The sequence below is a fragment of the Micromonospora antibiotica genome (assembly GCF_017599305.1).
GTDB classification, from domain to species: Bacteria; Actinomycetota; Actinomycetes; order Mycobacteriales; family Micromonosporaceae; genus Micromonospora; species Micromonospora antibiotica.
The window spans coordinates 115,344-173,014 of sequence record NZ_JAGFWR010000004.1 but is presented as its reverse complement, the minus strand read 5'-3'; the positions used below and the strand labels follow the sequence as shown (position 1 = coordinate 173,014).

Sequence of the window (57,671 nt, the reverse complement as noted above, 5' to 3'; positions counted from 1 at the left end):
CACCACCTCGACCGGGTGATGTCGCCATCTGCGCGGACGGTCTTCCTCGACCAGTGCGGCCTGCACGACACCGGTGGCCTCCTGGTGCGACCGGACGGCCACATCGCCTGGCGCACCCCCAACACGCCACCCGACGGGCTCCCCGCCATGATGAACATCGTGCGATAGCCGCCGCTGAAGGCCAGCGAAGGCACGCGCCCAGCAGGAGGAGATGAACGATGCGACGGCATGTACCGGGCCGGATCGCCCTGGCGTTGCTCGCGGGAGCGGCGATCGCGATCGCGCCGGTCGGCCCGGCGCAGGCGCACGTCTCGGTAAGCCCCGCCCAGGCCCCGCCGGGTGGGTTCACCACCCTGACGTTCCGGGTGCCCAACGAGCGCGCCGAGGCGGCGACGACAAGCGTACGCATCGTGATGCCCGAGACCACGCCTATCACCTCGGCGGCGGTCCACAAGCTTGCCGGGTGGCGGGCGACCGTCGAGGACGGCCCACTCGCCGCGCCGGTCAAGGTCGGCTCGGCAACGGTGACCGAGGCGATCACCTCGGTGACCTGGACGGCGGCAACCGCCGAGGACGCCATCGACGGCAACCAGTTCCAGGAGTTCAGCGTCTCCGTGGGCCCGTTGCCCACCACCGGCGACCGGATCGTGTTCAAGGCCCTCCAGACATACGCCGACGGCGTCATCTCCCGCTGGATCGAGGAACCTCAGGCCGGCGGCCCCGAGCCGGAGAACCCCGCCATCGTCCTACGCCTGACCGAGGCTGCGGCCGGCGGCGTCGACGAACACGGGATGCCGATCACCGCAGCCCCGCCGACGGCCGCCGCCGACCGGCCGGCCGGGGTCGCGCTGGCTGTCGCCGTGGCCGGTGTCGTCCTCGGTGCTGCGGCGCTCCTGTTGGGACTACTCAATCGGACACTCGGCAAGCCACGTCGGTAGCCCGACCACCCACACAATCAGAGGTAGTCGGACAGCACCACCACCGGGTTCCCACCCCGTCAGGAATAGTCGCCCGCTGACAAACACTGAGTGGTCACGGCAGGAACGCATCGACCCGCCCTAGCCTGAACAACGACGTCCGACGAGTGGAGGCTCACATGGCAGCCGACGGCCTGGTACACGTGCTCACCCTGTGCGGCAACTGCAACTGCGGATGCCCGGAGCTGTACATCGACCCCGCGGCACCGGCCGAGCAGCGAGTCGTCATCACCGATGATTTCGGCAACGCGATCCGACTCAGCGGCGGCCAGCTCAGCGACATCGTCGGCCTCGCCCGCTCGGGCGCGCTGGACGACGTGGCCTCCGCCTAGCTTGACGTCCGACATCCCCGGCACCCGGTGCTGGGTGATGAGCCACCGCCCCTCGGACGCCATCGACGACCGGTCGCCAGGTCCCCGCCGGACCGTGCTCGATCCGATCTCCGGCAACCCGTGGCTCACCGGCTGGTGGCCACAGCGGGCGGTGCACCAGATCGACGTTCCGGGCTTCCGGATGGTCCTGCTCGGTCCCTGCCCCCTGTCACCCCGACTCCTCACCGAGCAGGTCAGCCGGGCCGTGCGGCGTCATACGTTCGGCGCGCTGGCCCGACTGCCCGGCAGCTACCTCACCTTCGTCCGCGCGCCGTACGGCACGTACGTCGCCGGCGATGTGGCGGGAGTCTGCCGGCTCTGGCTCGGTGATGGGGTCGCAGGCACCCGTCCCGGGAAAGCTGCCGCGATCCTCCTGCCCGAGGCTACCGGGGCGCTGCTGTACGACGACGGAGCGGTTCGCCACGAGCGGTACTGGACGCCACCCGCCGCCGAGACACCGGCCACCATCACGGGACCGCTCGTCGCGCACCGGCTGAGGATGGCCGTGCGCTGCCGACTCGACCTACTCGGGTCCAGCCAGCAGCACTCGGGCCACATCGCCCGCCGGCTCGCCGACGGAGAATCCGTCAGCCTCGGCAGGTCGATGCTACTCTCTCCCACCGGGCTGGACGAGATCCTCGGCCCCGGCCCGCCGCTGGCCCGTACGGTCGGACGGAACGGCAACGCACATCGCCTCCGGCTCGTCCGCGCTCAGTCGTCTCTCCCATCCAGGCCCGCCGGATCGTGCGTGCACCGCCCCCTTCTCGACGCCCACGTGCTGGAGGCCGCCCTCGCCACCCGAGAACGCGACGTCCGGCGCGGCACGCTGCGCCGCGAGACTCTGCTGGTTCTCGATCAGATGTCGGGCGAATAAGCACGATCCGCTGAACCGCGTCGACACTTCCCGCGTATCATAGTGCGGAGCCGGGACACGCCACCGCAGGACCATCCGCGGTGCGCCACCCAGGGTCGACACCAGGGCAGGGTGCCGTACCCGTTCTCCGCCGCACATCGTGCGGATCCGGCTGACTCGAAAGAGGTCATCGTGCAATCCACGTACCAGGTTCGGGGTATGACCTGCGGGCACTGCGCCCAGTCCGTCACCTCCGAACTCACCGCATTGTCGGGCGTTCAGACCGTCGAGGTCGATGTCGAGGCGGGCCGTGTCACCATCCGCAGCGCCGAGGCACTGCCGCTGGGCGAGGTGCAGCGGGCGGTGGACGAGGCCGGCTTCGAACTGGCCGGCAGCCCGGCGTGACCACCACCGTCGACCAACTGCTCACGTCGCTGACGATCGGGGGCATGACCTGCGCGGCCTGCGCCAGCCGCATCGAACGCAAACTCAACCGGATCGACGGCGTACGGGCCACGGTCAACTTCGCCACCGCCACCGCCACGGTGGAGCACACCCCGGCTGTTGCGGTGCCGGACCTGGTCGCGACCGTGACCGCGATGGGCTACACCGCCCGGCCGCCCGAGCCGACGACCATTGCTGAGGACGGCGACCACGTCACGAGCGACATGGGGCGACGGCTACTCGTCGCGGCGGCGTTCGCCGCCCCGGTAGTGGTGGTCTCGATGACACCAGCAGCCCAGTTCCCGTACTGGCAGTGGGTGGCCGCAGCGCTGACCGCGCCGGTCGTGGCCTGGGCGGGTTGGCCGTTCCATCGGGCGGCACTGATCAATGTCCGCCACGGCGCCGCCACGATGGACACGCTGGTCTCTCTCGGCGCGCTGGTCTCGTTCTCGTGGAGCCTGTGGGCATTGCTGGCCACACCTGCCGGTCGGCCAGGGCTGCGGATGAGCCTGTCCTGGTTCTCCGGGCACGACCACCCGTTGTATTTCGAGGTCGGCGCGGCTCTGGTGACGTTTCTCCTGGCCGGGCGCTGGCTGGAGGCGCGGGCCCGGTACCGGGCCGGTTCGGCCGTGCGTTCCCTCGCCCAGTTGGGCGCGAAGGACGTCGCCGTCCTCGACGCGAACGGCACCGAACGGCGAACCCCGATCACCGACCTGCGGGTCGGTGATCTGTTCGTGGTCCGCCCGGGCGAGAAGATCGCCACCGACGGGGTGGTCGAGGCTGGTGTGAGCGCGGTCGACGTCGCCCTGCTGACCGGGGAGAGCGTCCCCGTCGAGGTGGGTCCCGGTTCGGCGGTGACCGGCGCCACGGTGAACACCGGCGGTCGGCTCGTCGTGCGGGCGAGCCGGGTCGGCGCCGACACGCGGCTCGCGCAGATCACCCGGCTGGTTGCCGAGGCACAGGCGGGCAAGGCCCGGATTCAGCGCCTCGCTGACGAGGTCGCGGGCATTTTCGTCCCGTTCGTACTGGTGATCGCCCTGGCCACCTTTGCCGGCTGGCTGGTCCTCGCCCCCACCGCGACGGCGGTCGGGGTTGCCGTGGCGGTGCTGATCGTCGCGTGTCCGTGCGCTCTGGGCCTGGCCACACCCACCGCGCTGCTCGTCGGCACCGGTCGCGGCGCACAACTCGGCGTGTTGATCCGCGGAGTGGCGGCGCTGGAGTCGGCCCGTCGCATCGACACCATCGTGCTCGACAAGACCGGCACCCTGACCGCCGGCCGGATGCGGGTCACCGGCGTGCATCCCCTCCCCGGCGTGGACCGCAGCGACCTGCTGCGCCTGGCGGCTGCGGTCGAGGCGTGCTCCGAGCATCCGGTCGCCCATGCCATCGTGATCGCCGCCGGAGCCGAGCACGGGCGGGACCTGCCGCAGGCCGATGGCTTCCGCGCCGAGCCGGGGCTCGGGGCCCGCGGCACCGTCGACCAGGTCCGGGTGACCATCGGCAACGCCCGGCTCCTGGCCCTGGACGGCATCAGTGTCGACGAGGTGGCGGGCACGGCGGACACGGTGGTCTACGTCGCGTGGGACGGACAGCTTCGTGGTTGGATCACCATCGCCGACACACTGCGGGAGTCCGCAGGGCCGACGGTACGACGGCTACGCGCGCTTGGCCTGCGACCGGTCCTGCTGACCGGTGACAGTCTCGCAGCGGCGGGAAGCCTCGCCGCCCAGGTGGGGTTGACGGAGGTCATTGCCGAGGTCACGCCCGAAGCGAAGGCTGCCACCGTCCGGCGGCTGCGCGACGAGGGCGCGACGGTCGCCATGGTCGGCGACGGAGTCAACGACGCGGCCGCTCTCGCCGAAGCCGACCTCGGCGTGGCGATCGCGACCGGCAGCGACATCGCCATCGAGGCCAGCGACGTCACGATCGTCCGCGCGAATGCCGGCACCGTGGATCTCACCGCCGTGGTCGACGCGCTGACCCTGGCCCGGGCCACCCTGCGAACCATCAAGGTCAACCTGTTCTGGGCGTTCGCCTACAACAGCCTGATGATCCCGCTGGCCGCTGTCGGTCTGGTCACCCCGATGCTCGCCGCCGCCGCGATGGCCTGCTCCAGCCTGCTCGTCGTGCTCAACAGCCTTCGTCTGTTCCGCTGGCGACCGGCGGCCGTGACCGCCGGCGTGGCAGCGAAGCAGCCCGCGACAACGACCGCCGTACGTTGATCCGCTGACGGATCTTGTCCGTACCGGTAGGCGAAGCGGTGCCGTAGGCTCATTCGGCGACCTACCCGAACCCGTCGTCGACGTCGATCGGTTCGTGGTGGTTCAGGACGCCCGGGCGAAACCGGACACGGAGGTACCAGGTGACCGACGACGACGCGGAGATCACCGCCTGGGCTCTCGCAGCCGGCCGGGGCGACCAGGACTCGGCCACCCGGTTCATCCGGGCGACCCAGCAGTACATATGGCGGTTCGTCGCCCACCTGATCAGCCCCTCCGAGGCTGACGACCTGACCCAGGAGACGTATCTGCGAGCGATGCGGTCGTTGCCGTCGTTCGCCGCACGCTCGTCGGCCAAGACCTGGCTGCTCGGAATCGCCCGGAAGGTCGCGGTCGACCACGTACGGGCGTCGACGAGACGCCCGCGTACCACCCGGCTGTCGGATCGCCACGATGTCCCCGACGCTGGGGGCAGCACCTTCGATGGTGCGGTCGTGCTCAACGATCTCCTGTTCTCGTTGGCGCCGGACCGACGCGAAGCGTTCGTGGCGACCCAGATCCTCGGCCTGTCCTACGCCGAGACCGCCGAGGTGTGCGGGTGCCCCGTCGGCACCATCCGCTCCCGCGTGGCACGGGCTCGGGAAGACCTGGTTGCCGCAGTCAACGCATGCCCTCAGCCGGTGCGGCGACAACGCGATACAGCCGCAAGCTGAATGGCAACCGGCACGAGGACGCGACATCGCCGATTGTCCCGGGAACCAGGACGCGCCATCACCCGACTACCGATACATGGGTTGTGAGCAATGGCGGGAGATCCTGTCGGCGCAGCTGGACGGCGAGGAGACCCCCGCCGAGCAAGCCGGGGCCGACGCTCACCTTGACGGTTGCGCGACCTGCCGGCGATGGTACGACCAGGCCGCCGCGGTGACCCGACGCACCCGTCTGACGCTCACCGCGCCCGGCCCCGATCCCATCAACGTCATCCTTGCCGCACCCCCGGCGCCTCGACGCCTGCGAGAACGCCTCGTGCTCACTCTGCGCGCAGGGCTCGCCCTCATCGGCGCTCTCCAGCTGATGCTTGGCCTGGCGCAGATCGGCCGTGGCCCGACCGCCCCACACGCACACGACGCCCTCGGCGCCCTCGGCTCCGGGCACCTGTGGCACGAGGCCGCCGCATGGAACATCGCCGTCGGCGCCGGGTTCCTCTTCGTGGCAGCCCGGCGTACGCCTCCCACCGGGCTGTTGCCGACCCTGAGTGCCTTCGTCGGCACGCTCATGCTGCTCTCGGTCAATGACCTGATGACCGGCCGGGTGGAGCCCTCCCGCCTGGTCAGTCACGGCTTCCTGCTCGCCGGGTACCTGATCGTCGTCGCGTTGTCGCAGACCATCCGGCACCGTGACGAGCCTCCGACGCACGGCCAGACCACCCGCCCCGCCTGGCGCTTGGCGGCCGGTGACGAACCACAGGCCACCCGGCCGAGGCTGCGGCTGGCACCGCCCCACCCGGGCACAGCACGGATCAGCGACAGGTCAGCGGCCTGAACGGCGAGAACACCCCACCACTGCGCCAGCCGTTCGCCGCGCCAGCCGTGACCACGTGACGGCCATTACCCGCCAGCCCGGAACTTTCGCGCTACGGCGACCGACCAACGAAGCAGCAAGCAACCATCGGAGGCAGAATTCATGCGCACCACCAGCCCTTTCGGATCGCGTCGACGCTCGGCCGTTGTCCTCGCCACCGCAGCTGTGCTCGTCGCAGTCGGTGCCGGCGGGTGCGCCTCGTCCGACTCGTCGTCGACCGCGCAGCCGAGCCCATCCGCGTCGGCAAGTGCCGCTGCTGGTGTGGTCACGATTCGCGACCCGTGGGTGAAGGCGGCTGACAAGGGGATGACCGCGGCCTTCGGGACCCTGGTCAACGACGGCGATACCGATGTCACGCTGACCAGCGCCGCGACCTCGGTATCACCGATGGAACTGCACGAGATGACCATGAAGGACGGCAAGATGGTCATGCAGCAGAAGCAGGGCGGCATCGTGATCAAGGCCAAGAGCACCCACGCTTTGGAGCCCGGCGGTGACCACCTGATGCTGATGGATCTCACCAAGCCCGTCCAGGCCGGGGACGAGTTGACCTTCACGCTCACCTTCGCCGACGGCAAGACCCAGCAGTTCACCGCCGTCGCCAAGCCGTTCACCGGCGCGCAGGAGACCTATGCTCCGGGGCACGGCGAGCCGATGCCCGGCATGAGCGCCACGCCGGGGATGACCATGACCCCGGCATCGTGACGCAGACACCACCTGTCCGCCCGGTGAGCAGGCGTGGCCTGCTCACCGGCGGCGCGCTGGCCGCCGGTGGGGTACTGGCCGGTGGGGCAGCCGTTGTCGCGACCCGCGCAGGGCAGACCAGCCCTCCATCGGTGGACGCCGCCGACACGACGCCGGTGGCGAGTGTCGGCGGCCTGGTCGAGCCCTTCTACGGCGTCCGGCAGGCTGGGATCGCCACCGAACCGCAGGCGCACGGGTCGTTCGTGGCGTTGACGCTGCGGGCCGGCACCGACCGGGCCGCGCTGGGTCGGTGGCTGCGGCTGCTGACCGACGACGCGGCCCGGCTCACCCAGGGCCGGCCCGCTCTGGCTGACACCGAGGCTGAGCTTGGGCTGCTGCCCGCACGGTTGACCGTGACCTTCGGTTTCGGGCCGGGCCTCTACCGGGCGGGCGGCGTCGACGACCGCCGGCCGGCATCGGTCACCGACCTGCCATCTTTCCGCATCGACCGGCTCCAGCCGGCCTGGTCCGGTGGTGATCTGCTGCTGCAGATCTGCGCCGACGACGCGATCACCGTGGCCCACGCCCAACGGGTCCTGATCAAGGACAGCCGGCCGTTCGCGACCGTACGCTGGGTGCAACAGGGCTTCCGGCGTAGCCCCGGCGTCGAGCCGGGCGGTCACACACAGCGCAACCTGTTCGGTCAACTCGACGGCACCGCCAACCCCCAGCCGGGGGCCCCGATGGACTCGGCCGTCTTCGTGGCCGACGGACCGGCGTGGCTGCGCGACAGCACCACCCTGGTGCTGCGACGGATCAGCATGAACCTGGAGACCTGGGATCTGCTCGGCCGCACCGACCGCGAACTCGCCGTGGGCCGACGGCTGGCCACCGGCGCACCGCTGACCGGTACGGCCGAACGTGACGAGCCCGACTTCGCCGCCACCGGCCCGGACGGCCTCACCGTCATCCCCGACTTCTCTCATATGACCCGCGCACACGTCACCGACGACCGGTTGAAAATCCTGCGCCGCCCCTACAACTACGACGGTGCGCCGACGGCGGAGGGTCACGCGGACAGCGGCCTGATCTTCGCGTCCTACCAGGCCGACATCACCGACCAGTTCCTGCCCATCCAGCGCCGGTTGGCCGATCGGGATCTGCTCAACGAGTGGACCACCCCGATCGGGTCCGCCGTCTTTGCCGTCCCTCCCGGTTGTCAACCCGGGGGATGGATCGGCGAGCAGGTGCTCGGATGATCACGTCCACCGGAGTTTCGCCATGACCGTACCGTCTTCCCGGCCCACCGCCGTCCGGCTCGGCGCGGCGGTGCTCGCCGTCGTCGTGGTGCTGCTCGTTCCGGCCGGCCCGGCGTGGGCGCACAACACGCTGCGGTCGGCGGCGCCGGCCCAGGAGTCGACGCTGTCCAGCGCCCCGACCGAGATCGTGCTCGAATTCGTCGAACGGTTGGACCCGACGTTCACCACCATCGTGCTCACCGACGCCGCCAAGCGGAAGGTACCCACAGGCGACCCCGTGGTCGGCGGCGCGAAAGGATCGGTCCAGGTGACCGAGGCACTGCCCAACGGCAGCTACACCGTCGCCTACCGGGTCGTCTCCACCGACGGGCACCCGGTCCAGGGGTCCTACCCGTTCACGGTGGCCGACCCCAACTCCAGCGCCGCGCCGATCGTCGGCCCGACCACCGACGCGCCGTCCGCGGCGGCGTCGGTGCAGGACGACGACGGGCCGGGCGCTGGCGTCCTCGTCGCTGGCGGTGCGACGGCCATCGTCGTCGCGGTGGTTGGTGGGCTGTTCCTCCGGCGGCGAGCGAACCGTCGTTGACCAGAGCTTCCTTCCGCGGTCGAGTCCCATCACCACTGAACAGGTCAAGGTCCACACGTGTCCGACACAGACTCCCCGCAGGTCGCCGCCGACGGCCGTGGTAACGCCCAGACCAGCGTCGTGGCGCCAGCGGGGCCGGCCGCGATGTCCATCGGCCGGCCCCGGTCCACCACATCTCCGGCGTTCGACTGGTTGACTCTTGTCGCCAGCTGCGCCTCGGGGGTCGCTCTGCTGCTGTTCGGCCTGCGGGTAGGAGGTGCCCTCGCCGCCGCGATTCCGGGCCTCCCGGATGCGGGACCGGCCACGACCTGGGCGCTACCGGCGGTCCGGCTCCTCGGGGACAGCCTCGCCACCGTCACCGTCGGCATGCTGGTGACCTCCGCATTCCTGCTGCCCGGCGACGGGCGCACCGTCTCGCCCCACGGCTACCTGCTGCTGCGGCGAGCGAGCCTCACCGCGCTCAGCTGGGCGGTGGCGGCGCTGTCGCTGATGGTGCTGACGGTCTCCGACCTGCTCGGCCAGCCGCTGGAGACACTCAAGCCCGCGACGGTCGTCAGTTTCGCCATCATGATCTCGCAGGGCCAGTCGCTGATGCTGCAGGCTGGGCTGGCCCTGACCGTGGCGCTGCTGGCCCGTGCCGGGGTGTCCCGAGGGCTCGCCGCGACGGTCACGATCCTGGCCCTGATCGCGGTGCTACCTCCGGCTTTCACCGGCCACTCCGCCGGTGCCGGTAACCACCAGATCGCGGTCACCAGCCTGGCCCTGCACGTCCTCGCCGCTGCGGTATGGATCGGTGGGCTCCTCGCCCTGCTGATGGTGCGGCGCAGCCGACTACTGGCCGACGCCGTTGCCCGGTACAGCCGCCTGGCCCTGGGCTGCGTCGTGGCCGTGACGGTGAGCGGGCTGGCCAACGCCGCCGTCCGCCTCGGCACGGTCGACCAGCTCTGGCAGTCCCGCTACGGCTGGCTGGTCCTCGGCAAGCTCGCCGCCCTGCTGATCCTCGGCGCGCTCGGCGCGGCACACCGCTCCCGTACCCTGCCGGCGTTGCGCGCCGGCAGGCGGTGGGCGTTCGGCCGACTGGCCGCCGGTGAACTGATCGTGTTCGCCGCCACCGTGGGTCTTGCCGTGGCACTGTCGCGCAGCCCCACCCCCGTCCCGGTGTCCGGCATCGACGCCGACCCGATCACCGAGTTGCTCGGCTTCCCGATGCCTGCCGCACCCACGGCGGGCAACCTGCTCGGGCAGCCGCTGCCGGACATGTTCTTCCTGACTCTGTGCACTGTCGGCGTCGGTGGGTACCTGGCCGGGGTACGCCGGATGCACGTCGCCGGGCACCGTTGGCCTCTCGCCCGGACGGCAAGCTGGGTGGGCGGGCTGCTGTTGCTCGCCGCGACCACCAACCTTGGTGTCGCCCGCTACGCGTACGTGCTGTTCAGCGCCCACATGGCGCAACACATGGTGCTGTCGATGCTGGTGCCGATCCTGCTGGTGGGCGGCGCACCGGTCACCCTCGCCCTGCGCACCCTGCGCCGACCGGCCGACCCACAGGTACGCGGCGTCCGGGAGTGGCTGCTGATCGCCGTGCACAGTCCGGTCACCAAGCTGCTCACCCACCCGGTCGTCGCGCTCGGCATCTACACCGCCAGCCTGTTCGGCCTGTACTTCAGTGACCTGCTCGGCGTGCTGATGCGTTCCCACCTCGGTCACCTGGCGATGCTCACCCACTTCGTGGTCGCCGGCTATCTGCTGTTCTGGGTGCTCATCGGTGTCGACCCTGGTCGCCGACGGCTCCCCCATCCCCTGCTGGTGATCATCCACCTGGCCTCGATGATGGCGCACGGCTTCTTCGGCCTGGTCCTCATGCAGACCACCACCGTCATCGCCCCCGACTGGTATATCGCCGTCCACCCCGCGTGGGCATCGTCACTGCTGGCTGACCAGAACCTGGGCGCCGGCATCGCCTGGGCGTTCGGAGAGCTACCTGCCGTCGTCGTCATGATCATCCTCGTTCGTCAGTGGATCCGCGCCGACGTGCGCGAGCAGGCCCGCCTCGACCGGGCGGCAGACCGGGCGGAAGCAACCGGCGAGGAGGACGACCTCGCCCGCTACAACGCGTTCCTCGCCGCGTCCGGACAAGCCGACAGTGGCTCGCGGCGCACGACCGGGCCCGACCAGCACTGACAACGCTGCGGCCTGGTGCCGCCCGAGAAGTTCTCGGGAACCTTGAGGGCTCGCGTTCCGACTACCTCACCAAGCCGGAGCAACGCAACGAACCACCGGGCGACCATGCCAGCAGGAGAAGCACCCCCTGGCAGGGGTTCTTCTCGCCAATGCCGATCGGACGAACATGTCTCTCACCGAATTGTCCGGCGCGTCGACGCCGGAACCCGCCACAGCCACCGAAACACCGGCCCGACCGGCCCGACGAACGTCACCGTTCGGTGCGCTGCTGCTGCGGCTTCACTTCTACGCCGGTATCCTCGTCGCCCCGTTCCTGGTGGTCGCCGCACTGACCGGGCTGGCCTACACCACCACACCGCAACTGGACAGAATCCTCTACAGCGATCAACTGACCGTCGCTCAGGTGGGTGACCGTCCGCTGCCGCTGGCCGACCAGGTCGGTGCCGCCCGCAATGCCCACCCGGATGGCAGCATCACCACCGTGCAGCCCGGTGACGGTGACCGCACCACCCGGGTGACGTTCGCCCTGCCAGAGCTCGGCGAGAAGCAGCACACCGTCTACGTCGACCCGTACACCGCGCAGGTGAAGGGCCAGCTGACCACCTGGTTCGGCTCCACCCCGGCCACCACCTGGCTCGACGACCTGCACCGCAACCTGCACCTGGGCGTGGTGGGCCGGCACTACTCCGAGTTGGCCGCGAGCTGGCTGTGGGTCATCGCGCTCGGCGGGGTGATCCTGTGGTGGCGCCGGCGCAGCGCCTCCCGGGCCACCGCCCGGCACCTGCTCGTACCGGACCTGTCCGCCGGCAAGGGCGTCCGCCGCACCCGGGGCTGGCACGCCACCACCGGCATCTGGCTCACTATCGGCCTGCTGTTCCTCTCCGCCACTGGACTCACTTGGTCCCGCTACGCCGGGGCGAACTTCGGCGCCGGCCTCGACGCGCTCAGCGCCCGCGCCCCGGAGATCTCGACCAGCCTCACCACCGTCCCGGACGAGCCGGCCGAAACCGGCGGCGGCCACCACGGGTCCACAGGCGCGGGTGGGGTGGTCGAGTCGGCCGCCTTCGACCGGGTGGCGGCGGCCGCCCGTACGGCCGGCCTCAATGGCCCGGTCGAGATCGCCCCGGCTGCCGAGGCGGGCTCGGCCTGGACTGTCACGCAGGTCGACAACACCTGGCCCGTCGCCAAGGACCGCGTCGCCGTCGACCCGGCCGGCGGTGAGGTCACCGCCCGCAGCGACTTCGCCGACTGGCCGCTGCTGGCGCAACTCAGTGCTCTCGGTATCCAGGCCCACATGGGTCTCCTGTTTGGTTTGGTCAACCAGATCCTGCTCGCCGCGCTGGCGCTCGGGCTGCTGTGCGTCATCGTCTGGGGCTACCGCATGTGGTGGCAGCGCCGACCCACCCGCGCCGACCGCCGTGCCCTCGCCGGCACCCCGCCGGCTCGCGGCGGCGTCCGCGGCATGCCGCTCTGGGTCCTGCTCATCGGCGTGCCGGTGACCGTGGCAATCGGTTGGGCGCTGCCCCTGTTCGGAATCACCCTGCTCGCGTTCCTCGTCATCGACGTCATCGCGGGCGCGGTGTCGCGACGGCGGCGTCCCGCCGTGGTCCCCACCTCCCCCGCGCCAGCCGGCAGCTGACGCACTGACAGGGTTCGGCCGCCCGTCCGCCGAACGGGCGGCCGAACCCCGCGTCTGGTGGGTCAGCAACACGCCCAACCCGATGCCGGCTGGTCACTTCCGTTGCCGTGATCAGTTCGCCGGACGTCGCGGCTGGTCAGGGCGGCGAGACCGGTGGTGCGCGCCGGTTGTCGGGAACCAGCGGGGTCGGCGGTGCGACTACCCCACCAGCGGTCGGCGCATGCCGTACCGGAGCGCGGCGGGGGGTACCGGATGACGGGCGTACACATCCTGGCGGTGGGTCTGGCCGTGACGGTCTGCCTGCTCCTGACGGCCGGGCGACGTGTTCCTGATCTACCCGGGGACACCTCAGTGGAGACCGAGGTGCCATCGTCGCCTGGCCAGTGCGCGGAGCCGGACCCCGCCGCAACCGGCCCCGCCCTCTGCCACCCCGACCCTCGACACCCGACGACTCGTCGCCGGCAGGTGACCGCACCAGCGACCACGGCGACCACAGCGGTACGCGGTCACGGGCGGCGACATGGCCCGGGTCTGCGGCTGAGTCACCGGACGGCCGGCTGCACCACGGGGAAGACTCAGGATCTCGGTCATGTCCTCAGCTGCGCGCCTCGTGCCCGTGAGCGTCACGAGGCGGTCACCGGGCCGCAGCGGCACCAGCGATGGCCAGCCGTGCTCGCGGTGTCCGCCCTCGCACTGACGCTGATCGCTGCGGTGACGGTGCCACCGGTCACCGCGCAGGCAGCCCGCGACCGCGCGTTCTGTCCCAAGCGGCAGTCGGTGGCGATCAGCGGGGAGGGCCACACTCTGCACGTGTGGTTGCAGCGCGACACCGCGTCTCCCCTCCTGCACCTGTGCTGGACCAACGACGGCGGCCCCGCCGACGAGATCCGCGGCTGGGCGGCCACCGCTGTGGACGCCACCGCTCCCGATCTGCGGACCGACGTCGAGGTTCTGGCGCTCACCGCTCAAACCGCGATCGGACACGTGGCACTCACCCCCGGTCACGTCTGGCGGCTGTCCTTCGAGCTGGACACGGACTCGGGCGCCCTCCCGACTCTGTCGACGGCCATCCGGATCTGACCGGTCGTCGCACGAGCCGGAACTCCAGCAGGGTCTCGAACGACCAATAAGTCAGCACCCGCCCGAAGGCGGCAGTGCGACGAAGCCTCGGGTGGAAGGTCCACGGATGTCCAAGAAGCGCAACCGCCCCGCAAGGCCGACCGCCGACGGCGGCAGGACTGGCGGTTCCGGAGCAGAGCGCATCAGGAAGGCGTCTGACAAGGCTGCCAAGGCGATGCGCGCCCGACGGGTGAGCACCAACACCAGGATCACTTTCGGGCTGTTGGCGATCGTGCTCGCCGGACTCGCCGGGCTGTTTGTCTTCGTCCAGAACAGCAGTGACAAAGCTCGGCAGGCAGCTGGCGACCGGGTGGTGAGGGCGGACAGCCACCGGCTCACCGCCGCCGAGGACGGCAAGGTCACCATCGTCGAGTTCCTCGATTTCGAGTGCCCGTCCTGCGGACAGGCGTTCCCTGGCGTGGAGAGGCTCCGCCAGGAGTACGCGGGCAAGATCACCTATGTGGTCCGGAACTTCCCGCTGACCCAGCACGCCAACGCACAGAACGCCGCCCGCGCCGCCGAGGCCGCCGCGCGACAGGACAAGTTCGAGCAGATGTACGTCAAGCTGTTCGAGAACCAGTCCACGTGGGGCGGGCAGCAGCAGGACCAGTCGGCCGTCTTCGAGGGCTACGCCCAGCAGCTCGGCCTCGACCTGGCGAAGTTCCGCGCCGACCGCGACGACCCGGGCACCGCGGCCCGTATCCGTGACGACCAGAGCGACGGGACCGCCGCCGGGGTCCAGAGCACCCCGTCGTTCTTCATCAATGGCCAGCGCTTCGACGGGCAGGCCACGTACGCCGGGCTCAAAGCCGCCGTCGACGCAGCACTCGCCGGATGAGCGGGCAGGTCACGGCCGCTCCCGGCCCGGCGGCCGCTACAGCGGATCCGACGGTGCCGTTCGCGGCGCGCATCATCGGCTGGGTGCTGGCCGTCTGCGGTGCGATCGGTACCGCCGCAGCGCTGACCCTGACCATCGAGAAGATCAACCTTCTGACCGATCCGAGCTATCGGCCCAGTTGCAGCATCAACCCGATCCTGTCCTGTGGCTCGGTGATGACCACGCCGCAGGCGGCCGCGTTCGGTTTCCCCAACCCCTTGATCGGTATCGTCGGGTTCGGTGTGGTGACCACCATCGGTGTCGCGGTCCTGGCCGGCGCCCGACTCCCGCGGTGGTTCTGGCTGGGCCTGCAACTCGGCGCGACGTTCGGTATCGGGTTCGTGCACTGGCTGATCTTCCAGAGCCTCTACCGTATCGGCGCGCTGTGTCCGTACTGCATGGTGGTGTGGGTCGTCACCATCGCGATCTTCTGGTATGTCACCCTGCGCAACGTGCATCACGAGCAGTTGTTCACTTCCCGGGGGGCTGTCCTCCTCCGGTATCACACCGTCGTCCTCACCGTCTGGTACGTCATCATCGTCGTGCTCATCGGCGAGCAGTTCTGGTTCTACTGGCGCACCCTGTTGACCTGAGCGGGTAGGACGCCGGGAATCAACCGGGCGCTGTACCCTCCCAGCCCCCGAGGTTGACGATCAAGGCGGGACGATGGCGCGGTGGCGCTACCGTCGCCGGTGCCCTACCTGGTCCAGACCGTGCCCCGCGCCTGGTATTCAAGAGCCTCTTCGACCTGGACCGCGACGTCCGCGTTGAGTTCGCGCGCGACGAGGTGCAGCGCCAGATCCAAGCCGGACGTGATGCCGGCCGCGGTGACCAGATCGCCGTCGTCAACGACGCGCGCATTCTTGACGACACCGCCGCGCGCGGCCAGTTCCTTCTTGGCGACCGTGTGGGTGGTGCAGGGACGGCCGGTGACCAGACCGGCGGCGGCCAGGATGATCGCGCCGGTGCAGAGCGAGGCGATGGTGAGCCCCGGGCGGCGTGCTGCGGCGAGCGCCTTCGGGAGCGCCCCACTGTTGATCTCCGCCCAGATGCCGGGCTCTCCGGGACGACCGCCACCGGGCACGACGATCAGATCCGCTTCCTCGGGCCGCCAGCTGCGGTCGACCGTCACGCGAGTGCCGAACGCGGCGGTGATGACGCGTGGCCTGCCAAGCACCATGTAGCCGGTGTCGATCTTTCTGCTGCTGTACCAGCCGGCCAGGGAGAACACTTCATATGGTGCGATGAAGTCCTGTTCCTCGACACCGTCGAACATGACGATGCGCACTCGCAGAGAACCCTTGGCACCACGCGGTGTCGCCTCAGCCGTCTGTGCACCGACCAGTGTGCCCACGCCCGCAGCCGCACTACCCGCCAGCACTGCCCGTCGCCTCATGAGGAGCACCTCCCGACACCCATCGATGTACATTCAGTCGCCGGCCGGGAGGAAAATGTTCCTGGCCGTGTGTGAAGGTGCGGTGGGTGACGCCGAACCAGACGGCAGTCTTGGCGGTCCACGCAGCAGAGTGGCATCGGTCAAGGCGACAGCATGCGGCCGGCTCGCTCCACCACCGACGGTGGCGCGGTGTCCACGGCACCTGCCCGGTACGGCGGCTCCGGGGCGTACTCGATGATCAGCTGCACGGTCTGCGCGGCCTCCTCACCCATTATCCGGCCGGCCAGGACCAGCGCCATGTCGATGCCTGCGGACACCCCGGCCGCGGTCGCGTAATGGCCGTCGATCACCACCCGGTCCTTCACGGGCGTCACCCCGAAGCCAGTGAGCACGTCGAGCCCGGCCCAGTGGGTCGTCGCCCGTCGGCCCGTCAGCAGTCCGGCGGCGGCCAGCGCGAACGCGCCGGTGCAGACGGACGTCGTCCACGTGGTGGTCCGGTCGACGGCCCGCAGCCACTCGAGCAGCGGGCCGTCGTCGGCCATCTGGTCCTGCTGGCCCGCTCCCCCACCGACCAGCACGATGTCCGGGTCGGACACGTCGGCGTACATCGCGGCGGCGTCGACCGACAGGCTACCCAGGTCGTTCACGACCAAACCCGGGCGCTCGGCGACGAACACGACCTCGGTGTCCGGCAGACGACCCAGCACCTCGTACGGCCCCAGGACGTCGAGCGCCGTGAAACCGGGATAGACGACGATGGCGACCTGCATGTCACGATCCGTCCGCGATGGCGAAGCGTTGCGGTGCCGCCCGGAACTGCTCCTGGCACCAGTCGCCGCAGAAGTGCCAGGTACGTCCGTCCAGGTCGAGGGTGATCGGGGTGTCGGGGGCCACCGGCATCTGGCAGACCGGACACACCGGCTGTTCCGAGGTGACCGCTGCGGGCTGGGTGAACTCGGCGTTGCTGTCGGGGTGCATCCAGCCTGTGCCCTGGTATTCGAGGTAGGTGGCGGTCCGCTGCGCGACGGCGCGCCCGAAGTAGCGTTCGACGATCCGCAGGGCGAGGTCGGTGCCCGAGGTGAGCCCGCCGGCGGTGGCGAGCCGGCCGTCCTCGACGTAGCGGACCCCGGGGACGACGGTGAGGGCGGGAAACATGGCCTGAAGGGCTTGGTAGGCGCTGTGGTGGGCCGTTGCGGTCCGGCCGTCGAGGAGGCCCGCCTGGCCGAGCACGAACGATCCGTTGCAGACCGACATGGTCACTGCGGTGTCCTGATGGACGCGCCGCAGCCAGTCCAGCACCTCGGGGGCGAGCTTGCCGGTGTCCAGGGCCGGGACGACCACGATGTCCGGCGCAGGCGCTGTGTCGACGTCGTGACCGGGCACGACGACCATGCCTCCGGAGATCGGGACAGGGTCCGTGGTGGCCGCCACCGTGGTCAGCGTGAACGGGGTGCGCCCGTCGTCGAGCCGGGCGTACTCGAACACGCCCCACGGGCCGGCGAAGTCGACCAGTTCCGCGTGGGGCGAGAGGACGACGGCCACGGTGATGGTACCGGTCGCAGGTGGTTCGAGGGGTGCGGTGAGCCTGGCGTCGGGAACCGGTTCGCCGGGCGGGCTCTGCGTGGTCATCTGGAAAGCTCCCGTTCGGAGGGTGGCGCCGCGAACACCAGGTGCGGCCGGCCGGTGAGTGGGTGGGTGGTCGTCGCTCCCCGTACGCCGAAGACGTCGGCCAGGCGTTGCGGGGTGAGCACGGTGACGGGATCGTCGGCCGCGACGACCCGGCCGTGGTGCAGCAGCACGACGGCGTCGCAGTAGGACATCGCGTGGTCGAGGTCGTGCAGCGCGGCGACGGTGGTGAGCCCGAGCTCGCGGATCAATTCGAGCAGTTCCAGTTGCGCGCCGATGTCGAGGTGGTTGGTCGGCTCGTCGAGCAGTAAGACCGGAGCGTTCTGGGCGAGCGCGCGGGCGAGCAGGACCCGCTGGCGTTCGCCGCCGGACAGCGTGACGAAACGCCGGGCCTCGGCCCACTCGATGCGGGCGCGGGCCAACGCCTCGTCGACGATGGCGCGGTCGGCCGTGCTCTCCCGTTCGAGCAGTCGCTGGTGCGGGATCCGCCCCATGGCGACGATGTCGCGGACGGCGTACTCGTTGTCGAGTTCCTGGTCCTGGGCCACCACCGCCCGCAACTGGCCGGCCCGGCGGGCCGGGACCCGCCAGACATCGTGCTCACCGATGTGCACGGTGCCCTGCTGCGGCCGGATGATGCGGTAGAAGCAGCGCAGCAACGTGCTCTTGCCGGATCCGTTCGGCCCGATCAGTCCGGTCACCCGGCCGTCGGCGGCGGTGAACGAGACGTCATCGAGGATGGTCGTGCCGTCGATGGTCACCGAGACCCCGGTCGCCTCGACCCTCATCGCACCGCTCCGGACTGGCTGCGCAGGAGCCACAGGAAGAAGGGCGCGCCGAGCACAGCGGTGAAGATGCCGATCGGCATCTCGTTCGGCCGGTCCAGGGTGCGCGACAACAGGTCGACAAGGATCAGGAAGACCGCCCCCAGCAGCAGCGACACCGGGATCACCCGGCGATGGTCGGGGCCGACCAGGAGCCGGACCGCGTGCGGCACCAGCAGGCCGACGAAGCCGATCCCACCCGCGACGCTGACGATCGTCGCGGTCAGCAGCGACGCCACCGCGAGCAGCCCGAGGCGCAGCCGGTTGACGTCGATCCCCAGCCCGGCGGCCGACGTCTCGCCCATCGTCAGCGCGTTCAACCGGCGGCCGTCAACCAGCAGCCAGAGCAGGCAGACCACCAGGGCGACGGTGGGCGCAGCTAGGTCCGGCCAGGACGCTGCCGCGACCGAGCCGAGCACCCAGAACAGGATGCCGCGCAGTTCGCCCGGGTTGGCCTGCAGTTGGATGTAGCTGGTGACGGCACTGCCCAGATAGGCCACGGCCACTCCGGCCAGGATCAGCCGGCCCGGCGCGACCCGGCCGGCCCGCTGTGCCAGCCCCACGACCAGGGCGACGCTGACCACCGCCCCGAGGAAGGCCGCGCCGGAGACACCCAGTCCGGCGATCGCCGCGGGCACGAAGCTCAGCGCCAGGGCGGCGCCGATGGAGGCGCCTCCCGAGATGCCGAGCAGGTAGGGATCGGCCAGCGGGTTGCGCACCAATGCCTGCAGACAGACTCCGGCGACGCTGAGACCCGCGCCGGCGACCCCCGCCAGCAGCACCCGGGGCGCGCGGAAGTCCCACACGATCTGGTCGTAGAGCAGGCTACGCTCGGTTTCTCCGGGTGTGAGGTGCGCCCAGGTCACCGCGACCACGTCGCCCAGCGGCACCGGTACCGTGCCGACGGCGATCGCGACCGCCGCGGCCAGCACGACCGCGACGGTCAGGAGCACGATCAGCAGCGGGACGGCGCTATCGGGTACGAGGTGGGCGCGGGCGGCTTCCGGGTGGGTACGGTCAGTTCGCCGCGTGGACGGCATCGCTGATCTTCTTCACTGCGACCGCGTTCAGCGGTCCGAGGTAGAAGCTGTCGGAAACCGACGTGTAGGTCTTGGTTTTCGACGCCGGCCACTGCGGATACTGCGCGAACAGCTGCTCCGCGAACTTCTTGGCGTCGTCGTCCGGCTGGTACAGGCCGATCACCAGCACCTCGACGTTCGCTGCGGCGAGGGCCTCGACGTTGAGCGCGGTGAGTTGCTGGTCGGTCAGGCCGCCGAACGCGTTGACACCGCCGGCTCGGGTGATGATGTCGTCGAAGATGCCGCCGCCGAACACGGCAGGAACCTTCAGACCCATCGCCGACCCCATACTGGGATAGGCGGCCAGCACCCGCTTGGGTGCCCCGGTCGGCGACGGGATAGCGGCCAGCGCCGCACGCGAGTCCTGCACGACCTGCGCCGCCTTGCCCTGGACGTCGAAGATGACCCCGAGCTGGTTCAGCAGCTCGTACGACGACTCGACCGACCGCTTCGCATACGTGGCCGTGTCCTGCGGTCGGGGCGAGGTCGCACCGTTGGCGCAGTTCGACGGGGACACGAAACTGTTGATACCGGCCTTACCGAGCTCGTCGCGGGTGATCGAGCCGATCTTGTCGTCGAACCCGCCCGCCCACGTTGAGATCACCAGATCCGGCGACTGGGCGATCACCTGCTCGCGGGGGACCTCGAAGTTCTTGTTCAGCTTCAGCCCGCCGGTCGGGATGGCCTTGATCCGCTCGACCATCGTCGGGTCGTCGGAGACGCCGTAGCTCTGGCTGTTGGCCACGATGGTTCCCTCGACACCGAGCGCGATCATCGACTCGACTTCGGCCACGGACGCGCCGTTGAGCAGCACGACCCGGCGGGGTGCCTGCGAGAACGTGACCTCACGGCCGCAGTTGTCGATCGTCAGCGGATACGTGGTCCGGGGACCAACGGCGACCGACGCGTCGGCCGATGCGACCGGAGCGTCCGGCACCGTCGTCCCCGAGCAGGCGCCGAGCGCGACGACGAGGCCGATGGCCAGCGTGGTACGGACAATCCGATCTGGAACGAGGGTCACGTCGAGCTCACATCTCTGTCATGCAGCGTGTGCGGAAAGATACAAATGACGTGAAAATATTCATTTCGCCATATGTCAGGAAGCTTAGAAGCGACCCGCGCTCACGCCTATGACGTACCGGCCAACAAATCTGCCACCGGCGGAGATCCAACGGGGCTCACCGGCTCCTTCGCCGACGCGCGGCGATACTCGGTCGGCGAAATGTCGAGTTCGCGCAGGAACGCCCGGCGCATCGCCTCCGCCGACCCATAGCCGCAACGGTGAGCGATGCCGAGTACGCCATCCGTGGTGTCGGTCAGCATGCGCTTCGCGGCCTCCAGCCGGATCAGGTCCACATACCGGCCCGGTGGCATCCCGACCTGTTCCCCGAACGCCCGGGCGAACTGCCGTGGAGACAGCCCGGCACGCTCCGCCATCGCCGGAACGGACAGGTCGGCCGCCAGATTCGCGGCGGCCCAGTACTGCACCTCGCGCAGCGGGTCGGTCCGGGCGATCTGGGTCGAGAGCTGGACGCTGAGCTGGGCCTGATTGCCCGGCCGGCGCAGGTAGCACACCAGCAGCCGGGCGATACCCAGAGCAGCCGCACGACCGAAGTCCTCCTCGACCAGCGCCATGGCCAGGTCGACCCCGGCTGTCGCCCCCGCCGACGTGGAGATCGTCCCGTCCCGGACGAAGATGGCGTCCGGGTCGAACGCCACCCGGGGGAACATCTCGGTCAGGTAACCACAGGCCTCCCAGTGGGTGGTGGCCCGGCGACCGTCCAGGAGACCGGCTTTGGCCAGCAGGTAGGCCCCGGTGCACACCGATACCACCCGCGGGATGCCGGGAGCACGCTCGGCGAGCCAGGCGACGAGCCGGTCGTCGACGTCTCCCACGCCCGGCCCGCCCGGCACCACCAGCAGGTCCGGATCCTCGACGCCGCCCAGGTCACCGTCGGGGACGAGGCGCAGACCGCCGGCGGCCCGGACCGTCCCACCAGCGAGAGAGGCGGTGCGGATGACGTACGGCGGGGTGTCCGCGTCACCCACGAAGCGGGCGGCCGACGTGAACACGTCGACCGGACCGGCCACGTCGATCGGCTGCACCCCGTCGAACAGGATGACCAGCACCATCCGGGTGCGCACCCCGGCGATCCCGGCGTCGGAAACGTCAGTCATCACGTCGGGTTGGTCGCGCCGTGGACGGCTTTAGTTCCCTGTTCCGACCCTCCACCAGCAGCGGAGCCGGTTCCTCGCCCACGAACCGCCAGCGTCAGCGGCGTAGCGCCAGCCGAACCCGGCGGCACTGCTCATCATCGGCGACGACCTGGCCCGCCGGGTGACGCTCACCTCCGGCAACGCGGAACGCTCTCCCCGACCCGAATGACGCCCGTCGTGGGCCAGTTCGCTCGGGCCGAGCCGACGGCGGTCGCCTTCGCAGCGAAGATCCGGTTAGTCCGTCCTGCGCAGGGCGATCACATTGTCGGTCACCTCGGCCGTCTGGCCACCCGGGCCGGTGGCCGTCCGATCGCGGGTTTCGCAGCACAGCACATGCCAGGACGTGGAATCGAGGGCCAGACCGGCCAGGGTCTCGTCCGGGGTGGGAATCGTGGCCCCCTGGTTCCAGGACCACGGTGCTACCGAACCGTGGTCGACGATCAGCAGCATGCCACCGGGGTTCACCTGCTCGCCGAGATCACGCAGGATGCGGGCCCTGGGGAAGTCGAAGAGGCTGTGCAGGTAATGAGCGCTCACCAGGTCCCAGGTGCCCCGGGGTAGGGAATCCGCCAGATCATGCTGTTCGGTATGAATCCTGTCGCCCAGTCGCTGCTGGGTGGCGCGTTCGTTCACCCGTTGCAGGGCGGCATCGGCGATGTCGACCGCGGTGACCTGCCAGCCGCGTTGGGCGAGCCACAGGCTGTCGCCGCCCTGGCCGCAGCCCAGGTCGAGAGCGGCACCCGGCGGAAGGTCACCGACCGTTGCGGCAAGGATCGGGTTGACGCGTACCTCCCACTGGGCGGCGGCCACCTGCTGGTGCAGACTCTCCCAGAACTCGGCCGGTGTTGCCGCGTCCGGGCGCTCGATGTGCTTCATAGGGTCACGTCCTCACGATCGATCGGGCTCGACCGGCATGGTGCCCCTTGTTCTGCGGCGCTGGCGAGAAAACTTGCCGGATCGGCAACGACCTTCGGAGGGACAACGAGGGCTCGGGCGCGGGGGTGCCCGCTGAGATTGGGGTACGGCACCGTGACCGACTCGCCTCGCTGACACCCCGTCGCCGGATCGGAGCAGGTACCAGGCACCGGTTTGGACTATGGCGGGGCGGCGTGAGACGGAGCCGACAACGCCACACTCCCGCGCCCGGTCGGCGTACCGCATCACCCGACTGGTCCGCCGATCCGGTCGCCGGCTCACCTCGGGAACTTTCGCTTGTCGTCAGACGACTATGTCTGCGAATCACCCGGCCTCCTTTTCGAGGTAAGGGTGTCCGCCACCCACGGTCAGCGCAGATGCCACTCTGGAAGGGTCATTGATGCGTGTCGCTCGATATTCGGACGAAGGTTCCTCGTTGGTACGGCCCCGCCGGCCAGTCCGGGCGCTGGCCGCACTGGCGGTGCTGACAGTTCTGGTGGCAGGTTGCACGGCCAGCGGATCCGGGGACACCGATCGAACCGCCGCGACCGGCGGCACGCTACGCGTGGCGAACGCGAACGAGTACGGCGACCAGGACCCGCACGACTACAACGGGGACTGGTTCATCGCCCCGATGGTCTTCGAGACGCTGGTGAAGTACGGACAGGGCGGTCGCCTGGAACCGGGCCTGGCCACGTCGTGGCAGGTCGCGGCGGACGGGCTCACGATCGACTTCGAGCTGCGGACCGGTGTGAAGTTCCACGACGACACGCCGTTCGACGCACAGGCGGCGAAGTGGAACCTCGATCGCTGGGTGGGCAAGGAGTCCCACTCCTGGCTGGCCGCCTCGAAGATCATCAAGGCCGTGGAGGTGCCTGGGCCGATGAAGCTGCGGCTACGCCTCGAACGCGCCTACGACCCGCTGCTGCAGGAGCTGACCTTCACCCGGCCCCCCGGCTTCATGAGCCCCAAGGCCGTCGACGCTTCCGGGAAGTTCACCAAGGCCATCGGTACCGGGCCATGGCGGCTGGAACAGATCACGACGACGGCCGCGAGCCTGGTCCGCAACGACGGCTATTGGGGCGCCAAACCGAAGATCGACCGGGTTGAGTTCAGCGTCAGAAAGGACTCGCAGACCCGCGTCTCCGCGCTTCGCGCGGGCGAGGTGGACATGCTCGGCGGCAGTTACCTGGCACCGATCTCGCCTACCGAGGCGGCCACCCTCGGCAAGGACGAACGGGTCACGGTGCTGCACGGTGATCCGGACATCACCGTCATGCTCGGCTTCAACCTCAACGGCGTCGCGGGCGACAAGGCGATCCGCGAGGCGGTGCGGTACGCCCTGGACCGGGAGACCCTGACCAAGGTGCTCTACGCCGGGCAGGCCAAGGCCGCGACCACGCTGTTCGCGCCGGGAATCCCGGACGCGGGGGCGCCGCAGAGCCTGCCCTTCGATCCCGACCAGGCCCGCCGGATTCTCGATGCGGCCGGGTGGCGCCAGGACGGGAAGGGCCGGGTCAAGGATGGAAAGCAGCTGGTCCTGTCGCTGCGGATCCCGTCGACGGCCGCCGTCGGCTGGCAGGACTCGCGGCTCAGCGCTCAGGCCGTCGCCTCGGCGCTGGCCGAGGTCGGGATCACGGTGAACATCGTCGCGGTCGACGAGGCCACGTTCTACGACGACCTGCACGCCGGCAAGTACGACCTCGCCTTCATGGAAACCTACGGCGCCCCTTACGACCCGTCGGGGTTCGTGGTCGGCTTCCTGACCGGCGACCGTAAGGATCCCGGTCTGTGGAAGACCGACGAGGTCGAACGGCTCGTCAACGGCGCGTTGTACGCCCGGGACGCCGCCACCCGCGCCAAGAACTACCAGGAGGCCTGGGCCGTGCTGAACCGGGAGGCCGCCTTCGTGCCGATCGCGTACCGGCCACGGGTGTGGGCCGTCGGCCCGGTGGTCAAGGGCTTCCAGGTGCCGCACACGGAGTATGACTTCGACCTGTCCACGGTGACGCTGCAACGATGAACGGTCTGCTCGTGCGCTGGACCCGGTGGTCGGCCCGGCTGGCCGCCGAGTTGGCGCTGGTTCTCGGAATCACGTCGCTGCTGGCGTTCGGGCTCATCGCGCTGGCTCCCGGTGACGCCGCCACCCGGCTCGCGCAGCAGCGGGCCGGGCACCCCGGCGTCACCGAGGACCAGGTCGCCTCGGCCCGGCGCGAGCTGGGAATGGAGGGCAGCGTCCCCGAACGTTACGTCCGTTGGCTCGGCCACGCCGTGCAGGGTGATCTCGGGAAGTCCGCGCGCACCGGCCGGCCGGTGCTGACCGAGCTGGCGGAACGGGTCCCGGTCACGCTGTCGCTGGCCGGGCTGACGGCGGTTGTGGCGTTGCCGCTGGGCCTTCTGGTCGGTGCTCTGGCTGTCATGCTGCCGTGGCGTCCGGCTCGGCGCGGCCTGCGGCTGACGGGCCTGCTCGCCGTCTCGTTGCCCACCTTCTGGGTCAGCTACCTACTGGTCGTCGTACTCGCCGAGCAACTGGGTCTGCTGCCCACCTCCGCCGACGGCGGTCCCGCCGGATACGTGATGCCGGTGGTCGTCCTCGCCCTACCGGCTGTCGGCCTGCTCAGCCGTGTGGTCGCCGTGTCACTGCGCGAGGCACTCGCCCAACCGTATGTACGCGCCGCGCAGGCGCGCGGCGCGCCCACAGTGTCCATCGTCGTACGCGACGCGCTGCCCAACGTCGCCGGCGCCGTCCTCAACACGATCGGCCTGATCGTCGGCGGCATGCTCACCGGAGCCCTGGTGGTGGAGACCGTCTTCGCCCACAACGGTATCGGTGACTACTTCGTCCAGGCCGTGAACTTCCGCGACCTGATGGCGATCCAGGCGTGCGTGCTGTGCTTCGCGCTGGCCTTCACCGCGACCAACCGGCTGGCCGACCGGCTGCACGGCCGGATCGACCCGCGGGTGAGCGGCGGATGACGGCGTCGGGGGCGGGCCGCCGGCGTCGTACGGTGATCTGCGCACTGCCGTTGCTGGGTTTCGTCATGGCTGGGGCCTTGGCGCCGGTCATCGCTCCGTACGACCCGATCGCCAACGATCTGATGGCCAGCCTGGCGCGGCCGTCGGTGGAGCATCTGCTGGGCACCGACCAACTGGGCCGGGACCAGTTGTCCCGCCTGCTGTACGGTGCGCAGGCCTCGCTGATACTGGCCGCGGCGGTGCTCGCCGTGTCCGTCACTGTCGGGGTGGTGATCGGTGCCGCCGGCGGCTTCCTCGGCGGCTGGCCGGATCGCGTGGCGTTGTGGTTGATGGACGTGACGCTGACGCTGCCCTCGCTGATCGTCGCGCTGGCCATCCTGGGTGTGCGCGGTCACGGCAGCGCCAACCTCGTTCTGGCCCTGTCCCTGACCGGTTGGCCGCCATTCGCACGGTTGGCGCGCGGGCGGTTCGTCAGTCTCCGCCGCAGCGCCTACTTCGATGCGCTGCAGGTACTCGGCGCGTCCCGGTTCCGGATCCTCTTTCAGCACGCGTTGCCCGCCCTGGCAGCACCGGTGCTCGTCTACGCGAGCATCGAGATCGGTTTCATCGTGCTGTCGCTGGCGTTTCTCAGCTTTCTCGGTCTCGGCGTCCCGCCGCCCGAACCGGAGTGGGGGCAGATGCTCATCGACGCCCGCCCGTATCTGGATTCCGCCCTGTGGCTCGCGTTGCCACCCGGCCTGGCCATCGCCGCCGTCGTCCTCGCCAGCAATCTGCTGGCCGAGCAGTTCGCCACCGATGACCTGCCGCTGGTACGGCTCGGGTTGCCGCGGCGGCGCGCCCGGATGGACGGCTCAACCGCCGGCCCGTACCGGGTCGAGGAACTCGCGGTCGCCTTCGCCGGACGGAAGGTGGTGGACGGTATCGGCTACCGCGTGGCCCCTGGCAGGGCGTTGGCGATCGTCGGGGAGAGCGGAAGCGGCAAAACGCTGTCCACCCTCGCCCCGCTCGGGCTGGTCGATGCCACCGCGCGGGTCAGCGGTCGCGCGGTCCTGGGCCAGGTCGACCTGCTCGGCGGCGGACCGGCGATCCGGGAGGCGGTGCGGGGGCGTCGGGTCGGTGTGGTGTTGCAGGACGCGCGGGGTGCGCTCAACCCGGTTCGGACGGTGGGCGCGCTGCTCGACGACGCGGTGCGGCACGCTGGTGGCGTCCCGCGCGGCCTAGAGCGCGCCCGATCGCTTGAGCTGTTGAAGATGGCCGGTCTCCCGGAACCGGAGTCGCAGGTCTACGCGTACCCGCACTCGCTGTCCGGCGGCATGTGCCAGCGGGTGATGATCGCCCTGGCCCTGGCCGGAGAGCCGGAGATCCTGATCGCCGACGAACCGACCTCGGCGTTGGACGTCACCACCCAGGCCCAGATCCATGCTCTGCTGGCGGAACTGCGCGAATCCGCCGGGATGGGGTTGATCCTCATCAGCCACGACATCGCGGCGGCCGCCCGGATCGCCGACGACATCGCGGTCTGCTACGCCGGCCGCATCGTCGAGATCGGGCCGGCAGCCGACGTCGTGAGCCGACCCGACCATCCGTACACGCGCGGTCTGCTCGACGCGGTGCCGTCACCTATGGCGGTGCCCGGAACCCGGTTCCGGACCCTTCCACCCGCGGAGCCGGCCCGGCGCAAGGTGGGTGCCTGCGCGTTCGCACCGCGCTGCGCACGTGCCGCGAAGCGATGTCACGTCGAGGAACCGCCGCTGGAACCGGTGGCGCCAGGGCACTCCTCTGCCTGCTGGGTGCGTCCGACGGTGGCGCGGCCGATCGGGGACGACGGTGCTTGAGCTGGCCGCAGTGCGAGTGGCGTTCCCGATCGCCGGCAGGCTCGTACCGGTGGTCCGGGACGTCGACCTGAGTGTCCGCCCCGGCGAGCTGCTGGCGCTCGTGGGTGAGTCCGGTTGCGGCAAGTCGACAATCGCCCGGACCGTGGTGCGGCTCGAACGCCCTATCGCCGGCACGGTGTCTCTGGACGGCGCGGATGTCCACGCGCTGCGTGGTGACGCCCTGCGGGCGTACCGGCGGGCGGTACAGATGGTCTTTCAAGATCCGTTCCAGTCGCTGAGTCCACGGCAGACGGTCGCCCGTGCGCTCGCCGAACCGCTGCACATACACCGCATCGGCTCTCGGGCGGCACGCCGCCGGCGGGTGGCGGAACTGCTCGACCTGGTCGAGCTCGACCCGGGCCTCGCCGGGCGGCGGCCGCGTGAGCTCAGTGGTGGGCAGCGCCAACGCGTCGCGATCGCGCGCGCTCTCGCGGTGCGGCCCCGGCTGCTGATCTGCGACGAACCGGTCACGGCCCTCGACGCGCCCGTGCAGGCCACCGTCCTCAACCTGATCCGGGACCTGGTGGACAGGCTCGGGCTCGGCTGCCTGTTCATCGCGCATGATCTCGCCGTGGTGCGCCAACTCGCCGACCGGGTGGCCGTCATGTACCGGGGCCGAATCGTCGAGAGCGCACCCACGCTGCGCCTGATGGATGCCGCCCGGCACCCGTACACGCAGGCGTTGCTTGCGGCCGTCCCACGCCTCGACGCGGACCCTGCGCCGGCCCCTGCGCTGCGTGGAGAGATGCCCGGCCCGCTCGCCAGCATCGACGGGTGCGCCTTCAACCCGCGTTGCCGGCAGGCGTTCGACCGGTGCGAAGCCGAACGCCCACCACTGATCGTCGGGCCCCGTCCCGACGAGTCCGTCGCCTGTCACCGACAGAATCAGGAGCAAGCATGATCGACCAGACGATCGCGCAGGCCTCGTTCGCCGACCTGCTGCGCCGTTGGGATGTCCAGCAGGACATCTACATCGAGCAACGCGAGCGGGTGTTCACCGTGATGTTCGACGTCCTGGAGCAGCTCTGCCCGCGGCCCGGCCTCACGGTGCTCGATCTCGCCTGCGGTCCCGGCGCCATCAGCGAACGCTTTCTCCGCCGCTTTCCCGAGGGCCGCGCGGTGGCGCTCGACACCGATCCGGTGCTGCTCGCCATCGGCGAGGGCGCGCTCGGCGACCAGGGCGGGCGGCTGCGTTGGGTCCGGGCGGACCTCCGTGATCCGTCGTGGTCGGAGCGGCTCGGCCCTGAATCCGGTGAGGGCTCGTTCGATGCTGTCCTGTCCAGCACGGCGCTGCACTGGCTCACGCCGCCCGCGCTGACGGCGGTGTACCGTACCGCGGCCGGGTTGCTCCGCCCGGGTGGCGTCCTGGTCAACGCCGACTACCTACCACTACCCGCGGGCAGCCGCCTCCGGGCCGCCTGCGAGGCCATCGACCGGGGACGCCAGCAGCATGCGATAGACGCCGGCGCCGAGCCGTGGGAGGACTGGTGGGCGGCCGTCGAAGCGCACCCGGCGCTGGCCGACGCCGTCGCCGAGCGGCAGACGCTGTGGCCAGAAGGGGCCCGTGACTGGACGGGTGCCACGCTCGACTATCACCAGGCCGCCCTCGTGGAGGCCGGGCTGACCGAGGTCGGCGTGGTCTGGCAGGATCTCGAAGAGCGGGTCCTGGTCGCGATCCGCTGAGCAACGGATCTCAGCTGTACGCCGTGGTCGGTGGCACGTTGCCGGTGAGCAGGTGCACGCCGAGTTCCCGGGCCTTGTAAACGACTGGATCGTGGACGGTGAGCGTCCGGGCGTCACGCCAGAAGCGGTCCAGTCCGGACGAGCGTGTAGTAGCGCGGGCCCCGGTGAGTTCGAAGATCCGGCTCGTTGCCTCCATCGCGAGGCGGGTGGCTACGACCTTCGCGGCCGAGACCGTCAGCGCGGTCCGGCCACGTTCGGCCGGGGTCAGGTCCGGGCCCCGCCGGTCGGCCTCGGCGAGGGCGCGGGTCGCGTCGTCGGCCAGCAATCGCGCCGCCTGGAGGCTCGCGGCGAGTTCGCCGTATCCGGCGAGTACGTGCGGGTCGTCGACGGCCCTGGCCAGCCCGCTGGCTGGCCAGGGCCGGGACTGCTCCCGCGTGTAGCGGGCAGCCTCGTCCAGCGCTCCCTCGGTGATGCCGACGAGTACCTGGGTGAGCACTGTTTGGAAGGCGAGGGAGACGAGCGACAGTTGCTGCCATCTGGGGCTCGTCTCGTCCTCCCCCGGCGGAAAGGTGCCCAGCACGTCGGCGGAGCCGGCCGTGACATCCCGCAGGACGATGCTGCCGCTGGCCGTCAAGCGCTGGCCCAGGTTGTCCCAGTCCGGCGGATGCGAGAGCCCGTCCGCGTCACCGGGTACGACCACCACGATGCGGGACTCCTGGTCGTCGCGAATCGCGCCGACCAGGATCCGGTCGGCGACCGCACATCCGGTGGCGAACGCACCCCGGCCGGAGACCGTGAACGTGTCTCCGGTCGTGGTCGCCACGATGGTGTCGCGCGGGTTGCTGACGGACGCCACGAAGAGCCCTTCGGCTCTGACATCTTGTCGCAGTCGGCGGGCCAGGTCGGCGTTGTCGTACAGGCGGGCTCGCCAGAGGTGTGTGTAGTGGTAGCCGAGGAGGTGTCCGATCGAGGCGTCGGACGCCGCGATGATGCGGGTGACGAGGTGCGTCGTCTCGAGGTCGTCGGGATCGGCCGCGAGCAGACCGCTGCCGCGTAGCAGCTGGATCTCGGCCCGCGGCGGTCGGTTGGCGCGCTCGCGCGCGACCACGTCCTCGCGCAGGCGCCCCGCGACGGCGCGGGCCGCGGCGACTGCATCGGCCGGGGTCATCGGGGACCCACCGGTGCGGTCGCGGGGTGCCGGAGCCTTCGGTACACCAGTACGACCAGGATCGGCAGCAGCACACACTGGGCGGCCACGGCCAGCCATAGCCCGGGCAGGTGTCCGGCGGTCTCGAACGCCTGGTAGACGACGCCGCCGACGACACCGCTGAGAAGCGCGCCGACACCTTCGGCGAGCCGCTGGTGCCCGAAGACCACCGCCGCCGAGCGGGGGGTGACGGCGAGCGCCTCGAGGACGTTCTTGAGGAAGAGTATCGAGTTGCCCACGCCGAGGGCGACGATGCCGACGGCGATCGTGAGTTCGTGCCCGCCGGCGAACGCGGTCATACCGATGGCCAGGCCACCGAACCCGATCGTCATCGCCTGGGTGTACCGCATCTGTTCGACCCGCCCGGCCAAGAGTGGTTGCAGCACGACCAGCAGCAGCGAATAGCCCATCATGGCTGATCCGTAGAACACCGTGGGCACCCTTCCTTCCGCAAAGGACGCGAGATATTGGTAGAAGTACAGGTGGAGGTAGATGGTCAGGGCAGTCACCGTGAACGGCAGGACCGCCAGTCCGCTCAGGGCACGGTGCAGCGGCTCGACGGCCCGGGCATGGCCACGGCAGTCTGGCGGCAGGAACGCGTGTCCGATCGTCAGTGCGGCATGCAGGGTGGCCGCGGCGGCGAACATCGCCCCCGGGGCGTTGATGAACAGCGCACCTGCCACCGGCCCGAGGGCGATCCCGGCGTTGCCGGTGGCGTAGCTCGCCGACACCAGCCGCGGCTGCTCGTCCGGGCCCGCGCCGTGCACCGTGTAGGCGCGGACCGCGGGCGAGTACAGCGCGGTGGCCGCCGACCGGATCATCAGCGCCAGGACCGTCACCGGCGGCCATACCTCGCCAGCGAGCAGTCCCAGCGAACCGAGCGTCTGCAGCGCCATCGCCAGCAGCAGCGAACGCCGCAGGCCGAGGTGCTCCGCCAGCACCGCGCCCGGCGCTCCGCCGGCGAACTGCACGAATGCCGTCAGCCCCAGGACGACGCCGACCTGATCCATGCTGAGGCCCATCCGATGCCGCAGCAGGATCGCCAGGTACGGGTAGACGGAGAAGCCGATCAGGTTGACGAGCAGCCCGCTGCCGAGCAGGGCGATCCGCACCCCGGTAAACGAGCCGAGTGCGGCGGGTCTCACCCGCTTCCCTTGCTGCCCCGGATGATCAGACGGGTCGCGTTGGCGTCGTAGGGGCCGCCGTCCAGATTGCCGAAGCACTCGATCTTCCCGAATCCTGCCTCCGCGAACATGGCGCGCAGTTCGGCGGCGCTGTAGACGTAGCAGGTGAGGGAGGTGTGCGCGGCGGTGTCGCCCCGCACCAGCGTCCAGTCGGTTCGGTAGCGGGTCCAGTCGTCCAGAATCGTGTCGCGCATGACCACCATGCCGCCGGGTACGTCGACGATCTTCGGTGGTCCGACCCACGACGCGTATGTCTCCTTGCTCAGCAGATCGACGAGCAGCTGGCCGCCGGGAGCGAGGGACCGGTGGGCGTTGTGCAGCACCCGCATGTTGTCCTCGTGATCGTCGAAGTAGCCGAAGGAGGTGTACATGTTCACCACGACGTCGTACGCCTCCGGCACCCCGTACTCGCGAACGTCCGCTCGCACGAAGGACGCCGTCGCGCCGGCGTCGGCGCACGCGGCCGCCGCGCGTTCGAGCAACTCGGGGTGCAGGTCCACGCCGGTCACCTGGTAGCCACGGCGAGCCAGCGGTGCGGTGAAGAACCCCGTGCCGCAGCACTGGTCGAGCACGCGGCTTGCGGGAGCGAACGCGAGCAGGGGTGAGGTGGCGACCGCATCGGCGGCGGCCCGCGCACGCTCGGGTGTGAAGAGCACCTCCGAGAAGCCGGACCACAGGTTCATGTCCTCGTACCAGTTCACCGTCAACTCCGTTCCGGGTTGGTGATGGGCGCCACCCCGAGTCCGGGTCCGTCGCCCAGGACGATCCACCCGCCCTCGAGTCCGAGCCCGCGGAAGGGCTGATCGCGGAGGTAGAGGTGGCCGTCGAGGTCGATGTGGTCGGCCAGCGGGGCGAGCAGCGCGGCCTGGCTGATGGCGAGTTCTGACTCGCACATGCAGCTGAGCAGCACCGTGAGCCCGGCTTGCCGGGCGGCTGTCATGACCCGTCGTGCGGCGCGGACGCCGCCCGCCTTGCACAGCTTGACGACGATGCCGTCGGAGTGTTCCAGGGCGGCGTGGACGCTGGCCACGTCGGTGCATCCTTCGTCCAGGACGATCGGGAGCCGGTCGGGAAGCTCCCTGTAGCGGACGTAGTCATCGATGCGGCTACGTGGGAAGGGCTGCTCGACGAGGTGGACGCCGAGCGCGCGCAGACGTGGCGTGAGTGCGCGCGCAGTGCTGAGGTCCCACGCCTCATTCGCGTCGATCCGGATCGGCAGCGGTGTCACCTGCCGGATGGCGTCGAGGACATCGATGTCGTCGGGGCCACCGACTTTCACCTTGAACGCACCCACCTGCGGTGCGTTGCGGACCGCAGTAGCGGCTTCGGCCGGACTCGCGATCCCGATCGTGTACACCGTCGGCCCGATCCGGCGGGGCGCGGCGAGGATCTGCCAGGTCGGTCGTCGGCCGACCTTGCCGATCCAGTCGTGCAGCGCGCCGTCCAAGGCCATCCGGGCGCCTGCCGGCGCGTCCCAGGCGTCGACACGGTCGAGCGCCGCTTCCGGGTCGGTCAGGTCGGGACCGAGCAGGGCAGGGCCGTCGGCCTCGATGGCCCGTGCGACATCGTCCGCGGTGACCCCGTCGTACTCGATCGGCGTGCCCTCACCGTAGGCAACGATGCCGGCATGGGTGACGGTGACCATGCAGGTGTCCACGGCGTCGATCTCGCCGCGGGAGCTTCGCACGGTCTCGGTCAGCCGCAGCGAAACACGCTCGACGGACAGGCTCAGCATGACATGCCTCTCTCCGATCGTCGGACGCGCCGGAACCGATCGGGCACCGGCAACGACATATACAAGGAAGTAAATCTGACCGGTGGTGGAGGGAACGGCAATGGAGTGGTTCGAGGACGAGTCGATGTGGACCGATTTCTCGGCGGTGTTCTTCTCGCCCGAACGTGCCGCGCAGGCCGAGACGACAGTCGCCTCGTCGCCGCTGCTGCGACTGTCGCCCGGCACCAGGGTGCTCGACCTGGGATGCGGGCCGGGCACGTACACGATCCCGCTGGCCCGCCGCGGCGCCCAGGTGACCGGGGTGGACCTGAGCGCAGCGCTGCTCGATCGGGCCGCGACGGCGGCGGCCGAGGCCGGGGTCGACGTGCGGCTGCTGCGGGCGGACATGCGCCAGTTCGTCGAGGCCGGCCAGTTCGACCTGATGATCAGCATGTACACGTCGTTCGGCCTGTTCGACGACCACGACGAGAACGTGCAGGTGCTGCGCAACGCGCTCACCAGCCTCGCACCCGGCGGCCGGCTCCTCATCGACCTGTACGGCAAGGAGATCGCGGCCCGAGACGGGGCCGCGCCGATCATCTCCGACATCGATGGAGGCACGCTGATCGTACGCGGAACCGTCCTGGATGACTGGACCCGCTTCCGGGACGACTTCTACCTCGTCCGCGGCGGCCTGGCCCGGCAGGCTTCCATCACGCATCACCTCTACAGCGCCGCCGAGCTCAAGCGGATGCTCGCCACAGCGGGCTTCACCGGCGTCGAGTGTTTCGGCGGATTCGATGCCGAGCCCTTCGACAACCACGCCCGGCGGCTCATCGTGCGCGGCACCCGGCCCTAGCACGCGGGGCGGGTCTCGACACGCACGGCACCCGCCGCGGCCACGGCGCGGTGCGTGGCGATCTCCGCGGTCGGCCCCTCGGCCAACAGGATCCCCACGTAGCCACGCCCGTCGTTGAGGTGCTCGATGGAGGCACCGACCGCCCTGGTCGGGTACCACTCGGGTCGACCGGGATAGCGGGCGATGTCGTCGAGGCCGTGCACGGCAACGAGGTCTCCGGGTCTGTCCGGATACGCCAGTACGAACGCCACAGCCGGTCCACCGCCCATCGGCATGTCGAGCAGCCGCGGGCGGCGGCCGAGCGCGAGGTCGACCAGTCCCCCGTAGACATTCACATCCAGGGCCCGGCACATCGACTCGCCCACGAGCGCACCGCCGATCCGCGGATTCACCTCGATCAGACGCGGCCCGTCGACGGTCATGGCCAGCTCGACATGGGCGAACCGATCGGTGTAGCCGAGGACCGCCAACACGTCACCGAGCCAATCCTCGATCGCCCGGAACTCATCGGGCGGCAACGCCACCGGAAACGCGGTCACGTCCTCCCGGAACCAGGGCTGCGGCGACATAAGTCGGCTCGACATCCCCAGCATGCGCGTGCGACCGGCCCAGGTCACAGTCTCGGCACTGTAGACCGGGCCGGCGAGGAACGGCTCCGCGAACAACCGCCCGAACAGCGTCGCGCCCGCGGCCTGCCGGTGCAGGCGGGCGAGGTCCTCGGCGTCACGGACGAGCCACACGTTCCGGCTGCTGGTGCCGGCGGTGTCCTTGACAACGGCCGGCAGGCCGACGGCTGCCGCCAGGTCGTCGAGCGACAGCGAGGCCACGTCGTCCACGGCGAACGCCGGGAACGGGCTCAGCCTACTGCCGTGGAGCAGGTCCCGGACGCGTGACTTGTCGCGCGCCAGCCGGATGACCGCCGGGTCGACACCCGGCAGACCGAGCTCGACGGCGAGCTCGGCACCGGTCACGCCCCACGTGTCGGTAGAGCTGATCAGACCCCGGAGGTCCTCGATCGCGCGCAGCGCCTGGGAGACCGCCCCACGATCGTTCGTGTCCACGGCAACGACCTCGATCGTCTCGGGCGGCAGCTTCGCGAGTTCATGCAGGTACAGCTCCTCGACACCGGTCAGCAGCACGATCCGCTCGCCGGCAGCGCGGGCAGCACGTGCGAGGTGGGCAAGCCCGAAGGAGAGCATCTCGAGGCAGGCAATCGTCACGGTGTATATGTCGTCCCCTCGGCCCGAAGAGTTCCCAACCCATCACATCGATCGTCGTGGAACTAATGCGGCCGCCGGCGCGACTTACCATCCGACGCGGACATGCGTCGACTTCAATGCGTTTGAAGTGTCTCCGCCGCCCACCGGCTTCAACCCCAGGGACGACCGCCGATGTCACTGCCGAACCCGCCCGACGTGCCAACGACCGTGCACAGCCACATCACCGACGCGATCCGGGCTCCCAGCCTGATCAGACTGTCGGACAACGTCGTGCTGCTGCGGTTCGAGACCTTGAAGATCTACGCCGCGCTCGGCGCCGTCCGGGCCCTGCTCGCCGACGGCACGATACGGCCCGGCGACACCCTCGTCGACAGCTCGAGCGGCATCTACGCACTGGCACTGGCGATGGTCTGCCACCGCTACGACCTACGGTGCCACATCATCGCCTCCACCACGGTCACACCTGCCATCCGGGCCCAGCTGGAGATCCTCGGTGCCACCGTCGACCAGATGCCGGCCGAGCACGATCTGCGACTCGACCAGAACCGGCGAGTCGAGCGGGTACGCCAGCTGCTGCGCGCCAATCCCGGCATGCACTGGATGCGCCAGTACCACGATCCGGTCCACTATCTTGGCTACGCCGAACTCGCCGACCTTGTGCGCGCCGCGCTGCCGGACACGCGTCTTGCCGTGGTCTCCAGCGTCGGCACCGGCGCGTCCAGTGGGGGGTTAATCCAGCCGCTGCGAGTACACGACCCGGCAACCCCGCTCGTCGGCATCCAACCGTTCGGCAGCGTGAGCTTCGGCGGCGAACGGTTCCAGGACCCCGAAGCCATCATCGCCGGCATCGGCAGCGCCATCCCGTTCGACAACGTCCGGCACGACCTCTATGACCAGATTCACTGGCTGACATTCCGATACGCCATGGCCGGCGCGATCGGCCTGATGCGCGACCATGCGGTCTTCGCAGGCCTGTCCACCGGCGCCGCCTACCTCGCGGCGGCCTGGACGGCACGTCGGGACCCCGGCCGCACCCACCTCGTCGTGGGGGCGGACACCGGGCATCGCTATGTCGAACGGGTCTTCGCCCGTTACCCCGATGCCCTGGACCCCGACACGCTCAAACCCATGGAGATCGATTCGCTCGACGGACTCGCGCCGCCCTGGTCGGTGATGCACTGGAGGCGCCAGCCGAGAGCTCAGCATTCCTGAACCGCATGGGTTTCTGCGCCGTCCCACCCCCGAACCGGCAGGTGTGTCGTGAGCCCCGCAGACGCAATCGTCACCGCCCACTCCGTCGCCGAACGGCTCCGCACCGACGTCGTCGCGCGGGAACACGCCAACCGGCCCCAGGCGCCGAGATCGCGCTGCTGCGCGCCAGCGGGCTGCTCGCCCTCGACCCCGACGACCACCCCACCTCCCACTCCGTCACCCGGATCGTGGCAGCCGCCGACGCGTCGATCGGTCACCTCCTCGGCTACCACTTACCTGTGCCTGTGGCGGGCCGCGCTCTACGACAACGCCGCGCTGGCGGTCTCGCTCCGCCGCGACGCCGCCACCGGCCGGGTGCTCGTCGCCGCCGTCAGCAACCCCCGCGACACCATCACGGCCACCGGCCGCGGCGACACGCTCTCCGTGTCCGGCCACGGCGTGTTCGCCACCGGCTGCGCCGTCGCGGACCGCCTCCTCGTCAGCGCCACCCGCGCCGACCGCACGGCACACCTGGTCGTCGTCACGAACCCGGCAGGTGGCGGGGTCTCGCACCCCGCAGACTGGGACAACCTGGGCCAGCGCCGGACGGCGAGCGGGAGCATAGCCTTCCACGACGTCCGGGTCGGCCGGGACGACATACTGGGCACGTTCCCGTCCGATGAAGCCGGGCCCGACCCCCGCCAGCTACGCCTGTCGCTGGTGTCGCTGGCCTTCCAGGCGGTTCTCACGCAGGTGCTGGTCGGCATCGCCGACGGCGCGATCAACGAGGCCGCCGGGTACACCCGCGAACGGTCACGCCCCTGGCCCACCAGCGGGCTCGACCAGGCCGTCGACGACCCGTACGTCCTCGTCGGCTACGGGGACCTGGCCGCAACACTGCACGCGGCCCGTCTCCTGGCCGATCAGGCGACCCACGCGCTCACCGAGGCCGACGCCCGTGGCCCGGCCCTCACCCCGACCGAACGCGGCCGGGCGGCGATGCCGGCCCAGCGGGTCCATCCGGGGTACGACTGGTTCCTGGTACTCGATGGCAGGGTGCTGCTGTGGCTCGGTGAGCGGCAGATCGAGGTCGAGAAGGGCGAGGCAGCCGAGTTCTCGACGATGACACCACACTCGATGACAGCCCTCGACGAACCCGCCGAGCTGATCATGATCTTCGACCGCGAGGGGCAACGCGCGCATCTGCACCAGTGAGCGTGGACCGGACAACCTGCCGTCTCCTCACCTCCCGGGTCAGGCGTTGAGCACGTTCCACCTCGGTACGCCAACCGTGGCCGTGACGGGCAGGGGCTTCCCCGGCGCACAGTGCCCGACTCGGGCGAGGTCGAGCCACCCGGCCTCGCGGCCGGCAACTCCCGATCGACGCAAGCGCCAAGAGCTGCCCTACGAATCGCGGGCAGGTGGCTGGTCAGGGTTCCGGCGTACGCGGCCAGCAGATCCGTCGCCCGCTCGACGTGTTCCCGCAGCGCCTGTTCGCGCCGGATACGGCAGCGGCATCCGCCGGTTCGGCGAGCCGTGCGGCGACGAGCGCATCGTCGAGGGCCCCAGCCGTCGTTCGGATGGTGTCGACAGCCAGCGGCGGTGATCGCCGCCGCGAGCGCGTCTGCGTGCGGCTGACGGCCGCCACACCAGGCAGCCGCCTGCTCGCGCGCTAGCCGAGCGGTGTCCTTGCCTGGCGGGTCACGTCACGCGGACACGGCTCGTGCGGTTGGATCTGGTGGATCGCCCTAGTCCCGGGAGTGCAGTCGTGAGTCCGTTTGATCAGCTTGCTGGCCTTGACCTGCCGACCCTTCAGGTGTTGGAGGCAGCGCTGGCGCTGGGTGGCCTGGTCACCGAGGCGGAGGTGTCAGCGTTGGTCGGCTCCGACGCGACGCCCTACCTGCAGCGCGCCGCAGGTGCAGGGCTCGTCACGCGGCGGCGGGGCCGGCTCACGGTGAACGGCGTCGTGCGGGAGGTCTTCTCCCGGCCACTGGGTGTCGGCCCGGCCGCTGGTCAGCTCGCCGCCGCATTGAGCGTCGATGACCTGAAGGTGGTGGCACGCAACCTGGGGCTGCCCACCAAGGGCCGTAAGGCGGGCCTGCTGGCGGCGGTGGAAGAGTTCTTCCTCGACATGGACAACGTGCACGCTCTGGTCAAGCGGATGCCGGCCACGACGCGGGCGGCGGTGGAGGAGGCTGACCGCGACGGTGGACAGGTCCGTCGCTACGGCGCTAGCGGTATCGCACACCGGATTCGGTTCACGGACCGCTACCGGCGGGTGCATCCGCTGGACTGGGCCGAGGAGCACGGGCTGGTCTACCGCGTGACCTGGGAGGACTATCAGCTGGCGGGTCAGGTCGCACTCGCCGTGCGAGAAGCCGGCTACCGGGCCCCGTTCCAGCCACAGGAGCCGCCGGTCGTCTGGCACACGCCGGAACCTGCGTCAGTGCGCCGCGACGCACAGGCCCAGGGCATCGCCGTGGTCGGCCTGTTGTCGGCGCTGTTGGACGGGGCCGGACGTGAGCCCCTCGCCACGGTCAAGGCTGGCGGCGTGGGCGTACGCGAGTTGGCCCGGACGGCGAAGACGCTGGGCGTGACGGTTCCCGTCGTCCGGCTGCTCCTGGCGGTGGCCCACGAGGCCAGGCTGGCCGACCTCGATGAACGTGTGGTCCCGACGGCCGCGTACGACCGCTGGCTCAGGCTCGGCCTGGATCAACGACTCGCGGTGATGCTGCAGGCGTGGCGCGACCTGGACTATCTGCCGTCGGCACAGACCGGGCCGTGGGTTACGGAGCACCACCAGAGCTGGTCGACCCACGCCCGGATGGCAGTGCTGCGGGCGTGGGGCGACCGGGCGACGGCGGACTTCGAGCACGCGACGCAGTGGATATGGTGGTGGCAGCCGCTGGCCTTCGGCGGCACCACGACCGTGCGTGGCCTGCTGGACGAGGCCGCGACGTTGGGGGTTCTCGGCGCGGGGGCCGTGAGCCCGGCCGGGCAGGCGCTGCTGGCCGGCACGGACATCGCCAAGGCGGTCGGCGACCTGGGTGAGATCGCCCGGACGGCCCGGCTGCAGGCGGACCTGACCGCGGTCGTGGCGGGAACACCGAGCCCGGATGTGGCTGAACTCCTCGGTGCGACCGCCGCCGTCGAGTCCCGGGGCACCGCTACGACCTGGCGCTTCAGCCCGGCGACGGTACGCGGCGCGTACGACGCGGGCTGGACCGAACAGCGTCTGCTCAGGGCCCTGAGGAAGATCGCCAACGGCGGGCTGCCACAACCACTGGTCTACCTGCTCGCCGACGTCGCCCGCCGGCACGGGTCGGTACGGGTCACGCCCGTGGCCAGCACGCTGGTCAGCGACGACACCGCGCTACTGGCCCAGATCTGCGCCGACAAGAGGCTGAACAAGCTCAGCCTGCGTCTACTCGCCCCGACCGTGCTCGCCAGCCGAGCCACCACGGCCGACACGATGGCCGCCCTACGCAAGGCCGGCTACGCGCCCCGACAGCAGGACGCCGACGGCCACAACGTCATCGAGAAGACCCGCCGCCATCGCGCCTGACGGGCTGGAGAGCACCGGGCCTCGACCGTCACAGCTTATTGAGGGATCAACTCGTTGAGTCGACCCTGGCCGCGCAGGTGCGACCGCGCCCGCACCGTCCGCGCATCGAACGGCGCACCGCCCTGGTCCCGCGCCCGGGTCTGGTACCCGAACATCGACTCGGCAACCTCGTCGAACGACTCCCCGGCGTAGATGTTGACCTGCGGAACCACGTACCGTCCGCCGACGGTCAGCGGGACGTCGATGAACTCGGTCGCGCCGCCGCGCGCATCGGTGACGTCGCCGGAGTGCACCACGCCGTCGTGCCGGTAGTTCGTCCAGGACACCTGACCGGAACTGTGGAAGTCCTCGTCGAGCAGCAGCAGCGGCAGGTCGTAGTCGGTGCGGCGGCTGGTCTGACGCCAGTAGGTGAAGAAGCGCAGCACCGCACCATGTCGCCCTTGACCCGGCTGGTCAGGGCCGGAATCGGTAGCCCATGCCCGGTTCGGTGATGAGATGCCGGGGACGGGCGGGGTCGTCTTCGAGCTTGCGCCGCAGCTGCGCCATGTACTGCCGCAGATAGTTGGTCTCGTGCTGGTACTCCGGGCCCCAGACGTCGTGCAGCAGCTGGCGCTGGCTGATCAGCTTGCCGGGGTGGCGCAGCAGCTTGTCGAGCATGGCCCACTGGATGCGGGTGAGCCGCACCTCGGCGCCGTCGTCGCGGGTGACGGTCCGGTCGACCAGGTTGACGGTGTGCCGACCCACCCGGGGAGCAGCCGTCGCCGAGGGCGAGGCGGCATCGGCCGGTGTCGCCGCGAGGCGGCGGGTGACCGCGCGGATCCGGGCCAGGAGTTCGTCCACGCCGAAGGGCTTGGTGACGTAGTCGTCGGCTCCGGCGTCGAGGGCGGCGACCTTGTCCGCGCTGCCGGCCCGGCCGGAGAGCACGATGATCGGCATGGTGGTCCATCCACGCAGCCCGCGGATGACGTCGACACCGTCGATGTCGGGTAGACCCAGATCAAGCACTACCAGGTCCGGCTGATGGCTGACAGCAGCCCTGAGAGCCGCCGTACCGGTCTCGGCGGTCTCGATGTCGTAGCCGCGGGCGCGCAGGTTGATCCGCAGGGCGCGCAGGATCTGCGGCTCGTCATCGACGACGAGGATGCGGGTCATTCCTGCGGCCCTTCAATGCTGGTCGGCGCGGCGGCGGGCAGCCGCAGCACCATGGTCAGCCCGCCGCCGGGGGTGGTCTCGGGGGTGATGCTGCCGCCCATCGCCTCGGCCAGCCCCCGGGACAGGGCGAGGCCGAGGCCGACGCCGGTGGTGTTGTCGCGGTCGCCGAGGCGTTGGAACGGTAGGAACACGTGCTCCCACTGGTCCTCGGGGATGCCGGGGCCGGTGTCGATGACCCGCAGCTCCACCTGCCCGGCGTGGGCGCTGGCGGTGAGCGTGGGCGGATGTCCGGCCGGGCTGTGCCGCAGCGCGTTGGCGACGATGTTGACCAGCACCCGTTCCAGTAGCCCCGGGTCGGCCAGTGCGGCCGGCAGGTCGGCCGGGATGTCGGTCGTCACGTCGGCCGCCGCCGGGCCGAGTTCGTCCAGCGCCCGTGGGACCGCATCCTCCAGCCCTATCCCGGTGGCGCTGACGCCCAGTACGCCGGCCTGGAGGCGGCTCATGTCGAGCAGGTTCTCCACGAGCCGGCCGAGCCGGTCCAGCGACTCGTCGGCGGTGGCGAGCAACTCGTCTCGGTCCTCGGCGTCGAACTCGACGTCGGGGCTGCGCAGGCTGCTCACCGCGGCCTTCGCCGATGCCAACGGGGTGCGCAGGTCGTGGCTGACCGCGGCGAGCAGCGCGGTCCGCATGCGGTCGGCCTCGGCCAGTGGACGGGCGGTGGCTGCTTCCTCGGCGAGCCGTTCCTGACGCAGCGCGACGGCGGCCTGCGCGGCGAATGCCTCGACGACCCGGCGGTCGGCGGCCTCCAACCGGCGGCCGGACAGCACGACGGTGAGCTGGTCGTCGACCGGTACCGCCGTCTCCCCCGCGCCGGGGCTGCTGGCCGGGGCCTGACCGACACTGGCCACGATCCGCCAGGCGCCTGCCTCGCGGGCCCGACCGGGCCGTCCCTCGGCCTCGGCGGTCAGTTCCAGGACGCTGACCGCGCGCAGCGCGAAGGTCTCCCGGAGCCGGTCCAGCAGGGCGGGAAGCGGTCGTTGCCCGCGCAGCACCCCGCCGGCCACGGTGGCGAGGGTCTGGGCGTCGGCGGAGGCTCGCGCGGCCTCCCGGGTCCGGCGGGCCGCCACGTCGACCACCCAGCTCACCGCGAGGGCGACGCCGACGAAGATGCCGAGCGCGAGGAGATTGTCCGCCTGGGCGATGGTCAGGGTGTAGTAGGGCGGGGTGAAGAACCAGTTCAGCAGCAGGGAGCCGACGAGCGCGGCGACGAGCGCCGGCCACAGCCCGCCGACCAGCGCGACCCCGACGACCCCGGCGAGGAAGAGCAGGATGTCGTTGGTCAGGGTGAGGTCCGGCAGTACCCACAGCAGCAGGGTGAGCAGCGGCATGCCCAACCCGGCCAGCGCGAAGCCGAGCAGCCGGCGCCGACGCGAGAGCGCCGCCGGGACGCCGGTCGTCCGCCGGCCCCGACCCGCCTGCGGGTGGGTGACCAGGTGCACGTCGATGGCGCCGGACAGGGCGGTGGTGGTGACCCCGACTCCCCGGGAGAGCATCTGGGCCAGTCGGCCCCGGCGGCTGGCGCCGAGGACGAGTTGGGTGGCGTTGACCCCTTGGGCGAAGTCCAGCAACGCGTGCGGGACGTCGGTGCCGAGGACCTGGTGGTAGGTGCCGCCGAGGCTCTCCACCAGGACGCGCTGTCGGGCGAGTTGGGCCGGGTCCGCCCCGGCGAGCCCGTCGCTGCGGGCGACGTGCACGGCGAGCAGGTCGGCGCCCTTGCTGCGGGCGGCGATCCGGGCGGCCCGCCGGACCAGCGTCTCTCCTTCGGGGCCCCCGGTGAGCGCGACGACCACCCGTTCCCGGGCCTCCCAGGTGTCGGAGATACCCTGCTGGGCCCGGTAGGCGTCGAGCTGGTCGTCGACCTTGTCGGCCAGCCACAGCAGGGCCAGCTCGCGCAGCGCGGTGAGGTTGCCGACCCGGAAGTAGTTGCCCAGCGCGGCGTCGATCTTGTCGGGGCGGTAGATGTTGCCGTGCGCCATCCGCCGGCGCAGTGCCTCCGGGGTCATGTCGACCAGCTCGACCTGGCCGGCCACGCGGACCACCTGGTCCGGCACGGTCTCGCGCTGGGTGGTGCCGGTGATCTGCGCGACGACGTCGTTGATCGACTCCAGGTGCTGGACGTTGACCGTGGTCAGCACGCTGATGCCGGCGTCGAGCAGTTCCTGGACATCCTGCCAGCGTTTCTCGTGTCGGGAGCCGGGGACGTTGGTGTGGGCCAGTTCGTCGACCACCGCCACCTCGGGTCGGCGGGCCAGCAGCGCGTCGAGATCCATCTCGGTGAAGTCGACGCCCCGGTAGGTCATCGACCGGCGAGGCACCTGCTCCAAGTCGCCGATCATCGCGGCGGTGTGCTTGCGGCCGTGGGTCTCGACGAAGCCGATCACCACGTCCGTGCCGCGTTCGGCCCGGCGTTGGGCCTCCTCCAACATGGCGTAGGTCTTGCCGACGCCAGGGGCGGCCCCCAGGTAGATGCGAAGCTCTCCTCGTGACACGTGGAAGATCCTCTCTGGTGGGAACCACTCGGGAAGCGCGATTGGGAAACGCCTGGTCCGTGGGGTTGACCGGCGGGGTCGAAGATCGCAGGGATGGCACGGGGCCGACGCCTCGGCCGGTGAGTTGTGGGCCGGGTCGGGCAGGGCCGACCCGAGGGCCGGCCCTGCCCGACGTCGTCCGTCAGCGGGCGGGGAACCGCTCGTCGAGGGCGAGGTTGAGTTCCAGAACGTTCACGCCGGGTTCACCCATGAAACCCAGCGACCGGCCGGTGGTGTGCTTTTCCACCAGAGCCCGGACCGCTGCAGGGTCCGCGCCGCGCTCCCGCGCGACCCGGGCCACCTGGATCCGCGCGTATGCCGGGGAGATGTGCGGGTCGAGGCCGCTGCCACTGGCGGTGACCGCGTCGGACGGGACGGCCGGTTCGGCCGGGGCGTCGCCCCGGACCGGGACGATCAGCCCGCCGGCGGCGACGTAGTCCTCGCCCGGCCTGGCCAGCTCGACCGGCACGCCCTGCCACGAGCTGACGAACGGGGTGGCCGGGGCGGCCTGGTTGACGCTGACCACCCGGGTGACCGTGCCGGTGAGGCCGTCGGCGCGGAACACGGCCAGCACCGCGCCGACCCCGTCAGTGGTGCAGTACGGGCGTCGCCCGTCCACCCCGTCGAGTTCGCCGACAGCTTTGGATCGGGCGCAGACCTGGGTGAGCAGGCTCTCGGAGGCTGCCTCCGGGTCGGTGGAGAGGGTGTCGACGACGCTTTCCGGGCCGAGGTTGCTGGCCGAGGTGGAGGTGGGGTCGTAGCCGTCGCCTGCGGCGGAGGGGCGGGACTGGAAGTAGCGCGGGACGGGGTTGCCGTCGGCGTCGGTGAAGGACTGGCCGATCAGCGAGCTGCCGACGGTTGTGCCGCCCTCGGTGATCAGGGAGCCGTCCGCCTTGCCGGACAGACCGGGCAGTTGCCCGGCGATGACCAGTGCGAGCGGATAGGCCAGCCCGAGCACGACGGTGAAGACCAGCAGCGCGCGCAGCGCGGCGAGGTGTTGGGTCAGCCAGGTGGGAAGTCGCATGTCAGATCCCCGGGACGAACTGGATGAGCAGGTCGATGAGTTTGATGCCGACGAACGGCACGATGATGCCGCCGAGGCCGTAGACCAGCAGGTTGCGGCTGAGCAACGTCGACGCGCTGGCCGGGCGGTAGCGCACGCCGCGCAGGGCCAGCGGGATGAGCGCGACGATGACGATCGCGTTGAAGATGACCGCCGAGAGGATCGCCGATTCCGGGCTGGACAGTCGCATGATGTTCAGCGTGTCCAGGCTCGGGTAGATGCCGGCGAACATGGCTGGGATGATCGCGAAGTACTTGGCGATGTCGTTGGCGATGCTGAAGGTGGTCAACGCGCCCCGGGTGATCAGCAACTGCTTGCCGATCTCCACGATCTCGATCAGCTTGGTCGGGTCGGAGTCCAGGTCGACCATGTTGCCGGCCTCCTTCGCCGCCGACGTGCCGGTGTTCATCGCGACCCCGACGTCCGCCTGCGCGAGGGCGGGGGCGTCGTTGGTGCCGTCCCCGGTCATCGCGACCAGCCGACCGCCCTCCTGTTCCTTGCGGATCAGGGCGAGCTTGTCCTCCGGGGTGGCCTCGGCGAGGAAGTCGTCCACGCCGGCCTCGTCGGCGATCGCCTGCGCGGTACGCGGGTTGTCCCCGGTGATCATCACGGTTCGGATGCCCATCCGGCGCATCTCGGCGAACCGCTCCCGCATGCCGGCCTTGACCACGTCCTTGAGGTGGATCACGCCGAGGGCGCGGGCCGGCTCACCCTCGATGTGCTCGGCGACGACCAGCGGGGTGCCGCCGGTGCCGCTGATCGTGTCCACGATCTCCCCGACGTGGGCGGTGGGATGCCCGCCGTTGTCGCGTACCCACTTCATCACCGCCGCGGCGGCGCCCTTGCGGACCTGGCGCGCCGGTCCGTCCCCGGCGCCGGGAGCGAGGTCGACGCCGCTCATCCGGGTCTGGGCGGTGAACGGCACGAACGTCGCGTGCGGCATCAGCCCCGGCTCCCGCTCGCGCAGCCCGAACTCGTTCTTCGCCAGGACGACCACCGATCGCCCCTCGGGGGTCTCGTCGGCGAGGCTGGACAGTTGCGCGGCGTCGGCGACCGTCGCGGCGGTCACCCCCTCGACGGGTACGAACTCGGCGGCCTGCCGGTTGCCCAGGGTGATCGTGCCGGTCTTGTCGAGCAGTAGCGTGTTGACGTCCCCGGCCGCTTCGACGGCCCGGCCGCTCATCGCCAGGACGTTGCGCTGCACGAGGCGGTCCATGCCGGCGATGCCGATGGCCGACAGCAGGGCGCCGATGGTGGTGGGGATCAGGCAGACCAGCAGGGAGACCAGCACCACGCCGGTGACGCCGGCGTCGGTGATCGCCCCGGAGTCCGGCGCGGCGGCCTGGTAGCCCTTCGAGTAGATGGCAAGGGGCTGGAGGGTGACCACGGCCAGCAGGAAGATGACCGTGAGCGCGGCGAGCAGGATGTTCAGTGCGATCTCGTTCGGCGTCTTCTGCCGGTTCGCGCCCTCGACCAGGGCGATCATCCGGTCGATGAAGCTCTCCCCCGGCTTCTGGGTGATCTTCACGATGATCCGGTCGGAGAGGACGCGGGTGCCGCCGGTGACGGCGCTGCGGTCGCCGCCGGACTCCCGGATGACGGGGGCGGACTCACCGGTGATGGCCGACTCGTCGACGCTGGCGATGCCCTCGACGATGTCCCCGTCACCGGGGATGATGCCGCCGGCCTCGACCAGGACGACGTCGCCCTGCTTCAACTCGGGGGCCGGGACGGCCTGCTCCCGGTAGCGGTCGGCTGCGGCGCCGGGTGTCCAGCCCACCAGGCGGGTGGCGATGGTGTCCTTCTTGGCCTGGCGCAGGGTGGCGGCCTGGGCCTTGCCGCGCCCCTCGGCGACCGCCTCGGCGAGGTTCGCGAAGAGCACGGTGAGCCACAGCCAGATCGTGATCGCCCAGGCGAACACCGACGGGTCGGTCACCGCGAGGACGGTGGTGAAGGCCGCGCCGATCTCGACGATCAGCATCACCGGGTTGCGCCACAGGGTGCGCGGGTCGAGCTTGCGCAGGGCGTCCGGCAGGGAGCGGAACAGTTGCTTCGGGTCGAGCAGGCCGCCGCCGGCCCGGTTGCCCCGGGTGGCCGGGGTGCCGGCGGTCCCCGCGTCGGCGGTGCCGTGCGGCGCCGGCGTGGACGTGGTCATGTCCTTCTCTCTCATGGTGGTCACAGCCCCTCAGCCAGCGGGCCGAGCGCGAGGGCGGGCAGGAAGGTCAGCGCGACCAGGATCACCGTGACGCCGACGACCATCCCGACGAAGAGCGGTCGGTGGGTCGGCAGGGTGCCCTCGGAGGCGGGGGTGGGTTGCTGGCGGGCCAGCGAGCCGGCCAGGGCGAGCACGAAGATGATCGGCAGGAAGCGACCCAGAAGCATGCAGAGGCCGAGCGCGGTGTTCCACCACGGCGTGCTCACCGTGATGCCGGCGAACGCGGAGCCGTTGTTGTTGCTGGCCGAGGTGAACGCGTACAGCACCTCGGAGAGCCCGTGTGGGCCGACGTTGAGCGCGGTGGAGTTGTTGCCGGTGGCGAAGGCCGCCGCCGTGCCGGTCAGCACCAGCGCCGGGGTGACCAGGAAATACAGTGAGGCGAGCTTGATCTCCCGGGAGCCGATCTTCTTGCCCAGGTACTCCGGGGTGCGCCCGACCATCAGCCCGGCGACGAAGACGGTGATCACCGCCAGGATCAACAGTCCGTAGAGGCCAGCGCCGACACCACCGGGGGCGACCTCGCCGAGCATCATGTTGCCGAGCAACATCCCGCCGCCGAGCGGGGTGAACGAGTCGTGGAACGAGTTGACCGCGCCGGTCGAGGTGAGCGTGGTGGCGGCGGCGAAGGTAGCCGAGTTCGACACGTCGAACCGGACCTCCTTGCCTTCGAGGGCCGCACCGACGGCCTGAGGGACGGTGCCGTGCCCACTCAACTCGAAGACGTTGGTCAGGGTGATGCTGGCGAGCGCGAGGATCGCCATGACGGCAGCGATGGCGTAGCCCTGCCGGTTCTGGCCGACCATCCGGCCGAAGACCCGGGGCAGGCTGAACGGGATCAACAGGATCAGGAAGATCTCGATCCAGTTGGTCCAGGTGGTGGGGTTCTCGAACGGGTGGGCGCTGTTGACGTTGTAGAAGCCGCCCCCGTTGGTGCCGAGTTCCTTGATCACCTCCTGGCTGGCCACCGGCCCGCCGGTGATCGTCTGGGTGCCGCCGGTCAGCGTGGTCACGTCGGTGCCGCCGGACAGGTTCTGCACCACGCCGCCGAACATCAGCGCCAGGGCCCCCAACACCGCGATCGGCAGCAGTATCCGCAGCACGATGCGGGTCAGGTCGACCCAGAAGTTGCCCAGCTCGCCGGTACGGCTGCGGGCGAAGCCACGGACCAGGGCCACCGCCACGGCGATGCCCACCGCGGCCGAGACGAAGTTCTGCACCGCCAACCCGGCCATCTGCACCAGATGGCCCATGGTCGACTCACCGGAGTACCACTGCCAGTTCGTGTTGGTCACGAACGACACCGCGGTGTTCCACGCCCCGTGCGGGACCACCGGGTCGAAACCCAGCGACAGCCACAGTTTGTCCTGCACCCGCTGCAACAGGTAGAGGAACAGGATCGAGATCGCGGAGAACGCCAGGACGCTGCGGGCGTACACGCCCCACGACTGCTCGGCGGCCGGGTTGACCCCGACCAGGCGGTACATGCCCCGCTCCATGCGGGACTGCTCGGTGCCCGACACCACCCGGAACATGTAGTCGCCGAACGGCTTGTAGACCGCGACGAGGGCCGCGACCAGGGACAGGACGAAGACGACGCCCGCTGTTGTCATGGTCATCAGAACCGCTCCGGGAACAACAGGGCGACCACCAGGAACACGGCCAGGCCGATCGCCAGCACCAAGCCGACGGCGTTGACGGCGCTCACAGCCTCTCCACACCCCTCACCACGAGGGCGAGCGCTGCGAACAGCCCCACCGTCAACACCACGAACAGCACGTCAGACACGGCTGACTCCTCTAACCGGCAATGGGTTCGTCGCGACCGCCATCCGGCCGCGCCGGGCAATCAAAGCGCCTCGGGCCTCCGACGAACAGGGTCGTTAACGCAACCATCACGCCGCCCGGGCGATTCTTGACGCTCTTTTAACGCGGGACGCTGATCAGGTGAAACGGGTCACCGGGGGCGCGGGACGGTATCGCCGGCTGCGCGGGGCGGCCACCCACAGCCCTGGGCACCCCAGGAGGGCAGGATCGGCGGCAGGTCCGACAGCAGCGTCGACGAGCCGCGTGGCGCTGCGGCGCTGATCGGGTCGTCGGCCTGGTGACGCCCGTACTGATCGGGCAGATCTCCCCACCCCCGGTCGGGCCGGGGCGGCTGCGACGGCTGCGGCATCTCGGCGGGGGCGTCGCAGCGGCCGACGGTGCACAGGTGCGTCCAGTCCTCGCCCAGGTCGAACACGTACGCGAACGCCGTGCCGACCGTCAGCGTGTCCAGTCGGCTGGAGCGGCCGTCGCGGGTGCCGGGAAACGCCGGCCCGTCCCCCCAGGCCGACCAGCTCACATCGATGTCGTCGGGCAGGACGAACATGCGCAGGTGCGCGAGGTCCCAGCGGCCGAAGGCGACATCGATCGCCTCAGCCAACTGGGCGAAGGTGTGCCGGCGGTGGGCCGTGAACACGCGGCCGGGGCGCGGCCACCAGTCCCGGCCACGCCCGGTCACCAGTTCCACGCAGATGGACAAGGACCCATCCGAGGTGGCGGCGTGCGGCGGTGCAGGACTGGACAGGCCGCCGCAGCCCGTCGTGTCCGGGGCGGTGGCCGAGCGGTCACGCCCCACGAGAGTCACCGAGCGGGGCATCCGGCGGCGAGACCACCGGGGCGGGTCCGCACGTGAACGGCCGGCACTCCGCCCCCCGGTCAGGCTCTCCGCCGGGCGGCCCCGGGATGGAGCGCAAGAGTCGGTAGCCGCTTCCGAGCACGCCGGCGAAGCCGATCACCACGGCGTAGGACCAGGCGTCGGCGGTGGCGGTCAGGTCGCCGAACTGGTTGGCCAGGAATCCGACGTACGTGGCCATCCCGAGCCCGGTGACGGCGGCCACCGCGCGCAGGTCGGCCACCACCGACGCGAAGACACCGGCCGCGACGGTCATGACGAGCATCCGCCCCGGTGGCTCCGAGGGCGGGAACACCGCCGCCGCCAGCAGGGCCGCAGCGACCATCACCGCCCAACCTGCCGCGACACTGACACCGGTCGGTGTCGGTTGTCGGCCGGCCGGGGCCGACGGATCCGGATCGACAGTCATCACGCGCCTCCTGCGACGGCGAGGGCCCGCACCTCGATCCCTCGTCGCCATATCACCCCCGGCGACTGGCCACCGTCGACGGTTTTCACGCACCCGCTACGACCACGGCACGATTTTTGACGCGGCCGTAACGGCGCCCGCTCTGCCGCATGGACCGACCCGGTTTCGGCTGATCCGGCCGCGGCGTGAAGACGGCGTAGAAATCGGTCAGCATGCCGTGAAGAACGCGTAGTCGACCCCGCTGGTCGGGCTACCAGCGGCGCATCCTGGGCCTCATGCTCGACGCTTCGATCTCGGTCGCCGCTGGCACCGACGACATCGCCACAACGGGCACCGATCCGCGGCGTCGCCCCGCCTCGCGTTGGCGCGCACGCCGCTCCGGCCGCGCCGTCCCCGGCCGTGACCGCTTGTCGGTGCTCGGCGGGCTGGCCGCCCTGTCGCTGGACGCCATGGCATCGGTCTCCTACGGGCCCGAGGCGATCGTGCTGGTCCTCGCCGCCGCCGGAGGCGTCGGGCTCGGCTTCACGCTGCCGGTCACCCTGGCGATCACCGGACTGCTCGCGGTGCTCGTCTTCTCCTACCGGCAGGTGATCGCCGCGTTCCCCGACGGCGGCGGCGCGTACGCGGTGGCCAAGCGGCACCTGTCCCGGCGCACCAGCCTGGTCGCAGCGGCCTCGCTGGTCGTGGACTACGTGCTCAACGTGGCCGTCTCCGTCGCCGCCGGCGTGGCGGCGTGGCCTCCGCGTTCCCCGCGCTGCTGCCATACACGGTGCAGCTGTGCCTGGTCGTCCTCGCGGCGATCACCCTGGTGAACCTTCGTGGCATCGCCACCAGCGCCCGGGTGTTCATCCTCCCCACCGCCGTGTTCGTCGGCGCCATCCTCACGGTGATCATCGCCGGGCTGCTGCGGGACACCCCGACCGCCGTCGCCGAGGCGCCACCGGCGGCCGGCCCGCTGCAGGCGGTCGGGGCGCTGCTGCTGCTCAAGGCATTCGCCAACGGCTGCGCCGCGCTGACCGGCGTCGAGGCCGTCGCCAACGCCGTGCCGTCGTTCCGGGAACCGGCCGTACGCCGGGCGCAGCGCGCCGAGGTCGCCCTCGGCGCGCTGCTCGGGATCATGCTGATCGGCCTGGCCACCCTGATCGGTCGCCTGCAGATCCGCCCGGTCGAAGGCGTCACCGTGCTGGCCCAGCTCACCGACGCCGCACTCGGGCACGGGGTCGCCTTCTACGTCGTACAGCTCGCCACCATGGTGCTGCTGGCGCTGGCGGCCAACACCTCCTTCGGCGGGCTGCCGGTGCTGGCGAAACTGCTCGCGCAGGACAACTACCTGCCACACGTCTTCGCGTTGCGCGCCCGCCGCCAGGTCTACCGCTACGGCGTGCTGGTGCTCTCGGCCGTCTCCGCCGTCCTCCTCGTCGCCGCCAACGGGCAGATGAACACCCTCGTCCCGCTCTTCGCCATCGGCGTGTTCGTCGGCTTCACCATCGCCCAGTACGGCATGGTCCGGCACTGGCTGATCGAACGCGGGCCCGGCTGGCGGTGGAAAATAACCCTCAACGGCTTCGGCACCATGCTGACCTTCGCCGCCGCCATCGTCACCACCGCGAGCAAGCTCGCCGAGGGCGCCTGGCTCATCGCCGTCGCGCTGCCCCTGCTGGTGGTCGCGTTCGAACGGGTACACCGCGCCTACCAGCGCTTCGGCACCACCCTGCAGCTCGGACGAACCCCAGCGCCTCCGCATCCAGGCCCGTCGGTCGTGGTCGTGCCGGTGGGGGGTGTCTCCGAGCTGACCCGTCAGGCCCTGGACGCCGCCCTGTCCCTCGGCGACGAGATCACCGCCGTGCACATCACCCACGTCGACGAACCCGCCGCCGCTGATCGCATCCGCGCCGAATGGGACACCTGGCACCCCGGCGTGCCCCTGACCGTCATCGAATCCACCGACCGGGACCTCGGCCGGCCCTTCGCCGAACACCTGCGCCGGCACTACCCCGGACGGCACGTCTTCGTGATCATCCCCGAGATGGAACCCGCCCGACGGTGGGAACGGATCCTGCGCAACAACCGGGGCGTGGTGCTCGAACACGCCGTACGCCGGCACACCGACGCCATCGTCTGCCGGATGCGCTTCCCGGTGCCCGTCGCGGCCCCCACGCACGGCGAGCCGGACCCGGAAGTCCTGCCGTGAACCGCCGGTCAGGCCGAGGCCCACAGCCGGACCGGGCGCGTCCCGCCAGCCCCGTCCGCCAGCCCTCACATCGGGCCGTCCGACGTCGGCGGACGCGTGCCGGACCCTGCAGGTCGGCCACGGCCGGATGAACCCTGGCCGGGCGATCCTGGGGCGCCCGGCCCGCGCGAGCCGACCACCCACCACGCCCACCCACGTCAGCTTCCCGTCCGGCCGAGGGCGTCAACCGCCCACGTGGATACCGGGGCGGCGGGCCGGATCCGGTTCGACCTTACGAATGATCTCCCGCACCACCGGCGGCGTGCCACCCTGGCCGAGAAGCAGATAGCGCAGCAGATGCGCGATCGGGTTGCCCTCGGACCACCCCGAAATGCGCGTGCGGGCGCAGGCCGGTGGCATCGCGCAGCGCCAGTAGGATCGCCGCGATGGCGCTCGGCGCGGCCCGGCTCCGCACCCGCAGCACCCGGCATCCGTCCACCTCGACGAATGTGAGACAGGGCCGTTCGTTTTACAGTCCCCTCTGGCAGCGGCGCGCCCCACCCCGATCACACAACCAAGATCACCAACAGCATCCCGAATGTGAGACAGAGCCGAATGTGAGACAGAGTCGAAAACACCACACTCCCCCGTTCGGGCCGGTCGCCGTAGCAGCCGGTGCACGTGGCGGGCCCGCTCGTGACGGTGTGGTGTTTCACCAGCCGTCCCGGTCGGTCTCCGCTGCTGCCTGGGCGCGGACGTGGCCACGGTAACCGCAGCATCGGTGGGACCCAGCCTCGTAGGACCAGGTCCCACCCGACGTCTAGCTCAGAGGATGTGGCTCGTTGGTAAGCGCCGACAGGGCGGCGGCGATCTCCTGCAACGTCGCTCGCACATAAGTGGCTGTGGTACCGGCATCACCACCGCCTTCCGAATGACCGGCGTAGGCGCGTGCGATGGCGTAGCCGAAGTTCCGTTCCACCCAGGTCAAGGTGGTGTGACGCAGCCAGTGAGTGCTGATCTGCTGCACGTACACCCACGGCAGGTGCTCGCCGATGCGTACCCACAGATGGTCATACCGCCGATACGTGAGGGGCTGACCGTTGCGGTATCGCAGCAGCGACCCCGTCTCCGTCGCACCCCGCTCCTCCGCATGCCGCTGTAGATACCTCATCAGCGTGGGAGAAACCGGCTGCCAACGCATCGAGTCTCCCTTCTCCCGAAGTAGAATCGAACACTGCTCCGGATCCAGGTCAGCCGGGCGAAGCGCCAGCGCCCCGCCGCGCCGGCACGCCGTCTCGGTATGCAACCGCAAGAGCAGGGTGTCGAGCGCCGGATCGTCGCCTGCGCTGCCCGCGACCTCGTTGATCTCGGCCAGCCGGGCGTCCGCCACCGCCCGCCGTGTGCTCGGCAACCGTCGCGGCTTCGCCACCTTCAACGCGGGATTGTCCGACGCCGCGATAAAGCCGTCAGCGACCGCCCTCTTGTAGAAACCGCAGGGCGGCAATCAGATGCTCCGCCGCGCTGCGACCGCCACGGGCATTCCGCCGAGCCACCACATGCGTCTTGACGTACTCCGCCAACTGCTCGATCTCCGAGGGTGTGGGCTCGTCCAGCCTCCGCGCCCCCAGTGCTCCACCACCCGCTTCCAATAGGAGCCGTAGGCACGCCGCGTACCCACCGTGACCGCAGCAGCCGCCACCACCGGAACATACTCGGCGAACGTCGGCGACACAGGACGAGCCACCGCAGCGTCCAACAGATCAGCAGGCCAGGTGCCCACCCGAGCGAGCAGCAGCCGCGCCGCGTCCAACTCAGCACGATTCGCCGCAGCGTCACTCACGTCCGCCCCCGAAAACCGCATCGTGAGCCTGGGTGATCAACTCGTCGAGCTTCGCCGGCGGGTGAACTACCAGCCCTCCGCTGGCGGGTTCAGCCACGATGAATACGCGGTCACCGGCAGCGAGGCCGCACCACTGGCGAACCACCGCCGGCAGCCGGACATGCCCTTCCTTGGCCACCTTGAAGACGCCTTGCGGATCTGCGGATACCACAATCAACCCGTGGCGCTCTCTGCTGCCCAATCGCAGTCCGGACACCCACTGGAGCACCTTCATCGCCGACCGATCAGCGATCCGGCCGTGCGCATTCAGCGTGACCAGCCCGTAGACAGCCAGGCGACTGCGAGTGGCGGCGAGGGTTGGAAGCGGTAACGGAGGTCGCCTCATCGCTGCGGCAGGAGAACCAGGAGCACCACGTGCGCTGATCTGCTGACCAGGCAGGGCCACAGCGGGGATGACAGCCAAGCTGGCGTATATTGTCGCAGCTCTCGCTCCGGAGGGCCTACCACCAGGGGGAGCGCCAGCAGCTGTGTCGTAGGAACTTCGGCGGTGGTCAAACATACTTGACCACCGCTACGTCATACGGTGCACAGATAGAAATTGCTCGTGTCCGAGGGGGGACTTGAACCCCCACGCACAGCATCCCTGCACACGATAGGTGTGCATGCAGTGAAGGCTACCGGCCGTATACCCCGCAGGGGAACCCCTCGGTTCCAGAACGCGCTTCCGCGATGCGGAGGATCACGAGGTCACACAGCCTCGTCGGCGCGGCCGCTAATCCAAGGCGAAGTTCCGCGAGAAAGACCTTCCACGATGGTCAGACCTTGGTCGTGGCCGAGCTGCCGCGCGCCAGACCGCTCCCAGCCGGCGTAGCGGCTCTGGCCACGACCCAACCTCCCGACCTGACCCCTCACGGGATGGAGGTGGGGCGACGCGGGGCGTCAGTCGTCCTCGATCCAACAGCCGGGATAGCGGGCGTGCACCAGGTCGACCCGCTCCGGATCAACCCACCCGAAGCGCGGACGCTTGTGGGGTCGTCCACGGCCTCAGGGATGTACATGTTGAACATGTAGGAGACGTCGGAGTCGTCCGGGTCGGTGTTGTCATGCACGTCGCGGCAGAACAGACCGAACCGCCGAACCAGGTCCAGGTCCGGGTCCGGATAGCTCACGACCCGCCCGGCGGACAGCAGGGGCCCGACACCGTGCACGGCTACTCGAAGAGGGTGGGCTACCAGTCGGCTTCGATTGCTCAGCCCGGCTCGTCGCAGACGAGTTCCCTGATGGAGTCCCCAGCCTCGGGGAAGTGGTGCCAGGCGGCGCTGCCGATGGGACCGAAGTTCCAATTCTGGAATAGCAACTGCCACCTTCGCCGAGGATGGATGGCTTGGGGGACGACCCTCCGGTCGCTGCCCGAAACACAATCATGTCATCGGGCGGCGACCGGAGTGACGACCGGTGAGGCACCGCAGTCGTCCTGTTGTCAACCGAGGGGCGTCAACTCGTAGCTGTCCATGAGCAGCCTGACCACACGAGTCAGGTTTTCAATCGAATTCGCCTCGCGCAAGTTTTCAAATGTGCCCTTTCCGACGTCGATCAGCGATACCAATCCTCTATTTTCTCTACTGCTTGCGAAAAAGACGTGGCATCGATACGACTGGGACTCAGCGAGCAGTCCGCCGTTACGAAAGAGCGGACACAGGATCGCAGTCGATCCTGCCGCAACCTCGCTCCGAAGTGCGTCGTGTGAGCTCCAGCGAGCCGACCACCCGCGGTGTCGATTCTCGTCATTGATGCGGACCAAATCTTCGACACCGGCCATGCGGACGCCGAAATCAGCATCACGTGGACCGATCTTGGACTCCTGCCGGTACGCTGGGTCGCCCGACATCAGTCGAGGTCCCAGAAATCGCTGAGATCCCGGCGGTATTGTTCGATCCGAACTCTGGTTTCTCCCGTAATCCTCTTGTTTTTGGGATCATCCGCTCGTCGAATGATCTCATTTATCCGGTGGTGCCCGTTCACGATTGTTCCGCTCTCATTGATTCGCGCCACTCCACCATCACGAGGGGTATTGAGTGAGTCCAAGAGGTCGTCGTCACTCCAGGTTCGCATGTCCGCAGCCTTGTCTGGATCAATGCCATGCCCCTCAATCGGCTTAGCATTGCGAAGATCATCAACTGAGGTCCCGCAGTTATGTACGAGGACCGGCGAGTTGCCCGCCACCACATAGTACGTGTGGATGTCGGCGACCGTAAGGTCTCGCATCTGGCGAGAGCCGACGTAGCTCTCGGCGCGAGCAACGACGGTGGTGTCGTCGCCTGACAACAGCCTTTCTGCAGGCTGGAGATCCTTGGCCTCGACCCAGGCTGCGCGGTCCCGGCTCCAGAAGGGGTGGTTCTGAGTGGTTTTCAGGACGACTTCGCTGCGATCAGCGGTCTGGACGGTGAGGTCAGTGAGCTCGGCGTCCTGGTTGAGGTGAAGTTGTTCGACGGCCTTGCTGGCCGTGACACCGGTTTCGGGGTCGTGGGCGAGGACCTCGTCCCCCAACTGGATCTCACCGATCGGGCGAGAGGTGCCGTTGGCCAAGAGGACAGGGGTTGCGGGGTCGAAGCTGTGGCAGCCCTTCCCCGGGCTTGGGATCTTGGGTTTGGGAGCAGCGGTGGCTGCGCTGCCGGCGGTGCGGGACAGGGCTGACTTGATTGCCCCTCCGCCGAACTGGACAGCTGACTTGACGCCCATCCCGCTACTCAGCGCGACGGAGGCACCGAAGGCTGCGGCACCGACGGCCGCCACGCCCGCACCGATGACGGCTCCTGCGGCGGCGCCAAGTAGGGCTCCGCCGAGCATGCCTTGCCAGGTGTCGTCTTCTCGGTCGACGGCGTCTTCGACCAGTGAGGCAACTGCGCCTCCGACAGCTCCGCCGATCGCGGCGCATCCGACTGAGCCGATGCCGGCGGTCGCGCCGAGGCAGACGCCGGTCGCGAGTGCGCCAGCGGCGACCCCCGCTACCGTTCCCACGATCTTGGCGTTGTCGCGGGCCCATTTGACGCCGTTGTCGACGCTCTTCTTCGCTTTGTTGCAGAGACTGGAGAAGATGCCGCACTTGCTCTTCTTCTTCTTTTTCTCCTTCGGCGGCGTCGCCGGGGGCGCGCCGTCACCGGTGTGGACGCCGGCGAGGTCGTTCATGATCATTTCGCCGGTGGGGTCGGCGAAGGTGATCGGGCTGTAGGAGGCGTAGGAG

52 protein-coding genes and 2 pseudogenes (2 of these 54 cut by a window edge) are annotated in these 57,671 nt (G+C 70.1%); 27 read left to right on the top strand and 27 right to left on the bottom strand.

The genetic code is table 11. The features are described from left to right. The 16 genes from JQN83_RS10810 to JQN83_RS10735 all read left to right on the top strand — a co-directional run. Positions 1 to 168 carry the 3' end of an FAD-dependent monooxygenase gene (locus tag JQN83_RS10810; RefSeq protein WP_208566963.1) on the top strand. The gene continues 1,380 nt to the left of window position 1, outside the view, so the window shows 168 of its 1,548 coding nt (coding positions 1,381-1,548); its start codon lies off the left edge, out of view; it ends in the stop codon at positions 166 to 168. 50 nt (positions 169 to 218) lie between these two features. Beyond that, the gene (locus JQN83_RS10805; protein ID WP_208566962.1) at positions 219 to 938 is read left to right on the top strand and encodes a YcnI family copper-binding membrane protein; all 720 of its coding nucleotides are present in this window, start codon (positions 219 to 221) and stop codon (positions 936 to 938) included. Between the two features lie 158 nt (positions 939 to 1,096). After that, positions 1,097 to 1,309 carry a hypothetical protein gene (locus tag JQN83_RS10800; protein WP_088643418.1) on the top strand — a complete coding sequence of 71 codons (213 nt, stop codon included), beginning with the start codon at positions 1,097 to 1,099 and terminating at the stop codon, positions 1,307 to 1,309. A gap of 37 nt (positions 1,310 to 1,346) precedes the next feature. Then, the gene (locus JQN83_RS10795) at positions 1,347 to 2,222 is read left to right on the top strand and encodes a hypothetical protein (RefSeq protein WP_208566961.1); all 876 of its coding nucleotides are present in this window, start codon (positions 1,347 to 1,349) and stop codon (positions 2,220 to 2,222) included. A 168-nt stretch (positions 2,223 to 2,390) separates the two neighbouring features. Then, the gene (locus JQN83_RS10790) at positions 2,391 to 2,606 is read left to right on the top strand and encodes a heavy-metal-associated domain-containing protein (RefSeq protein WP_208567149.1); all 216 of its coding nucleotides are present in this window, start codon (positions 2,391 to 2,393) and stop codon (positions 2,604 to 2,606) included. Next, the gene (locus tag JQN83_RS10785; RefSeq protein ID WP_307799164.1) at positions 2,603 to 4,867 is read left to right on the top strand and encodes a heavy metal translocating P-type ATPase; all 2,265 of its coding nucleotides are present in this window, start codon (positions 2,603 to 2,605) and stop codon (positions 4,865 to 4,867) included. The genes JQN83_RS10790 and JQN83_RS10785 overlap by 4 nt, the downstream gene beginning before the upstream one ends. A gap of 140 nt (positions 4,868 to 5,007) precedes the next feature. Then, positions 5,008 to 5,577: a sigma-70 family RNA polymerase sigma factor gene (locus tag JQN83_RS10780; protein WP_208566960.1), complete on the top strand. Its 570-nt coding sequence runs from the start codon at positions 5,008 to 5,010 to the stop codon at positions 5,575 to 5,577. A gap of 76 nt (positions 5,578 to 5,653) precedes the next feature. Then, a complete protein-coding gene (locus tag JQN83_RS10775; RefSeq protein ID WP_208566959.1) occupies positions 5,654 to 6,406 on the top strand; it encodes a zf-HC2 domain-containing protein in 753 nt (250 codons plus the stop codon). Positions 6,407 to 6,547: 141 nt separating this feature from the next. Continuing rightward, positions 6,548 to 7,150 carry a copper chaperone PCu(A)C gene (locus tag JQN83_RS10770; RefSeq protein WP_208566958.1) on the top strand — a complete coding sequence of 201 codons (603 nt, stop codon included), beginning with the start codon at positions 6,548 to 6,550 and terminating at the stop codon, positions 7,148 to 7,150. Between the two features lie 23 nt (positions 7,151 to 7,173). Then, the gene (locus JQN83_RS10765) at positions 7,174 to 8,388 is read left to right on the top strand and encodes a Dyp-type peroxidase (RefSeq protein ID WP_208566957.1); all 1,215 of its coding nucleotides are present in this window, start codon (positions 7,174 to 7,176) and stop codon (positions 8,386 to 8,388) included. A gap of 22 nt (positions 8,389 to 8,410) precedes the next feature. After that, entirely contained in the window at positions 8,411 to 8,974 is a 564-nt protein-coding gene (locus JQN83_RS10760) for a copper resistance CopC family protein (protein WP_208566956.1), read from the top strand. Between the two features lie 57 nt (positions 8,975 to 9,031). Continuing rightward, positions 9,032 to 11,155, top strand: coding sequence for a bifunctional copper resistance protein CopD/cytochrome c oxidase assembly protein (locus JQN83_RS10755; RefSeq protein WP_443674012.1), 2,124 nt, complete (start codon positions 9,032 to 9,034; stop codon positions 11,153 to 11,155). A 166-nt stretch (positions 11,156 to 11,321) separates the two neighbouring features. Further along, positions 11,322 to 12,794: a PepSY-associated TM helix domain-containing protein gene (locus JQN83_RS10750; RefSeq protein ID WP_208566955.1), complete on the top strand. Its 1,473-nt coding sequence runs from the start codon at positions 11,322 to 11,324 to the stop codon at positions 12,792 to 12,794. Positions 12,795 to 13,472: 678 nt separating this feature from the next. Beyond that, positions 13,473 to 13,874 carry a hypothetical protein gene (locus JQN83_RS10745; protein ID WP_208566954.1) on the top strand — a complete coding sequence of 134 codons (402 nt, stop codon included), beginning with the start codon at positions 13,473 to 13,475 and terminating at the stop codon, positions 13,872 to 13,874. A 106-nt stretch (positions 13,875 to 13,980) separates the two neighbouring features. Beyond that, positions 13,981 to 14,751 carry a DsbA family protein gene (locus tag JQN83_RS10740; protein WP_244252192.1) on the top strand — a complete coding sequence of 257 codons (771 nt, stop codon included), beginning with the start codon at positions 13,981 to 13,983 and terminating at the stop codon, positions 14,749 to 14,751. Beyond that, positions 14,748 to 15,383, top strand: a complete 636-nt coding sequence (locus JQN83_RS10735; RefSeq protein WP_208566953.1) for a vitamin K epoxide reductase family protein — start codon at positions 14,748 to 14,750, stop codon at positions 15,381 to 15,383. Before JQN83_RS10740 ends, JQN83_RS10735 begins: the two co-directional genes overlap by 4 nt. A gap of 104 nt (positions 15,384 to 15,487) precedes the next feature. Here the strand turns inward: JQN83_RS10735 and JQN83_RS10730 are convergent, their stop codons facing one another. From JQN83_RS10730 to JQN83_RS10695, 8 genes are all read right to left on the bottom strand, one after another. Further along, positions 15,488 to 16,078 (bottom strand): DJ-1/PfpI family protein, encoded by a 591-nt coding sequence (locus JQN83_RS10730; RefSeq protein WP_307799163.1) that lies wholly within the window; start codon positions 16,076 to 16,078, stop codon positions 15,488 to 15,490. Positions 16,079 to 16,326: 248 nt separating this feature from the next. Continuing rightward, entirely contained in the window at positions 16,327 to 16,956 is a 630-nt protein-coding gene (locus JQN83_RS10725; protein WP_208566951.1) for a DJ-1/PfpI family protein, read from the bottom strand. 1 nt (position 16,957) lies between these two features. Continuing rightward, complete coding sequence (locus JQN83_RS10720; protein ID WP_208566950.1) at positions 16,958 to 17,815, bottom strand: AraC family transcriptional regulator; 858 nt, start codon at positions 17,813 to 17,815, stop codon at positions 16,958 to 16,960. Further along, the gene (locus JQN83_RS10715; RefSeq protein ID WP_208566949.1) at positions 17,812 to 18,600 is read right to left on the bottom strand and encodes an ABC transporter ATP-binding protein; all 789 of its coding nucleotides are present in this window, start codon (positions 18,598 to 18,600) and stop codon (positions 17,812 to 17,814) included. Before JQN83_RS10715 ends, JQN83_RS10720 begins: the two co-directional genes overlap by 4 nt. After that, positions 18,597 to 19,676: a FecCD family ABC transporter permease gene (locus JQN83_RS10710; protein WP_208566948.1), complete on the bottom strand. Its 1,080-nt coding sequence runs from the start codon at positions 19,674 to 19,676 to the stop codon at positions 18,597 to 18,599. The genes JQN83_RS10715 and JQN83_RS10710 overlap by 4 nt, the downstream gene beginning before the upstream one ends. Continuing rightward, complete coding sequence (locus JQN83_RS10705) at positions 19,654 to 20,529, bottom strand: ABC transporter substrate-binding protein (RefSeq protein WP_208566947.1); 876 nt, start codon at positions 20,527 to 20,529, stop codon at positions 19,654 to 19,656. Before JQN83_RS10705 ends, JQN83_RS10710 begins: the two co-directional genes overlap by 23 nt. Before the next feature lie 314 nt (positions 20,530 to 20,843). Next, the gene (locus tag JQN83_RS10700) at positions 20,844 to 21,893 is read right to left on the bottom strand and encodes a GlxA family transcriptional regulator (protein ID WP_244252191.1); all 1,050 of its coding nucleotides are present in this window, start codon (positions 21,891 to 21,893) and stop codon (positions 20,844 to 20,846) included. A gap of 273 nt (positions 21,894 to 22,166) precedes the next feature. After that, entirely contained in the window at positions 22,167 to 22,808 is a 642-nt protein-coding gene (locus JQN83_RS10695) for a class I SAM-dependent methyltransferase (RefSeq protein WP_208566946.1), read from the bottom strand. A 604-nt stretch (positions 22,809 to 23,412) separates the two neighbouring features. Here JQN83_RS10695 and JQN83_RS10690 point away from each other — a divergent pair. The 5 genes from JQN83_RS10690 (at position 23,413) to JQN83_RS10670 (ending at position 29,380) form a co-directional block, all read left to right on the top strand. Beyond that, entirely contained in the window at positions 23,413 to 24,870 is a 1,458-nt protein-coding gene (locus JQN83_RS10690) for an ABC transporter substrate-binding protein (protein WP_208566945.1), read from the top strand. Beyond that, entirely contained in the window at positions 24,867 to 25,823 is a 957-nt protein-coding gene (locus JQN83_RS10685) for an ABC transporter permease (RefSeq protein ID WP_208566944.1), read from the top strand. Before JQN83_RS10690 ends, JQN83_RS10685 begins: the two co-directional genes overlap by 4 nt. 65 nt (positions 25,824 to 25,888) lie before the next feature. Next, positions 25,889 to 27,658 (top strand): dipeptide/oligopeptide/nickel ABC transporter permease/ATP-binding protein, encoded by a 1,770-nt coding sequence (locus JQN83_RS10680; RefSeq protein WP_208566943.1) that lies wholly within the window; start codon positions 25,889 to 25,891, stop codon positions 27,656 to 27,658. Positions 27,659 to 27,668: 10 nt separating this feature from the next. Next, positions 27,669 to 28,598, top strand: coding sequence for an oligopeptide/dipeptide ABC transporter ATP-binding protein (locus JQN83_RS10675; RefSeq protein ID WP_208566942.1), 930 nt, complete (start codon positions 27,669 to 27,671; stop codon positions 28,596 to 28,598). Beyond that, complete coding sequence (locus JQN83_RS10670; RefSeq protein WP_208566941.1) at positions 28,595 to 29,380, top strand: class I SAM-dependent methyltransferase; 786 nt, start codon at positions 28,595 to 28,597, stop codon at positions 29,378 to 29,380. The genes JQN83_RS10675 and JQN83_RS10670 overlap by 4 nt, the downstream gene beginning before the upstream one ends. Positions 29,381 to 29,390: 10 nt before the next feature. On the opposite strand, the gene JQN83_RS10665 is transcribed toward JQN83_RS10670, so the two are convergent. The 4 genes from JQN83_RS10665 to JQN83_RS10650 are packed head-to-tail and all read right to left on the bottom strand — an operon-like array spanning position 29,391 to position 33,506. Then, a complete protein-coding gene (locus JQN83_RS10665; RefSeq protein WP_208566940.1) occupies positions 29,391 to 30,548 on the bottom strand; it encodes an acyl-CoA dehydrogenase family protein in 1,158 nt (385 codons plus the stop codon). Beyond that, a complete protein-coding gene (locus JQN83_RS10660) occupies positions 30,545 to 31,732 on the bottom strand; it encodes an MFS transporter (protein WP_208566939.1) in 1,188 nt (395 codons plus the stop codon). The genes JQN83_RS10665 and JQN83_RS10660 overlap by 4 nt, the downstream gene beginning before the upstream one ends. Beyond that, a complete protein-coding gene (locus tag JQN83_RS10655; RefSeq protein WP_208566938.1) occupies positions 31,729 to 32,472 on the bottom strand; it encodes a class I SAM-dependent methyltransferase in 744 nt (247 codons plus the stop codon). The genes JQN83_RS10660 and JQN83_RS10655 overlap by 4 nt, the downstream gene beginning before the upstream one ends. A gap of 2 nt (positions 32,473 to 32,474) precedes the next feature. Beyond that, entirely contained in the window at positions 32,475 to 33,506 is a 1,032-nt protein-coding gene (locus JQN83_RS10650) for an enolase C-terminal domain-like protein (protein ID WP_208566937.1), read from the bottom strand. Positions 33,507 to 33,606: 100 nt separating this feature from the next. Here JQN83_RS10650 and JQN83_RS10645 point away from each other — a divergent pair, with 100 nt between their 5' ends. Continuing rightward, on the top strand, positions 33,607 to 34,344 hold the full coding sequence (locus tag JQN83_RS10645; RefSeq protein ID WP_208566936.1) for a class I SAM-dependent methyltransferase: 738 nt from the start codon (positions 33,607 to 33,609) through the stop codon (positions 34,342 to 34,344). Here the strand turns inward: JQN83_RS10645 and JQN83_RS10640 are convergent. Continuing rightward, positions 34,341 to 35,564 carry an ATP-grasp domain-containing protein gene (locus JQN83_RS10640; protein WP_208566935.1) on the bottom strand — a complete coding sequence of 408 codons (1,224 nt, stop codon included), beginning with the start codon at positions 35,562 to 35,564 and terminating at the stop codon, positions 34,341 to 34,343. The genes JQN83_RS10645 and JQN83_RS10640 overlap by 4 nt on opposite strands. A gap of 171 nt (positions 35,565 to 35,735) precedes the next feature. On the opposite strand from JQN83_RS10640, the gene JQN83_RS10635 reads away from it, so the two are divergent. From JQN83_RS10635 to JQN83_RS10625, 3 genes are all read left to right on the top strand, one after another. Next, entirely contained in the window at positions 35,736 to 36,776 is a 1,041-nt protein-coding gene (locus JQN83_RS10635) for a pyridoxal-phosphate dependent enzyme (RefSeq protein WP_208566934.1), read from the top strand. Positions 36,777 to 36,824: 48 nt separating this feature from the next. Next, a complete protein-coding gene (locus tag JQN83_RS34090; protein WP_307799161.1) occupies positions 36,825 to 37,970 on the top strand; it encodes a cupin domain-containing protein in 1,146 nt (381 codons plus the stop codon). A 553-nt stretch (positions 37,971 to 38,523) separates the two neighbouring features. Then, the gene (locus JQN83_RS10625; protein WP_307799160.1) at positions 38,524 to 40,320 is read left to right on the top strand and encodes a helicase-associated domain-containing protein; all 1,797 of its coding nucleotides are present in this window, start codon (positions 38,524 to 38,526) and stop codon (positions 40,318 to 40,320) included. A gap of 56 nt (positions 40,321 to 40,376) precedes the next feature. Here the strand turns inward: JQN83_RS10625 and JQN83_RS10620 are convergent. The 9 genes and pseudogenes from JQN83_RS10620 to JQN83_RS10580 form a co-directional block, all read right to left on the bottom strand. Then, positions 40,377 to 40,832 (bottom strand): annotated as a pseudogene (locus tag JQN83_RS10620) (TerD family protein); the annotation flags it as partial. Further along, positions 40,774 to 41,472, bottom strand: coding sequence for a response regulator (locus tag JQN83_RS10615; protein ID WP_208566933.1), 699 nt, complete (start codon positions 41,470 to 41,472; stop codon positions 40,774 to 40,776). The gene JQN83_RS10615 and the pseudogene JQN83_RS10620, both read right to left, overlap by 59 nt. After that, positions 41,469 to 44,021 (bottom strand): DUF4118 domain-containing protein, encoded by a 2,553-nt coding sequence (locus JQN83_RS10610; protein WP_307799159.1) that lies wholly within the window; start codon positions 44,019 to 44,021, stop codon positions 41,469 to 41,471. The genes JQN83_RS10615 and JQN83_RS10610 overlap by 4 nt, the downstream gene beginning before the upstream one ends. A 181-nt stretch (positions 44,022 to 44,202) precedes the next feature. Continuing rightward, on the bottom strand, positions 44,203 to 45,084 hold the full coding sequence (locus JQN83_RS10605) for a potassium-transporting ATPase subunit C (protein ID WP_208566932.1): 882 nt from the start codon (positions 45,082 to 45,084) through the stop codon (positions 44,203 to 44,205). 1 nt (position 45,085) lies between these two features. Next, a complete protein-coding gene (gene kdpB, locus JQN83_RS10600; protein WP_208566931.1) occupies positions 45,086 to 47,278 on the bottom strand; it encodes a potassium-transporting ATPase subunit KdpB in 2,193 nt (730 codons plus the stop codon). A 20-nt stretch (positions 47,279 to 47,298) separates the two neighbouring features. Then, a complete protein-coding gene (gene kdpA / locus JQN83_RS10595) occupies positions 47,299 to 48,954 on the bottom strand; it encodes a potassium-transporting ATPase subunit KdpA (protein WP_208566930.1) in 1,656 nt (551 codons plus the stop codon). Beyond that, complete coding sequence (gene kdpF, locus JQN83_RS10590) at positions 48,954 to 49,043, bottom strand: K(+)-transporting ATPase subunit F (RefSeq protein ID WP_074475088.1); 90 nt, start codon at positions 49,041 to 49,043, stop codon at positions 48,954 to 48,956. The genes kdpA and kdpF overlap by 1 nt, the downstream gene beginning before the upstream one ends. Positions 49,044 to 49,291: 248 nt before the next feature. Further along, positions 49,292 to 49,858 (bottom strand): plasmid pRiA4b ORF-3 family protein, encoded by a 567-nt coding sequence (locus JQN83_RS10585; RefSeq protein WP_208566929.1) that lies wholly within the window; start codon positions 49,856 to 49,858, stop codon positions 49,292 to 49,294. A gap of 85 nt (positions 49,859 to 49,943) precedes the next feature. Next, positions 49,944 to 50,420 carry a hypothetical protein gene (locus JQN83_RS10580; protein ID WP_208566928.1) on the bottom strand — a complete coding sequence of 159 codons (477 nt, stop codon included), beginning with the start codon at positions 50,418 to 50,420 and terminating at the stop codon, positions 49,944 to 49,946. A 275-nt stretch (positions 50,421 to 50,695) separates the two neighbouring features. Between JQN83_RS10580 and JQN83_RS10575 the strand changes: the two genes are divergently transcribed. Continuing rightward, on the top strand, positions 50,696 to 51,232 hold the full coding sequence (locus JQN83_RS10575; protein ID WP_208566927.1) for an APC family permease: 537 nt from the start codon (positions 50,696 to 50,698) through the stop codon (positions 51,230 to 51,232). Continuing rightward, positions 51,154 to 52,611 carry an APC family permease gene (locus tag JQN83_RS10570; protein ID WP_208566926.1) on the top strand — a complete coding sequence of 486 codons (1,458 nt, stop codon included), beginning with the start codon at positions 51,154 to 51,156 and terminating at the stop codon, positions 52,609 to 52,611. Before JQN83_RS10575 ends, JQN83_RS10570 begins: the two co-directional genes overlap by 79 nt. A gap of 222 nt (positions 52,612 to 52,833) precedes the next feature. On the opposite strand, the pseudogene JQN83_RS32955 reads toward JQN83_RS10570, so the two are convergent. The 5 genes and pseudogenes from JQN83_RS32955 to JQN83_RS34475 all read right to left on the bottom strand — a co-directional run. Further along, positions 52,834 to 53,095: pseudogene (locus tag JQN83_RS32955) on the bottom strand (amino acid transporter); the annotation flags it as partial. A gap of 315 nt (positions 53,096 to 53,410) precedes the next feature. Continuing rightward, the gene (locus tag JQN83_RS10565) at positions 53,411 to 54,019 is read right to left on the bottom strand and encodes a tyrosine-type recombinase/integrase (protein WP_307799188.1); all 609 of its coding nucleotides are present in this window, start codon (positions 54,017 to 54,019) and stop codon (positions 53,411 to 53,413) included. Positions 54,020 to 54,422: 403 nt separating this feature from the next. Beyond that, positions 54,423 to 54,704: an AbrB/MazE/SpoVT family DNA-binding domain-containing protein gene (locus JQN83_RS10560; protein ID WP_208566925.1), complete on the bottom strand. Its 282-nt coding sequence runs from the start codon at positions 54,702 to 54,704 to the stop codon at positions 54,423 to 54,425. 1,206 nt (positions 54,705 to 55,910) lie between these two features. Next, positions 55,911 to 56,318 (bottom strand): hypothetical protein, encoded by a 408-nt coding sequence (locus tag JQN83_RS10555; protein WP_208566924.1) that lies wholly within the window; start codon positions 56,316 to 56,318, stop codon positions 55,911 to 55,913. Next, positions 56,318 to 57,671 carry the 3' end of a polymorphic toxin-type HINT domain-containing protein gene (locus tag JQN83_RS34475; protein ID WP_208566923.1) on the bottom strand. The gene runs 2,603 nt beyond the window's last position, so the window shows 1,354 of its 3,957 coding nt (coding positions 2,604-3,957); the start codon falls outside the window, past its right edge; its stop codon occupies positions 56,318 to 56,320. Before JQN83_RS34475 ends, JQN83_RS10555 begins: the two co-directional genes overlap by 1 nt.

Bases quoted from the DNA above. Each gene is read 5' to 3' on its own strand.
- JQN83_RS10710 (WP_208566948.1), bottom strand. From the start codon at position 19,676: ATGCCGTCCACGCGGCGAACTGACCGTACCCACCCGGAAGCCGCCCGC.
- JQN83_RS10685 (WP_208566944.1), top strand. From the start codon at position 24,867: ATGAACGGTCTGCTCGTGCGCTGGACCCGGTGGTCGGCCCGGCTGGCC.
- kdpA (WP_208566930.1), bottom strand. From the start codon at position 48,954: ATGACCATGACAACAGCGGGCGTCGTCTTCGTCCTGTCCCTGGTCGCG.
- JQN83_RS10635 (WP_208566934.1), top strand. From the start codon at position 35,736: ATGTCACTGCCGAACCCGCCCGACGTGCCAACGACCGTGCACAGCCAC.
- JQN83_RS10750 (WP_208566955.1), top strand. From the start codon at position 11,322: ATGTCTCTCACCGAATTGTCCGGCGCGTCGACGCCGGAACCCGCCACA.
- JQN83_RS10735 (WP_208566953.1), top strand. From the start codon at position 14,748: ATGAGCGGGCAGGTCACGGCCGCTCCCGGCCCGGCGGCCGCTACAGCG.
- JQN83_RS10670 (WP_208566941.1), top strand. From the start codon at position 28,595: ATGATCGACCAGACGATCGCGCAGGCCTCGTTCGCCGACCTGCTGCGC.
- JQN83_RS10700 (WP_244252191.1), bottom strand. From the start codon at position 21,893: ATGACTGACGTTTCCGACGCCGGGATCGCCGGGGTGCGCACCCGGATG.
- JQN83_RS10795 (WP_208566961.1), top strand. From the start codon at position 1,347: ATGAGCCACCGCCCCTCGGACGCCATCGACGACCGGTCGCCAGGTCCC.
- JQN83_RS10715 (WP_208566949.1), bottom strand. From the start codon at position 18,600: ATGAGGGTCGAGGCGACCGGGGTCTCGGTGACCATCGACGGCACGACC.
- JQN83_RS10805 (WP_208566962.1), top strand. From the start codon at position 219: ATGCGACGGCATGTACCGGGCCGGATCGCCCTGGCGTTGCTCGCGGGA.
- JQN83_RS10800 (WP_088643418.1), top strand. From the start codon at position 1,097: ATGGCAGCCGACGGCCTGGTACACGTGCTCACCCTGTGCGGCAACTGC.
- JQN83_RS10645 (WP_208566936.1), top strand. From the start codon at position 33,607: ATGGAGTGGTTCGAGGACGAGTCGATGTGGACCGATTTCTCGGCGGTG.
- JQN83_RS10665 (WP_208566940.1), bottom strand. From the start codon at position 30,548: ATGACCCCGGCCGATGCAGTCGCCGCGGCCCGCGCCGTCGCGGGGCGC.
- JQN83_RS10775 (WP_208566959.1), top strand. From the start codon at position 5,654: ATGGGTTGTGAGCAATGGCGGGAGATCCTGTCGGCGCAGCTGGACGGC.
- JQN83_RS10680 (WP_208566943.1), top strand. From the start codon at position 25,889: ATGGCTGGGGCCTTGGCGCCGGTCATCGCTCCGTACGACCCGATCGCC.
- JQN83_RS10560 (WP_208566925.1), bottom strand. From the start codon at position 54,704: ATGAAGGTGCTCCAGTGGGTGTCCGGACTGCGATTGGGCAGCAGAGAG.
- JQN83_RS10605 (WP_208566932.1), bottom strand. From the start codon at position 45,084: ATGCGACTTCCCACCTGGCTGACCCAACACCTCGCCGCGCTGCGCGCG.
- JQN83_RS10770 (WP_208566958.1), top strand. From the start codon at position 6,548: ATGCGCACCACCAGCCCTTTCGGATCGCGTCGACGCTCGGCCGTTGTC.
- kdpB (WP_208566931.1), bottom strand. From the start codon at position 47,278: ATGACCACGTCCACGCCGGCGCCGCACGGCACCGCCGACGCGGGGACC.
- JQN83_RS10575 (WP_208566927.1), top strand. From the start codon at position 50,696: ATGCTCGACGCTTCGATCTCGGTCGCCGCTGGCACCGACGACATCGCC.
- JQN83_RS10650 (WP_208566937.1), bottom strand. From the start codon at position 33,506: ATGCTGAGCCTGTCCGTCGAGCGTGTTTCGCTGCGGCTGACCGAGACC.
- JQN83_RS10760 (WP_208566956.1), top strand. From the start codon at position 8,411: ATGACCGTACCGTCTTCCCGGCCCACCGCCGTCCGGCTCGGCGCGGCG.
- JQN83_RS10580 (WP_208566928.1), bottom strand. From the start codon at position 50,420: ATGACTGTCGATCCGGATCCGTCGGCCCCGGCCGGCCGACAACCGACA.
- JQN83_RS10720 (WP_208566950.1), bottom strand. From the start codon at position 17,815: ATGACCACGCAGAGCCCGCCCGGCGAACCGGTTCCCGACGCCAGGCTC.
- JQN83_RS10555 (WP_208566924.1), bottom strand. From the start codon at position 56,318: ATGTCGGGCGACCCAGCGTACCGGCAGGAGTCCAAGATCGGTCCACGT.
- JQN83_RS10615 (WP_208566933.1), bottom strand. From the start codon at position 41,472: ATGACCCGCATCCTCGTCGTCGATGACGAGCCGCAGATCCTGCGCGCC.
- JQN83_RS10740 (WP_244252192.1), top strand. From the start codon at position 13,981: ATGTCCAAGAAGCGCAACCGCCCCGCAAGGCCGACCGCCGACGGCGGC.
- JQN83_RS10695 (WP_208566946.1), bottom strand. From the start codon at position 22,808: ATGAAGCACATCGAGCGCCCGGACGCGGCAACACCGGCCGAGTTCTGG.
- JQN83_RS10725 (WP_208566951.1), bottom strand. From the start codon at position 16,956: ATGCAGGTCGCCATCGTCGTCTATCCCGGTTTCACGGCGCTCGACGTC.